Origin of the sequence: methanotrophic endosymbiont of Bathymodiolus puteoserpentis (Logatchev), assembly GCF_900128525.1 — a bacterium.
GTDB lineage: Bacteria > Pseudomonadota > Gammaproteobacteria > Methylococcales > Methylomonadaceae > Methyloprofundus.
The window spans coordinates 1-57,671 of the sequence record NZ_FQTQ01000197.1; the positions used below are offsets into that span (position 1 = coordinate 1).

At 39.3% G+C, this 57,671-nt stretch carries 46 protein-coding genes (1 of these 46 running past the window's edge); 23 read left to right on the top strand and 23 right to left on the bottom strand.

Features of this window, described 5'->3' with window-relative positions; all coding sequences use genetic code 11:
* Window positions 1-28 precede the first annotated feature (28 nt).
* The 5 genes from BQ7314_RS14315 to ylqF all read left to right on the top strand — a co-directional run bounded on the left by BQ7314_RS14315 (window position 29) and on the right by ylqF (window position 4,894).
* Window positions 29-328: an outer membrane lipoprotein-sorting protein gene (locus BQ7314_RS14315; RefSeq protein ID WP_174484372.1), complete on the top strand. Its 300-nt coding sequence runs from the start codon at window positions 29-31 to the stop codon at window positions 326-328.
* Between the two features lie 125 nt (window positions 329-453).
* Window positions 454-1,956 (top strand): hypothetical protein, encoded by a 1,503-nt coding sequence (locus BQ7314_RS14320; protein WP_174484373.1) that lies wholly within the window; start codon window positions 454-456, stop codon window positions 1,954-1,956.
* A gap of 416 nt (window positions 1,957-2,372) precedes the next feature.
* On the top strand, window positions 2,373-2,741 hold the full coding sequence (locus BQ7314_RS14325) for a hypothetical protein (protein WP_174484374.1): 369 nt from the start codon (window positions 2,373-2,375) through the stop codon (window positions 2,739-2,741).
* 420 nt (window positions 2,742-3,161) lie between these two features.
* A complete protein-coding gene (locus BQ7314_RS14330; protein ID WP_174484375.1) occupies window positions 3,162-3,872 on the top strand; it encodes a phosphoadenylyl-sulfate reductase in 711 nt (236 codons plus the stop codon).
* Window positions 3,873-3,958: 86 nt separating this feature from the next.
* Complete coding sequence (gene ylqF, locus BQ7314_RS14335; protein WP_174484376.1) at window positions 3,959-4,894, top strand: ribosome biogenesis GTPase YlqF; 936 nt, start codon at window positions 3,959-3,961, stop codon at window positions 4,892-4,894.
* Between the two features lie 59 nt (window positions 4,895-4,953).
* Here the strand turns inward: ylqF and BQ7314_RS14340 are convergent, their stop codons facing one another.
* The 12 genes from BQ7314_RS14340 to efp form a co-directional block, all read right to left on the bottom strand.
* Window positions 4,954-7,122 (bottom strand): bifunctional SulP family inorganic anion transporter/carbonic anhydrase, encoded by a 2,169-nt coding sequence (locus tag BQ7314_RS14340; protein ID WP_174484377.1) that lies wholly within the window; start codon window positions 7,120-7,122, stop codon window positions 4,954-4,956.
* 66 nt (window positions 7,123-7,188) lie between these two features.
* The gene (locus BQ7314_RS14345; protein WP_174484378.1) at window positions 7,189-9,855 is read right to left on the bottom strand and encodes an MlaD family protein; all 2,667 of its coding nucleotides are present in this window, start codon (window positions 9,853-9,855) and stop codon (window positions 7,189-7,191) included.
* Window positions 9,842-10,465 carry a paraquat-inducible protein A gene (locus BQ7314_RS14350; RefSeq protein WP_245395016.1) on the bottom strand — a complete coding sequence of 208 codons (624 nt, stop codon included), beginning with the start codon at window positions 10,463-10,465 and terminating at the stop codon, window positions 9,842-9,844. Before BQ7314_RS14350 ends, BQ7314_RS14345 begins: the two co-directional genes overlap by 14 nt.
* Window positions 10,458-11,090 (bottom strand): paraquat-inducible protein A, encoded by a 633-nt coding sequence (locus tag BQ7314_RS14355; RefSeq protein ID WP_174484380.1) that lies wholly within the window; start codon window positions 11,088-11,090, stop codon window positions 10,458-10,460. The genes BQ7314_RS14350 and BQ7314_RS14355 overlap by 8 nt, the downstream gene beginning before the upstream one ends.
* The gene (gene dnaE, locus BQ7314_RS14360; RefSeq protein WP_174484381.1) at window positions 11,065-14,562 is read right to left on the bottom strand and encodes a DNA polymerase III subunit alpha; all 3,498 of its coding nucleotides are present in this window, start codon (window positions 14,560-14,562) and stop codon (window positions 11,065-11,067) included. Before dnaE ends, BQ7314_RS14355 begins: the two co-directional genes overlap by 26 nt.
* Window positions 14,563-14,656: 94 nt before the next feature.
* On the bottom strand, window positions 14,657-15,235 hold the full coding sequence (gene rnhB, locus BQ7314_RS14365) for a ribonuclease HII (RefSeq protein WP_425356656.1): 579 nt from the start codon (window positions 15,233-15,235) through the stop codon (window positions 14,657-14,659).
* The gene (lpxA, locus tag BQ7314_RS14370; RefSeq protein ID WP_174484437.1) at window positions 15,235-16,005 is read right to left on the bottom strand and encodes an acyl-ACP--UDP-N-acetylglucosamine O-acyltransferase; all 771 of its coding nucleotides are present in this window, start codon (window positions 16,003-16,005) and stop codon (window positions 15,235-15,237) included. Before lpxA ends, rnhB begins: the two co-directional genes overlap by 1 nt.
* Window positions 15,998-16,453, bottom strand: coding sequence for a 3-hydroxyacyl-ACP dehydratase FabZ (gene fabZ, locus BQ7314_RS14375; protein WP_174484382.1), 456 nt, complete (start codon window positions 16,451-16,453; stop codon window positions 15,998-16,000). Before fabZ ends, lpxA begins: the two co-directional genes overlap by 8 nt.
* A gap of 146 nt (window positions 16,454-16,599) precedes the next feature.
* Complete coding sequence (locus BQ7314_RS14380; protein WP_174484383.1) at window positions 16,600-17,097, bottom strand: OmpH/Skp family outer membrane protein; 498 nt, start codon at window positions 17,095-17,097, stop codon at window positions 16,600-16,602.
* A gap of 104 nt (window positions 17,098-17,201) precedes the next feature.
* Window positions 17,202-19,589, bottom strand: a complete 2,388-nt coding sequence (bamA, locus tag BQ7314_RS14385) for an outer membrane protein assembly factor BamA (protein ID WP_174484384.1) — start codon at window positions 19,587-19,589, stop codon at window positions 17,202-17,204.
* A gap of 51 nt (window positions 19,590-19,640) precedes the next feature.
* The gene (gene epmA, locus BQ7314_RS14390) at window positions 19,641-20,615 is read right to left on the bottom strand and encodes an EF-P lysine aminoacylase EpmA (RefSeq protein ID WP_174484385.1); all 975 of its coding nucleotides are present in this window, start codon (window positions 20,613-20,615) and stop codon (window positions 19,641-19,643) included.
* Window positions 20,615-21,184, bottom strand: a complete 570-nt coding sequence (gene efp, locus BQ7314_RS14395; RefSeq protein ID WP_174484386.1) for an elongation factor P — start codon at window positions 21,182-21,184, stop codon at window positions 20,615-20,617. The genes epmA and efp overlap by 1 nt, the downstream gene beginning before the upstream one ends.
* 133 nt (window positions 21,185-21,317) lie before the next feature.
* Between efp and epmB the strand changes: the two genes are divergently transcribed.
* Entirely contained in the window at window positions 21,318-22,301 is a 984-nt protein-coding gene (gene epmB, locus BQ7314_RS14400; RefSeq protein WP_174484387.1) for an EF-P beta-lysylation protein EpmB, read from the top strand.
* 94 nt (window positions 22,302-22,395) lie between these two features.
* On the opposite strand, the gene BQ7314_RS14405 is transcribed toward epmB, so the two are convergent.
* The 10 genes from BQ7314_RS14405 to BQ7314_RS14450 form a co-directional block, all read right to left on the bottom strand.
* The gene (locus BQ7314_RS14405) at window positions 22,396-22,791 is read right to left on the bottom strand and encodes a CBS domain-containing protein (RefSeq protein ID WP_174484388.1); all 396 of its coding nucleotides are present in this window, start codon (window positions 22,789-22,791) and stop codon (window positions 22,396-22,398) included.
* Between the two features lie 63 nt (window positions 22,792-22,854).
* Window positions 22,855-23,043 (bottom strand): (Na+)-NQR maturation NqrM, encoded by a 189-nt coding sequence (nqrM, locus tag BQ7314_RS14410; protein ID WP_174484389.1) that lies wholly within the window; start codon window positions 23,041-23,043, stop codon window positions 22,855-22,857.
* Complete coding sequence (locus BQ7314_RS14415) at window positions 23,040-24,083, bottom strand: FAD:protein FMN transferase (protein WP_174484390.1); 1,044 nt, start codon at window positions 24,081-24,083, stop codon at window positions 23,040-23,042. Before BQ7314_RS14415 ends, nqrM begins: the two co-directional genes overlap by 4 nt.
* 321 nt (window positions 24,084-24,404) lie before the next feature.
* Window positions 24,405-25,625: an NADH:ubiquinone reductase (Na(+)-transporting) subunit F gene (gene nqrF, locus BQ7314_RS14420; RefSeq protein WP_174484391.1), complete on the bottom strand. Its 1,221-nt coding sequence runs from the start codon at window positions 25,623-25,625 to the stop codon at window positions 24,405-24,407.
* Window positions 25,626-25,637: 12 nt separating this feature from the next.
* A complete protein-coding gene (nqrE, locus tag BQ7314_RS14425; protein ID WP_174484392.1) occupies window positions 25,638-26,246 on the bottom strand; it encodes an NADH:ubiquinone reductase (Na(+)-transporting) subunit E in 609 nt (202 codons plus the stop codon).
* Window positions 26,246-26,911, bottom strand: coding sequence for an NADH:ubiquinone reductase (Na(+)-transporting) subunit D (locus tag BQ7314_RS14430; protein WP_174484393.1), 666 nt, complete (start codon window positions 26,909-26,911; stop codon window positions 26,246-26,248). Before BQ7314_RS14430 ends, nqrE begins: the two co-directional genes overlap by 1 nt.
* Window positions 26,912-26,920: 9 nt before the next feature.
* Window positions 26,921-27,796: a Na(+)-translocating NADH-quinone reductase subunit C gene (locus BQ7314_RS14435; protein WP_174484394.1), complete on the bottom strand. Its 876-nt coding sequence runs from the start codon at window positions 27,794-27,796 to the stop codon at window positions 26,921-26,923.
* Complete coding sequence (locus tag BQ7314_RS14440) at window positions 27,789-28,991, bottom strand: NADH:ubiquinone reductase (Na(+)-transporting) subunit B (protein ID WP_174484395.1); 1,203 nt, start codon at window positions 28,989-28,991, stop codon at window positions 27,789-27,791. The genes BQ7314_RS14435 and BQ7314_RS14440 overlap by 8 nt, the downstream gene beginning before the upstream one ends.
* On the bottom strand, window positions 28,991-30,343 hold the full coding sequence (locus BQ7314_RS14445) for a Na(+)-translocating NADH-quinone reductase subunit A (protein WP_174484396.1): 1,353 nt from the start codon (window positions 30,341-30,343) through the stop codon (window positions 28,991-28,993). Before BQ7314_RS14445 ends, BQ7314_RS14440 begins: the two co-directional genes overlap by 1 nt.
* 165 nt (window positions 30,344-30,508) lie before the next feature.
* Entirely contained in the window at window positions 30,509-31,393 is an 885-nt protein-coding gene (locus tag BQ7314_RS14450) for a LysR family transcriptional regulator (RefSeq protein WP_174484397.1), read from the bottom strand.
* 241 nt (window positions 31,394-31,634) lie between these two features.
* On the opposite strand from BQ7314_RS14450, the gene BQ7314_RS14455 reads away from it, so the two are divergent.
* From BQ7314_RS14455 to gad, 4 genes are all read left to right on the top strand, one after another.
* The gene (locus BQ7314_RS14455) at window positions 31,635-32,213 is read left to right on the top strand and encodes a beta-class carbonic anhydrase (protein WP_174484398.1); all 579 of its coding nucleotides are present in this window, start codon (window positions 31,635-31,637) and stop codon (window positions 32,211-32,213) included.
* 127 nt (window positions 32,214-32,340) lie between these two features.
* The gene (locus BQ7314_RS14460; protein WP_174484399.1) at window positions 32,341-32,628 is read left to right on the top strand and encodes a hypothetical protein; all 288 of its coding nucleotides are present in this window, start codon (window positions 32,341-32,343) and stop codon (window positions 32,626-32,628) included.
* A gap of 409 nt (window positions 32,629-33,037) precedes the next feature.
* Window positions 33,038-34,291, top strand: a complete 1,254-nt coding sequence (locus BQ7314_RS14465; RefSeq protein WP_174484400.1) for an MFS transporter — start codon at window positions 33,038-33,040, stop codon at window positions 34,289-34,291.
* A 15-nt stretch (window positions 34,292-34,306) separates the two neighbouring features.
* Window positions 34,307-35,710 (top strand): glutamate decarboxylase, encoded by a 1,404-nt coding sequence (gene gad, locus BQ7314_RS14470; protein ID WP_174484401.1) that lies wholly within the window; start codon window positions 34,307-34,309, stop codon window positions 35,708-35,710.
* Window positions 35,711-35,807: 97 nt separating this feature from the next.
* Here the strand turns inward: gad and grxD are convergent, their stop codons facing one another.
* Window positions 35,808-36,131: a Grx4 family monothiol glutaredoxin gene (gene grxD, locus BQ7314_RS14475; protein WP_174484402.1), complete on the bottom strand. Its 324-nt coding sequence runs from the start codon at window positions 36,129-36,131 to the stop codon at window positions 35,808-35,810.
* A gap of 176 nt (window positions 36,132-36,307) precedes the next feature.
* On the opposite strand from grxD, the gene BQ7314_RS14480 reads away from it, so the two are divergent.
* The 13 genes from BQ7314_RS14480 to BQ7314_RS14540 all read left to right on the top strand — a co-directional run.
* Window positions 36,308-37,483 (top strand): acetylornithine transaminase, encoded by a 1,176-nt coding sequence (locus BQ7314_RS14480; protein ID WP_174484403.1) that lies wholly within the window; start codon window positions 36,308-36,310, stop codon window positions 37,481-37,483.
* 10 nt (window positions 37,484-37,493) lie between these two features.
* Window positions 37,494-38,393, top strand: coding sequence for an ornithine carbamoyltransferase (gene argF / locus BQ7314_RS14485; protein ID WP_174484404.1), 900 nt, complete (start codon window positions 37,494-37,496; stop codon window positions 38,391-38,393).
* 46 nt (window positions 38,394-38,439) lie between these two features.
* Complete coding sequence (locus BQ7314_RS14490) at window positions 38,440-39,108, top strand: TIGR04211 family SH3 domain-containing protein (protein WP_245395018.1); 669 nt, start codon at window positions 38,440-38,442, stop codon at window positions 39,106-39,108.
* 68 nt (window positions 39,109-39,176) lie between these two features.
* Window positions 39,177-40,862, top strand: coding sequence for a dihydroxy-acid dehydratase (ilvD, locus tag BQ7314_RS14495; RefSeq protein WP_174484405.1), 1,686 nt, complete (start codon window positions 39,177-39,179; stop codon window positions 40,860-40,862).
* 65 nt (window positions 40,863-40,927) lie between these two features.
* Complete coding sequence (gene argA, locus BQ7314_RS14500) at window positions 40,928-42,244, top strand: amino-acid N-acetyltransferase (protein ID WP_174484406.1); 1,317 nt, start codon at window positions 40,928-40,930, stop codon at window positions 42,242-42,244.
* Between the two features lie 251 nt (window positions 42,245-42,495).
* Window positions 42,496-42,891 (top strand): hypothetical protein, encoded by a 396-nt coding sequence (locus BQ7314_RS14505; protein WP_174484407.1) that lies wholly within the window; start codon window positions 42,496-42,498, stop codon window positions 42,889-42,891.
* A gap of 122 nt (window positions 42,892-43,013) precedes the next feature.
* Window positions 43,014-43,712 carry a DUF2760 domain-containing protein gene (locus tag BQ7314_RS14510; RefSeq protein ID WP_174484408.1) on the top strand — a complete coding sequence of 233 codons (699 nt, stop codon included), beginning with the start codon at window positions 43,014-43,016 and terminating at the stop codon, window positions 43,710-43,712.
* Entirely contained in the window at window positions 43,709-45,706 is a 1,998-nt protein-coding gene (locus tag BQ7314_RS14515) for an Hsp70 family protein (RefSeq protein WP_174484409.1), read from the top strand. The genes BQ7314_RS14510 and BQ7314_RS14515 overlap by 4 nt, the downstream gene beginning before the upstream one ends.
* A gap of 247 nt (window positions 45,707-45,953) precedes the next feature.
* On the top strand, window positions 45,954-48,695 hold the full coding sequence (locus BQ7314_RS14520; RefSeq protein ID WP_174484410.1) for an Hsp70 family protein: 2,742 nt from the start codon (window positions 45,954-45,956) through the stop codon (window positions 48,693-48,695).
* Window positions 48,696-48,717: 22 nt separating this feature from the next.
* Window positions 48,718-49,131 (top strand): bacteriohemerythrin, encoded by a 414-nt coding sequence (locus BQ7314_RS14525; RefSeq protein WP_174484411.1) that lies wholly within the window; start codon window positions 48,718-48,720, stop codon window positions 49,129-49,131.
* Between the two features lie 541 nt (window positions 49,132-49,672).
* Entirely contained in the window at window positions 49,673-51,952 is a 2,280-nt protein-coding gene (locus BQ7314_RS14530) for a TonB-dependent receptor (protein WP_174484412.1), read from the top strand.
* 6 nt (window positions 51,953-51,958) lie between these two features.
* Window positions 51,959-56,272 (top strand): hybrid sensor histidine kinase/response regulator, encoded by a 4,314-nt coding sequence (locus BQ7314_RS14535; protein ID WP_174484413.1) that lies wholly within the window; start codon window positions 51,959-51,961, stop codon window positions 56,270-56,272.
* Window positions 56,269-57,671 carry the 5' portion of a putative bifunctional diguanylate cyclase/phosphodiesterase gene (locus tag BQ7314_RS14540; RefSeq protein WP_174484414.1) on the top strand. 319 nt of this gene lie beyond the right edge of the window, so only the first 1,403 of its 1,722 coding nucleotides appear in the window; its start codon is at window positions 56,269-56,271; the stop codon falls past the right edge of the window. The genes BQ7314_RS14535 and BQ7314_RS14540 overlap by 4 nt, the downstream gene beginning before the upstream one ends.

A 57,671-nucleotide genomic window follows, 5' to 3' on the forward strand; every position in this document is an offset into this window, starting at 1 on the left:
TTAATGACATAATACTGGGCTATAGAAATTGACTAGTATCGCTTATTTTTCAGATTATTTATATGCGGTTGCCCTGCACAAAACTACTTTTTTACCCATTTTAACTGAATACTATGATAAGCAAGGTGAAAAATATAAAACCTATACGGCTTTAGCTGTCGAAACCATTGATGGCTACCCAACGATTACCAAGTCAGAAGCTAAAAACCTGAAAACAGGTGGTAATACCGTCATGGAATATAGCAAAGTTAAATATAATGTGGGTTTACCGGATAATATTTTTAGTGAGCGTTTCTTAAGAAAAGCACCTAGAAAATATTTACGTTAGCTATCCCTGTGGGAGGGGCTTTTAGCCGCGACTTTTTACAAATCACGGCTAAAAGCCCCTCCCACAGATATTCCTCATTTAACAGTCATATCGAAAACCAGCATTTTCACATAAAACATAACATCATGCGCCCATCTTCTTTATCACTAGTCATTGCTGTTATTTCAAGTCAAGGAATAGTTCAAGCTGCTCCCCCTTTACCTGCCGGACTTACTCCTGCAACACGCACACCCGCACTACCGCCTGGACTAAACCCTGCTCCCAGTTTACCTACTGGACTTACCAGCCCAAAATCAAGTGTCCCCGCCCTTCCTTCTGGCTTAAGCACACCGCCGTTGCTACCGGCGGGAATAGAACAAGCAGAAAATACCGAGCAAAACCCAAAACCGTTTAACCTGTTTGATCAAGATGAGCCCTTTATTAATGTTAGTGGATTCTTGGATGCACGAGGGGGTATTCGTACTCAGAATGACCCTTATGAAGACCAAATGTCTTTAGGGGAAATTCGTTTACATCTTGACCTGCAAAAAGACATTGGACCTTTTTCATTAAAACTGGTAAATGATTTTCTTTATGATGCACAAGTGGATACTTATGATATTAATTTGAATACAGGTAAAGGCTGGATTGATTTAAGAGAAGCCAGTATTGCTTTTAGCCCTTTATCATTTATGGATATCAAAGTCGGGCGACAAATATTAACTTGGGGCACAGGTGACTTAATCTTTATTAATGACTTATTCCCTAAAGATTGGCAGGCTTTTTTTATTGGTCGAGACTTAGAATATTTAAAAGCCCCTTCTGACTCACTAAAGACTTCTTTTTTTACTGACTACGGTAATTTAGATTTTATTTATACCCCTTGGTTTGATGCCGACCGAGGTATTACTGGCGAGAAACTCTCTTACTACAACCCAATGACTGGCTCATTAGCGGGCCAAAATGCCATAATCAATCCGGAAAGACCATCTGCTGGTGAATTTGCCTTACGCTTGTATAAAAATATCGGTGTCAATGAATTAGCTTTATATGGTTATTACGGCTTTTGGAAAAGTCCTATGGGCTTTAAACCACCCATAACCGCAACCGATACAGGCCGAGCCTATTACCCAAAAATGCGCTCATTAGGCGCTAGTTTACGCCGCCCGTTCTGGCAAGGTATCGCCAATATCGAAGTGGGATATTATGATTCTTATGAAAAAAATAGCAGTAGCAACCCTTTCGTACCGAATAGTGAAGCAAGGTTCTTAATAGGCTATGAACAAGAAATTGTAAAAAACTTCTCTATCGGTGTCCAGTACTACATCGAGTGGATGCAAGATTATAATCACTACGTAGCAAGCCAAGCACAAATAGGTGTAAAAGCCACACGTGATGAAGTAAGACACCTATTAACTAACCGGCTAACCTTAATGACCCACCAGCAAAATGTAACCTGGTCATTATTTACCTTCTTCTCTCCTTCCGATGTCGATGCTTATTTTAGACCTGATGTCAGCTATAAAGTAAATGATTTTTGGACAGTGACAGCAGGCGGTAATTTCTTTGTTGGTAAAAAACAAAACACCTTCTTTGGTCAATTCGAGAATAATAACAATGTTTATGGCTCCGTGCGTTTCAGCTTTTAAATAAGCCCTAAAGTGGACCCCATTGTAAAAAGTACAAGCTGTTTTTTTAGATAGTCATCCTGCATGTTGTTAGCAGGAATCTATGTTTAACATGGACTCCCGATAAAAAAACTTCGGGAATGACGATGTTTTTATATATATTTTCCCATGAATAATGAGAAGTTACCCATGATACACATAAGCCTGTAACTCCTTATCTGATGTAGGTATTGGCTGATTGTATGAGAGTGTTAGGTATTTCTTCTTATTATTGGGAGAAAATGGTCTTGACAATAGGGTCCACTTTATATAAGCAGAAAGCATCATCTTGTTTATGAGATTTTTGAAGCAGAAAAATTAATTAAATATATCGAATGTGGGCGTATAATGAGTGAAAATATTTACTTTTATTTATGACAAAAAAAAGGGTTATCATTATGAATAAAACAAGAGTAGACGATATGTTAATTGAAATGATTTCCCCAAAAATAAAAGAGATAGAAGAAAAGTTTAGTGCGGGAAAAGGACTTAACCAAGAAGATATAAATACGCTTTTGCTCAAATCTCAATACAACCATATAAATCACCTTGATGATAAACTAAACGAAGTAACATCAAGTGTCCTAGCACTTGAAAATAAATTTGTAAGCTTAGAAAATAAGTTTGTAAGCTTAGAAAATAAATTTGATTTATTAAATGAAAAAATAGAACATACCATTCAAAAAGCATTAAATAAAAACATGATGCTTTTAGTCAGCGTAATGGGTTTCTTCCTCATTATTTCCAAGCTTATTGATAAGATGTAAACTCAACCACTATGTATCAAAAGTCCATAGGTTGTTTTCAGAAAGGCTAAAAGGTAACTACTCACAGATCTTTATGAAAATATCGTCATTATAGCGGTCAAGCCATTTGAAGTTTTTTCAAAAAACACCACTATCAGCATAACCTGCTATATATTAGAAGTTTTAGTCTTTTTTTATGCAAAAAATTCAAATGATTATTCCCTTCCCCCTTATATAACAAGATCTTCAGAGTCTCCTTTGTAACTTCTCGTTATTAAAGGTAACTTTTACTTTGATCGTAACTTAGGGCTAGCATTTTTAGAAATCAGAATAATACGCTTTAACGTATCCGCAAGCTTTGCACTCCTACAAGATTACTTGGCAATCTATTGCCCCATCTTAAGTACGTCGCTCCAATTTACTATAAACTGAACAAACCTCATGAATACCATCGAACAGATACAAAGTGAATTACAAAATAAAAATCCACGTAAAGTACTCCGACATGCTTTAGAAAATTATGATCAAGTAGCCATTTCATTTAGTGGCGCAGAAGATGTTATCTTAATTGATATAGCCTTAAAAATTCGTAAGGATATTCAGATATTTTCTTTAGATACAGGCCGTTTACATCCAGAGACTTATCAATTTATCGAAAAAGTCAGAAAGCATTATAAAGTTGATATTGAATTACTTAGTCCTGATTACACTCAACTAGAAACATTTGTTAAAGAAAAAGGTCTGTTTAGCTTTTATGAGGATGGGCACCAAGAATGCTGTGCTATCCGTAAAGTACAGCCCTTAAAACGTAAACTCGCGCAAGTTGATGCATGGATTACTGGCCAACGTAAAGATCAAAGTTTAGATACACGACAAAATATTCCAGAAATCCAAATTGATCCCGCTTTCTCAACAACAGAACACACTTTAGTAAAATTTAACCCTTTAGTTAATCAAAGCTCCGCACAAGTTTGGGATTATATCGAAGCATACCAAGTGCCTTTTAATGCTTTGCACCAACAAGGATTTATCAGCATAGGCTGTGAGCCTTGTACCCGCGCTGTATTACCTAACCAACACGAACGTGCAGGACGCTGGTGGTGGGAAGATACCACTAAGAAAGAGTGTGGTTTACATGTAAAAAAAGGATAGAGCGAACCTTACCCGCTAATACACTCCACACTTAAAAGAGTGGACCGAAGAAGTCCGCCCTATCTACCCACTTAAAAATAAAACATATGCAAATTCAATGGTACCCAGGTCACATGCACAAAGCAGGCAAAGAGATAAAGGAATCATTGCCTGATATAGATTTATTAATCGAAGTGCTGGATGCGCGCATTCCCTTTAGTAGCGCTAACCCACTATTAAATGAATTACGCGCTGACAAACCCTGCATCAAAATACTTAATAAAGCTGATTTAGCAGACCCCATCAGAACTCAGAAATGGCAGGCATACTTAGAGCGAGAACAAGGGGTAAAAACTTTAGCAACAACAGCTGTACACTCTGAAAATGTAGCGCAAATTATTGACCTCTGTCGTAAATTAATGCCTCATAAAGCAGAAAATACCAAAGTCATACACGCTTTAATTATGGGTATTCCTAATGTTGGCAAATCAACCACAATTAATGCACTAGCCGGTCGTACCATTGCTAAAACCGGTAATGAACCGGCCGTAACCAAAAGACAACAACGCATTGATTTACATAATGGCATTATTCTATGCGATACACCAGGCATGTTATGGCCAAATTTAGAGAATCCTAATACTGGCTATCGCTTAGCAACCACGGGGGCGATTAAAGATACTGCCTTAAAACACGATGATATTGCTTCATTTGCAGGTGAGTTTTTATTGCGCGATTATCCAGAAAGCTTAAAACAGCGCTACCAAATCGATGAACTTCCTGAAACTGATTATGAGTTACTGTTGTTAATTGGTAAAAAACGCGGTTGCCTACGAGGAGGAGGTCATATTGATATCGACAAAGTGGCTAAAATTTTACTGACCGAACTAAGGGAGGGCCTACTGGGCAGGCTGACACTCGAAACACCTGAAATTATGGAGCAAGAGCTGATTGAACTGGTTGCCTTACAAGAAAAAAGAGCAGCAAAAAAAGCGTTACGAAAAAACAAATGGAAGGCAAATAGAGATGCTAGCCCAATTTAGTGCCAGCATGGAATGGAAAAGTGCTAACTACCTTGATAAAAACATGAATAATAAAGAAGTTAAAACTCGACCTTCCCTGTTTCAATATTGTACATAGCACTGACAATATCAATGTCACCGGCAATTTGCATCGCCTGTAATAAAGGGCTTCTTTGTTTAACTTCTTGAACCATAATTTCTACATTACGTTCAGCCACTTTATCCTCTAAGCAACTACTCTTCAGGCTGTTTTTAGCAAAATCACCTGCTTTTACTGCTTTAACAGCAGGCTGAATTTTATCAAGTAAGCCTGTCAAATTGCCTAATTCTATACCTGCGCAAGCACCTTTAATAGCACCGCAATGCGTATGCCCCAAAACAACAACTAACTTAGACCCTGCTACTTTACAAGCATATTCCATGCTGCCTAAAATATCATCATTAACGACATTTCCTGCAACTCTAACACTAAAAACATCCCCTAAACCTTGATCAAAAATCAGCTCAGCCGAAGTACGCGAGTCAATACAACTTAAAATAATAGCGATAGGAAATTGCCCTTCAACCGTTTCATTAACTTGCGAAAGTAAATTTCGTTTGTTCTTAATACTGTTTACAAAACGGTTATTACCTTCTTGCAATATTTTCAATACATCTTTAGGTGTTAATAATTGCTGCGATTCTTGACTAACGGGTAAAACATGCTCAACGGGCTGTAAAAAACCAAAGCCACGTAGGTTCTGTACAACTAGGTTAATACCTTTACGCTTGGCATCAATTTTAAAATTTTGAATAACCTCATAAACATCGTAATCTATATATTTTACATAGGTTGCGTCAATAACAATATTAGCATTTCGTGGTAGCTCACTGAGTAAATGTAAAATATTGGATTTATTTAAAAATGAAACATTCTCAGACAAAGTGATAATTTTTTTATTGTGCCCATGTTGTTCGTGTAAGTGAAAGCCAAGCTTTTTATTTTCTAGCAAAATAAAAAATAAAGCACAGCCCATACCGATACTAAAACCTGTCAACATATCAGAAAACATGAGTCCAATGATCGTTGCTATAAAAGGGATAAAATGATAAGAGCCGACTTGATACAAGGTTTTAAAGCGTTTTGGGTTAGCCATTTTATAAGCAACAACAAAAAAAACAGCCGCTAAACTGGACAAAGGAATTTTATTAATTAGCTTAGGAACTAGTAACACCGCAATTAATAAGAAAATACTTTGCATAAAAGCAGAGGCTTTAGTGCGACTACCTGATTGTACATTGGCGGAACTACGCACAATTAATTGCGTCATTGGTAAACCACCGAGTAACCCAGAGCAAATATTACCAATTCCCTGTGCTCTTAATTCTCGATTATTTGAAGTTACTCGCTTATAAGGGTCAAGCTTATTCATCGCTTCAACGCACAATAAAGTTTCCAAACTCGCGACAATGGCAATCATAAAAGCAATATGATAAATAACGGGGTTATTAATTTGTGAGAAGTTCGGAAAAGTAAAAACTTGTCCCAAGTCAGACAGTGTTTCTACAACAGGTATTACAAGTAAATGCTTATCTGTTAAAGCCCATTGAGGATAAAAAGCGATAAACACTTGATTTAACACTACACCAACGATAACCGCTACAACTGCCCCATGCAGGCTCTCACTAAACCGGTATTGTTTAATCCATTGTGTTTCCCATAACAATAAAATGAGTAAACAAATTGAGCTAATGATAATGGCGCTAGGTGCCATAAAATCAAGCATATGCTGTAACTCAGTGAGTGTTGTATATTGGTCACTCTGAAAAAATGAGATATCCCCCTCGTAATCACGGTCATAGCCTATCGCATGCGGAATTTGCTTAAGAAAAACAATAATACCTATGCCTGATAGCATTCCAGTAATAACAGCAGAAGGAAAGTAATAACCAATAACCCCAGTTCCAATCTTACCCATTATAAATTGGATAATCCCGGCCAAAATAACGGCTAATAGGAATGACTCAAAACCTAACTCTGAAATAGCACCAAAGACAATCATAGCAAGCCCAGCAGAGGGACCAGTGACGCCTAATGCTGAATCACTTAAGCTAGTGACCACAAGGCCTCCTACAACTCCAGCAATCAATCCTGCATACAAGGGAGCACCCGAAGCCAAAGCAACACCAAGACATAAAGGTAGGGCTAAAAGAAAAACAACCAAGCTGGCAGGTATGTCAAATCGTAAATTTGCTTTATAACTTAACATTGGGCCTCTCTTTGTAGAAAAGATTTTTTTAACGCGTCTTTCTTTTTTAGTAATTTCATATCAGGTTTATTCAACTAAGGCGATTTCTGGCTGCCACTCTAACCATTCTTGTTGATAATCATTATGCAAATCAAATACATGCCCTGCTTTAGCATTATGACTAGCTGTCTCCGGTGTAGCAAAAGCAATCCCACCGGCAACAATGCTTTCAATCGATTCAGTGCGTACTTCTGCCCCAGCAATCCAGCCAAAGTCAATGCTAACACCACTCGCATTCCAAAACTTAGTATTCTGTTTGACCAACGGCGCATATTGAGACGCAATATAAATATCAATTAAAACCTGTGTCGCATTTTTGGATAAATGAAAACTTCTTACTTCACCGACATTAATTTGTCGATAAGAAACATGATTGCCTACTTTAATAGAACCTAAACGTGGTGCTTGTAACACAAGATGTAAACCTTGCTTTATTGCCACTTGATTCAGTTTGGCTACAAATTCTGTTTGCTTTGCCCCATTACCGGGTTCTATATCCAAATAGCTTCCTTTAATTAAAGTATCTAAATTTTTATTTTTAAATAAACCCACTTGCGCTGATACTAACCAAAATTTCGTCCCGGCTCGGGCAAAATTAATCGCTGAGCCGAATAATTTTGCATTGGCAATAATCGATTGATTATCTTCTGCTAATTTAACCGTGCTTATTTCTCCAACAGGAACTCCCAAATACTTAATGGCCGTGCCTGCACTAATTCCCTTTGCTAAAGAAAATTTTATGGTAATTTCCTCAGCTAATTGCAGAGCGATTTGTTTATCCGCATACAGGTGATAAGTTTTATTATCTTTTGCTTTTGTAGTGACCCTGCTTTCTTGTGCCAAGTTAGCAAAGCTAATACCACCATTTAATAAAGCGCTCACCGACGCCATATCGACATCAAGCCCCGATAAGCTGGCTTTCACTTTCAGTCCGCTATTACGCCAAAAACGACTAGAACCGGTTAGTAAATGTCGATATTTACTGCGTATAACCACGCTAATAATAATCCTGTCATTCTCTTTGCTCAAACGATAATAAACGACTTCACCTACTGGAATTTTCTTAAAATAAACTTGAGTTCCAGTCGCCAAAGAGCCTAAATCACTCGCGCTAAGTTGAACAATAGTTTCACCTTTTTTCGGCTTATAAGGCGTTAATTCTACTCCGATCGCAGCAGCATAGTTAGGGTGTAAATCATAGAGTGCATGGTTTTTAATTTTTTTAGTACTTAATTCCGGTGTTAAAAATTCAATCCCCCCATTTAACAACGTTCCCACAGTCCCCGTTTGAATGTCCATACCCGTCGTACCGACATGCACTTGTACCCCACTGGTATTCCAAAAACGCGAACTAGGCGCGACTAAATGCGCATAACGTTCTGTAATATAAATATCAATTAAGACGTGTTCACCTTTTTTATTCAGTTTAAAATCATGTACTTGACCTACTTGTATTTTTTTATAAAGGATAGGGCTGCCATATTCGATAGAACCTAAAGAATCCGCTTTTAAAACCAAATGAATCCCTTTATCACCTATAGACATTAATGGTGGTTTGCTCAGCGCAATAAACTCTCTAACGCTAGCCCCCTCACCTACTTGCATTTTTATATGGTTGCCTTGTAATAAAGATTTCAACCCCGAAAAATCAGTGAGTGAAAGTTTTGGTTTATCTAACCAGAATTTTGTCCCCTCTTTTAATAACGCTTCAGCACGCGGGTCAAACATTACTTCGGCAATAACACTTTTCCCCGTCTTTTTATAACTTAATTTCTTAACAATACCGATTTTAAAAGCATCATACTGAACTTCTGTCACACCCTCTTGTAAGCCAATCGCTGATTCAAAATTAATTTTGACTAAAATACCAACCTTAGCACTATCAAAATCACTGTGTAATTTAAATTGTGTACCGTTATCAGCTATATCGGCACTTTCAGTGTCTGGCGTATAAAAAGCTATCCCTCCAGAAATGAGTGCTGCAAGTGACTCTGTTTGCATGGAGAAGCCGCTTAAATCTGCTTTTATTGATAAGCCACTCGCATTCCAAAAGCGAGATGATTTTTTGACTAAATAAGCATAACGCTCCTCAATATAGACTTTAATAATGACACCGTTATGTGTGTCAGCTAATTCATAATCTAAAACTTCACCCACGGGAATTTGGCGAAAATAAATTTTTGAACCACGCGCAATGGAACCTAAACTATCGGCAAAAATATCAATATTCAAACCTAACTTATGCTCGTCTATAACCGGTGGTTTATCTAAAGCGATAAACTCTCTTTGCTTTTTACCTTCTCCTGGGTGCATACGAATATAATTCCCCGAAACAATCGTCTCCAAACCAGTAATTTCAGTTAGCGAAACCTTGGGTTTAACCAACCAAAACCCGGTATTTTCTCTAAGGCTTTCACTGGCTGCTCGCTGAATTTCAGCATGCACTTTTACTTGCTGTAAATTCTGACTAATATCTACTTTTTTAACGACACCTATGCGCACCCCTTTATAAATAATAGGGGTTTTCCCCTCTCGCAGACCTACCGCATGATCAAATACAATAAGAATATCAATGCCCTTTTCATTCATACTTTGGTATATCGTCCAGCCCCCTATTAAAGCGGCTACTAAAGGTAATAACCAAATACCCGATAGCCAATGTTTTTTTATAATAGTGGGCTTAGTTAGGTTCATTTATATCATCCCAAATTAATCTTGAATCAAAACGCATTGCAGCTAACATAGTTAATATAATCACAACAGCAAATAATAATCCTGCAGGTTCTATATCCACCGAGGCTATTTTATTAAATTTAACAATACCTAATAAAATACTAATCACAAACACATCCAGCATAGACCAGCGACCAACAAACTCAATAATGCGGTACATTTGGGTGCGCATATAAGTGCTCATTGGCCATTTAAATTGTGTTGCCAGTAATATCATAGCTAAAGCAATTATTTTTAATGCCGGCACTAAAATACTGGCAATAAAAACAATCACAGCAATCGGAGCCATACCAATATTTGCTAAATTAATAATGCCAGACATAATGGTATCAGTACGGATAGTCCCCCCCTTAGTCAAAGTCATAATAGGCAGGATATTAGCTGGGATATAGAGAAAAAATCCGCTGATTAAAAGCGCCCAGCTTTGACTTAAACTATTTGGAATTCTAGGGTAGACTTTGTTCTGACACCGCGGGCACTGAATCACTTGTTGTTGTTTTTGAGGCAATACCTTATGGCATTGCCGGCAACATAAAAAACCTTGTTTCAAGGCAGAATAAGACTTATTCACCATGCTTCTCGATTAAATTCCAAATTAATTTTTTATTTAATAACTGAGTTTGCAGTGTATTAATGAATAACAAGCTAATAAAAGCATATAAGCCAAAACCTAGATCTAGCTCTGCATCATCGCGTAATTTAATCGAGGCAACAATAATACTTAGCATAAAAATATCTAACATACCCCAAGCATTTAAATAACCATACCATTTAAAACAAAATGCCAAATAACGACTTTTAACTTGGTAATAAAAGCGTGTGGTAACAAATATAAGCAATATCATTTGCACCAAAGGAACGAGCATTAAGGAAAAAAATATAATTAAACCAATCCCCCAGTTCCCGGTACTAAATAATGTTTGCACACAAACTAAAATGGATAATGCTTCGGTATTACCCACCATCGTAAACTGTAATATGGGTAATAACATGGCTGGAAAATAAAGAATCAAGCCTGCAAAAACACAAAAAAAGTTATTCCTAATAGAAAGGCGCGTTGGATGCTCTAAGGTATGTCCACAACGCGGGCAATGACTCGTACAACCTTCTTTTACCTGTATGGCAGCCATCAATAAATCACAATCAGGGCATGCCTCTAAAGATTGAGTATTATCGGTATTTAATGTTGACCGCATCATCTCTACCAATTAATCGCCGTAGTCGGATCATCAACTCATCCGTTGGATGGACACGCCATGCATCACCTAACTGCACACTTGCTTTCGCACTTGAAGCTAGGTAATTAGCCACAACCATGCATTGTCCACCACTAAAGGGTTGTATTATTTCCTGTAATTTATGCAAAAAATCACGCCCCTTTACTGCTGAATGCACGCTATCCCAGTCCAACATTAAGCAGCGCGCGAAATTCTCTCGCGCCTGTTCCATACTTAATAATTTATCAGCGGTAATACTAAGCATACCTGAATAGCCATCCATCCGTGCCGAGCCTTCAACGATCAAAATATCATCACCTTTTAATAAGTCTTTATAAGTTTCAAAAGTTTCACTATAAATGGCGACATCGACTCGCGCACTTTTATCATCCAAAGTGGCAAAACCCATCGTGCGACCTTTCCGATCTTGCCGCGTACGCATGCCAACTAATAAGCCTGCCAAACGCGTATCTGACTTACCACGCGAGCCTTCAACACTCGCTAAAATATGTGCAATACTGCCATGCGTGATATTTTTTAACTCGGCACTGTATTCGTCAATCGGATGGCCGGTTAAAAACAAACCTAAGGCTAATTTTTCAAAAGCTAAGCGCTCTTTTTCCGACCATGGCGGAACATTAGCCGAATAGTCTTTTACTTCATCTTCGCTCGTTTCTGCATTAACGGCTAAACCAAATAAATCATTTTGTCCGACTTCGGTCATTTTTACATGACGTTCTGCTACCTTTATAGCGGTTGGCAATTCAGCCATATGGCTCGCACGATTGGCATTAAAAACATCGAATGCTCCGCCACGAATCAAGGCCTCAAACACACGTTTATTAACCTTACGCAAATCCACGCGCTTACATAAATCATATAAACCTTTAAAAGGGCCATTTTCTTTACGCTCGCGTAATAAATCCTCAATTGCCGCCTCACCTACGCCTTTAATTGCGCCAATTCCGTAAACAATTTCGCCTTGTTCATTCACAGTAAAATGCAAATTAGAGACATTAATATTCGGCGAACAAACCTCTAATTTCATATCCTGACATTCAGCAATCAAGATGACCACTTTATCGGTATTATCCATATCAGCAGACAATACTGCAGCCATAAAAGCAGCGGGGAAATGCGCTTTTAACCAAGCCGTTTGGTAAGCCACCAAAGCATAAGCGGCTGAATGGGATTTGTTAAACCCATAGCCCGCAAATTTTTCCATAAGATCGAAAACATAAGTCGCAATACTTTCATCAATACCAGCCGCTATTGCACCTTTAGTAAAAATAGCTCGCTGCTGAGCCATTTCTTCTACTTTTTTCTTACCCATGGCACGACGCAATAAATCCGCGCCACCTAAACTATACCCGCCCATTTCCCGCGCAATTTGCATAACTTGTTCTTGATACAAAATAACGCCATTTGTAGGTTGAAGAATAGGCTCTAAAACAGGGTGAGCATATTCAGCTTTTGCACCATGTTTTACATTAATATAATCATCCACCATGCCTGACTCTAACGGCCCTGGCCTGAACAAAGCCACTAAAGCAATAATGTCATCAAAGCAATCGGGTTTTAACTTTTTAATCAGTTCTTTCATACCTCGCGATTCAAGCTGAAATACTGCCGTTGTTTCGGCATTTTTTAAGAGCTCATACGAAGCCGCATCATCACGTGGGATTTGCGTAATATCAACTAAAGGCTTATTCAGCTCAGCTTGTTTCTTATTGATAGTCTGTAATGCCCAATCAATAATGGTTAAAGTCCGCAAGCCTAAAAAGTCAAACTTGACCAAGCCTACTGCTTCAACATCATCTTTATCAAACTGGGTAACTAAATTACCACCACTTTGCTCACAATATAAAGGCGAGAAATCGGTTAATTTACTGGGGGCGATAACCACACCACCTGCATGTTTACCAGCATTCCTAACGACGCCCTCTAAAGATAAAGCCATATCCAATAAGGCTTTTACATCATCATCTGTTTCATATAGCTCTTTAAACTCAGGTACTTGGTCTAAAGCCTTAGTCAAGGTTATGCCGATTTCAAACGGAACTAATTTAGATAAACGATCAACAAAACCATAAGGATGACTTAGCACACGACCTACATCACGAATAACCGCTTTCGCTGCCATCGAGCCATAAGTGATAATTTGCGATACTTTTTCTCGACCATAATGGCGCGCCACATAATCAATCACTTCATCGCGTCGATCCATACAGAAATCGACATCAAAATCTGGCATCGAAACCCGCTCCGGATTTAAAAAGCGCTCAAATAATAAATCAAACTCTATCGGGTCTAAATCAGTAATATTCAGTACATAAGCTACCAAAGATCCCGCACCCGAGCCACGACCAGGACCCACTGGAATAGCATTGTCCTTTGCCCATTGAATAAAGTCAGCAACAATCATAAAGTAACCAGGAAAGCCCATTTGCACAATGGTATCTAATTCCATTGTCAAACGTTCATCATAAGCTTTACGGTTTTCTTCTGCTGTCCCGGCACCTACCGCAGGGTATTTTTTCAATCGCGCCTCTAAGCCTTTTTTTGATTCCTCAATAAAAAACTCATCTAAAGACATACCTTCTGGCACAGGAAAGTCAGGTAAAAAGTTTTCCCCTAAGGTTAATTTAAGGTTACAGCGCTTAGCAATTTCAACCGTGTTTGCCGTAGCTTCTGGAATATCAACAAATAATGCCAGCATTTCATCAGTGCTACGTAAATATTGCTGATGGGTATAATCTTTAGGACGGCGAGTATCATCAATAACACGGCCTTGGTTAATACACACACGAACTTCATGCGCATCAAAATTGGAAGATTTTAGAAAACGAACATCATTAGTAGCAACAACAGGCAAATCTAACTCTGTAGCTAAGGCAACGGCCTTGGCTATATAAGCCTCTTCATTTTTTTTGCCGACACGCTGTAATTCCAAATAAAAACTCTGTGGAAATAGAGACTGCCAGTACTGCGCTGCTTGCCTTGCCTGCTCTGAATCATCAGCTAATAGTGCTAACCCTACATCACCTTCCAGCGCGCCAGACAAAGCAATTAAACCTTTATTATTTTGCTCAATCCATTCTCGCCTGAGCATAGGCACACCTTGATGCTGCCCTTCTTGGTAAGCGATAGAAATTAATTCAGTTAAAGTAACGTACCCGACATTATTTTTAACCAATAGGGTAAGCCGAGAGGGCTGAGCGGGGCTATCTGGGTTAAAAATATGGACATCAGCCCCCGCTATTGGCTTAATGCCTTTACCTAAAGCGGCACGATAAAATTTGACGAGAGAAAAAAGGTTAGATTGATCGGTAATCGCTACCGCTGGCATGCCTAAGTTTGCTAACTCATTAATCAAGGGCTTTACTTTAACGATACCATCCACTAAGGAATATTCAGAGTGCAGGCGTAAATGAATAAACTTAGGTTGCATAAGATAGGAGAGTTACGAAAGAAATAATACCAAAGGCATGGTTACACACAATAGACATTGGTAAAACGAGGCTGTAGTGGAACTTATTGTAATGCTATAGCATTTGCTTAATAGGTGAAAATGAACGCCGATGCTGTTCAGTAAGCCCTAAACTAAGCAGCTTTTCTTTATGTAGTTTTGTTGGGTAGCCTTTATGTTTAGAAAACTCATAACCTGGATAAAGCACATCTAAAGTACTCATTTCACTATCTCGATAAACTTTAGCTAAGATAGACGCGGCTGAAATTTCAGCAACCAATAAGTCACCTTGAATAATAGTTTCCCCTGGATAATCTATATCGGGATATTGATTACCATCTACCTGAACCCATGTGGGTTGAACAGCTAATGACTCTACTGCACGTTTCATCGCCAAGAGTGAGGCTTGCAAAATATTCATACGGTCAATTTCACTAGGCTCTGCTCGTGTAATCGTCCATGCTAAAGCTCGTTCTTTGACCTGCTTTGCCAGTGCCTTACGTTTTTTAGCTGATATTTTTTTAGAATCCGTTAAGCCTTGAATAGGCCGGTGCGGATCTAATATAACTGCGGCAGCAACGACAGGCCCAACGATACAGCCGCGCCCAACTTCATCAACTCCAGCGGTAATTGTTTGGCTAAGAGGCAATTGAATTACCGTAAAATGCCACGCGATACATTACGCAAGAAACTCACCATATTAGAAATTTCGTCACATTCTGCAGCTAAATCTTCCATTTCTTCAATAGCATCTTCTAAGCGCAGGTTATTTTTATATAAAATCTTATAGGCCTTACGTATTAAACGAACCGCTTCTGCATTACTTCCTGCTCGCTCCATACCCACAGAATTAATACCATGAGGGCGTGTAGGCCGACCACCTACCATAACATAGGGGGGAATATCCTGAGTAATTGCACTACCCATAGCGGCAAAACTAAAAGTACCAATCTGAGTAAACTGATGCACCAAAGTAAAACCACCTAAAATGGCATTATCACAAAGATGCACATGTCCTGCTAAAGATGCCCCATTAGCCATAATAACGTTATTACCCACGATGCAATCATGAGCAACATGCGTATAAGCCATAAAAAGATTATCACTACCAATCTTAGTAAGACCTCTATCCTGCAAGGTACCACGATGCATAGTCGTAAATTCACGAATCACATTTCTATCACCAATGACTAAACTGGTTTTTTCATCAGCATATTTTTTATCTTGGGGATCTTCCCCAATCGATGCAAACTGATAAATATGATTATCTTTACCTAACGTTACCGGACCTTTCATCACAACATGAGGACCAATAACAGTACCTTCACCGATGCTTACTTCTGCACCAATAATGGAATACGCACCTATTTGTACATTATCCGCAATTTCAGCATGATTATCGATAATGGCAGTCGGATCAATCAATTTCATCGACGACTGCAGCACAACGAATAATAGCACTTGCAACAAATTCACCATCTACGGTTGCAGTACAATTAAAGGACCAAATATTACGTTTACTTCTTTCAAAAATAGCTTCTAGCATCATTTGATCGCCAGGTACCACAGGTCTTTTAAATCTAGCCTTATCAATACCCGTTAAAAAATAAGTCATGCCATGGCCTAATTCATCTGGCTTTGTTTCAGAAGCTAACAAACCTGTCGCTTGAGCCAATGCTTCTAAAATTAAAACTCCAGGAAAAATCGCCATATGAGGAAAATGTCCCTGAAAAATGGGTTCATTATAAGTAATATTCTTCACGCCCAGTAAGCGTACACCAGGCTCACACTCCACAACTTTATCAATAAGTAGGAATGGGTATCTATGTGGTAAAAACGCTTGAATTTGTTTTATATCAAGTAATGTTTCCAATGTAACAACCTTTTTTCTTTAAACTAATGAATACTTCAATACCAAATGAACTGGCGCTATCTTTTGTTTTATAAACTAATGCTTCAATCAAGATCAGTCTATAACCTAATCTAATTACTTTTCTCTGAATAGGAATTAAAAAGTGGCTAAGGCATTGTAGAAAGTTTTTCTTGTACTTTACTGGTCACATCTACTTTAGGGCTTGCATAAATCACGCCTTCAGTTAATAACAAATCATACTTCCCTTCTGCCGCCAAAGCTTTAACTGCTTCAATAATCCTAGTTTGCATTTTGCCTAATTCTTCATTACGACGAATACTAAAATCTTCTTTAAATTCTTGCTGAGCACGTTGAACATCTCTACGCTTAGCAATAATATCGCGTTCTAACTTTCGTTTTTCCGTATCCGTCATCGTCAGGCCATCTCTCGCTAATTTTTCTTCTAGCTTTTTGATTGCTTTAGCTTGTGATACTAGTTGCTTATCTTTAGGGGAAAACTCTTTTTCCAAACGTTTTTTAGCGTCTGCAGCCTGAGGGGCATTCGCCATCAATAAGGGCACATTTACTACACCAATTTTTATTTCCGCTTGAACCGCTTGGCTTGCCATTATCAAAGCCGCCAAAAAAAACATTTTTTTCAACATTAAAAATTCTCCATATACCTATTCAAAAGAACAAAACCTAGTTATTTATTATACTGCATATCTAGCAGTGAGAGAGTATTTCACTTACCCCCTAGTGATTTTTTTTAAAACTGCGAGCCAAAGCTAAACTGGAATGCTTGCAGTTGGTCGCCTGGCTTATCATTCAACGGTATACCATAACTCACCTGCAAAGCACCAAAAGGTGATAGCCATTGTGCGGCAACACCCGTTGAATACCTGAAATCACCAAATGAAATACCTGAGTTGAATCGAGTATAACAAGACGTATCACTAGGTGTACAAGTAGGGTCATCTGCATGATACTGTATATAAGGCCCCTGCACCGTCCCCATATCAAAAAACACACTTAAGCGTATAGAATCTATATCAGACATAAAAGGAACCGGGAAAATAAGCTCTGTATTAGCTAATACTTTAAAATTCCCCCCATACGGCCGTGGTGTATTACCATCTGTGAGGCTACAAGTTCCATTACAGTGGTCTCTTGGCCCCAGCGTATTGTCTCTGAAACCACGCACTGAATTTACACCACCAGCAAAATAGTTCTCAAAAAAGGGTAATTGATCCGTACTACCAAAACCATCACCATAAGCTGCTGAAGCCATGATTTTAAAGACTAAATCTTTGGCAACACTAAAATAATGCTGATCTTTTGCACTCACTTTGAAATAGGTTAAATCTCCACCTGGGAGAGCCACTAAACCGGAAAGTCGCTGCTGACTTCCATTTGTCGGAAAAGTAGGGCGATCTAAGGTATCACGCACCCAACCGATGGAAAGAGGCAACGTTAAAAATTTATCTCCATTCGCATTAATCCAAACAGGCAATTCCGGCGGTGGATTAACACCCTCCTTAAGTGTTGTATGCTTAATATTAAAACCCAAATTCAAGCGCTGATTTTCATTAATGGGAAAACCAAAATTGACACCGCCACTAATGACATCTGTCAAATAATTGGAAATATTAGCTTGATTAGCATTCGTAGACTTATACAATAAATTATAACCAAGACTCACTCCATCCCGAGTAAAATAGGGATTAGTAAAGCCTAAGCTATACAGTGTCGAAACATTACTTTTATTGAAGTTTATACTGACACGCTTGCCTGAACCAAAGATATTGTCTTGAGTAATGCTGGCATTATAAATCACCCCTTGAGTTTGCGAATAGCCAATACCTGCCATTAAATTACCTGATGACTTTTCAGTCACAGAGTAATTCAAATCCATTTGATCGCGCGTTCCAGGCACTACCGGCGTTTCTATGCCGACATTTTCAAAATAACCCAAGCGATTTAAACGTGCTTTAGATCGTTCAATTTTAGTTGATGAGGCCCAGGCTCCTTCCATTTGACGCATTTCTCTACGTAAAACTTGATCTCGTGTCTTGGTATTACCTTGTAGACCAATGCGGCGCACATAAACACGATTGACAGGATCAACAAAAAATGTCATATCGACTAATTTTTCATCATTATGAATATCAGGTACCATATTAACATTCGCAAAGGCATAACCTTCTTCACCTAGCCGGTCAGAGATTGCTTTAGATGTTTGTGTCGCCGCTTTGCGCGAAAAAATTTCACCAGGGCCTACTTGTAGCAGAGCTATTAATTCTTCTGGATCTACAACTAAATTACCACTTAACTTAACTTTATCTAGAGTAAATAAATCTCCTTCTTTAATATTAATCGTAAGGTAAATATCCTTTTTATCTGGGGTCATTGAAACTTGTGTCGACTTAATCGTAAAATTAATATAGCCACGATCAAGATAATAAGAACGTAATCGCTCTAAATCAGCTCCTAGCTTTTGCTTTGAATATTGATCATCTTTAGTATAAAAAGATAACCATCCAGAAGTCTGTAATTCAAATAATTTTAATAGATCATCTTCAGCAAAAACTTTATTACCAACAATATTAACTGATTTTATTTTTGACACCGCTCCTTCAGAAATATTAATACTAATATTAACTCTATTTCTTTCTAACTCAAGAATCTCTGTATCAATTTTTACACTGTATTTTCCATGACTAAAGTATTGACGCATTAACTCCTGCTCCACTTTATCCAAGATTTGTCGGTTAAATACCTTACCTTTTGACAAACCAATGGTTTTTAGTGCCGTCAACAAATCCTCTGTACTTAAATCCTCATTACCTTCAATATTTATTTCAGAAATTGAAGGACGCTCTTGCACAATCACTAATAAAACATTACCTTCACGTTGCAAGGTAATATCTTTAAAAAAACCTGTTTTAAATAAAGCTCTGATTGCAGGTGCAATATCTTTATTTAATAGCGTTTCACCTACGTTAACCGGTAAGTAATTAAATACCGTGCCAACAGAAATACGCTGCAAGCCACTTACTTGTATATCTTTGACGACAAAGCCAGTTTCATCACTGTGTACCACGGAGGAAATTGATAGCAAAACAAACAACAGTGAGAATAAAAATTTAAATTTCATGTATACGTTAATAGCAAAAAAAATCAGTAATCAATACAAAAACTAGGCCTATCAAGCATTCTCAATCGGAAATGCCAAGACCTCATCTATTGCGCTTTTTTGACTTATTATCATCAATAAACGATCAATACCAATGGCAATACCGGAGCAATCAGGTAAGCCACTGTGCAGTGCTGCTAAAAATCGCTCATCCTTGTCAATTTTTACTGCCCCATTATTTTTTCTATGCATAATATCTTGATCAAAACGTCTAATTTGCTCATTAACATCTGTTAATTCAAAAAATCCATTGCCAAGCTCTACCCCATCAATAAATAGTTCGACACGCTCTACTACACGAGTATCATTTAATTTTAATCGCGCCAAAGAAGGTAAACAAGCAGGATAATCAAATACCATGCACAATCGAGCTACCCCTAAATGTTGTTGCACCACATGACTAAATAAAAAATCTAACCATGCGGCATGATCTAAAGCACAGAGCTGAGTAGCCTCAGGAAAACCCAATTTGTCAGCGCATGCTTGATACTCAGCCGCATCAAACTGCAAAGCATTTAACCCTGTATAATTTTTAAAAACATCAACATAAGTAATGCGCTCTGCTTTACCTGAGCAACACTCAACTGTTAATAAGGGGGTTAATAAGCTCTCGACATCATCCATTAATTGCTGCAAATCAAAGCCAGTTCTATACCACTCTAGCAGGGTAAACTCAGGATTATGATAGCGCCCTGATTCACCATTTCTAAAAGCTTTAGTGATTTGATAAATAGAGCCAGTATTAGCAGCCAACAAACGCTTCATGGCAAACTCTGGAGAACTTTGCAAATAATAGTCCCTACTGGGTATCGAATAGTGACTCGTAAAATACTCTAAATAAGGATCAGTTCCCACCGAATGGCAAAGCAATGGCGTTTCAACTTCCAGCACATTATTAACATAAAAATAAGTTCTAATTTCATGTAATAATTTAGCCCTTAATTGGATAAGCTCCAGCGAACAGCTAGGCTGCCAGTTTAGACTCACTATGCTTTAGCACGTGAAACATATTCACCAGTACGCGTGTCAATCTTAAGTAACTCACCAATTTGTACAAATAAAGGCACACGAACAACAGCGCCAGTTTCTAAAGTCGCAGGCTTTCCACCACCACCAGAAGTATCACCTTTTAATCCAGGATCAGTATCTGTCACTTCCAATTCAACAAAGTTAGGAGGGGTGATACTGATTGGCGCATTATTCCATAAAGTAACAATACACATTGCTTGGTCTTTTAACCATAATTTAGCATCCCCGACCGCATTTTCATCGGCTTGAAATTGCTCAAATGAATCTAGCTGCATAAAGTGAAAAAATTCACCATCATGATATAAATACTGCATATCTATATCCACAACATCAGCCGCCTCCACAGATTCACCAGATTTAAATGTACGTTCAATAACACGCCCATTTTTTAAATTTCTAATTTTAACGCGGTTAAAGGCTTGACCTTTCCCTGGCTTAACAAATTCATTTTCAATAATGGCGCAAGGATCAGAATCCAACATTATCTTCATCCCTGCTTTAAACTCACTTGTACTGTAACTCGCCATTTTACCCTCAGTTAATTATATAATTAAAAACTTTGCTATTATACCTTGCATCCAATCATTTCTGCAGAATATAGTCTGGCTTTATTGATAAATCTGTCCAGAATCAATTTAAAAAAATCCTTGCATTTACTCTATGTCCCCACACACTCCAACTTGGCAAACGGAATTAGCCGCGGCCTTCACAAAACCCAGTGAGCTGCTGCATTACCTGAATATCAATACTCACTCAGTATCCACTCTTGCTGAACAAGATTTCGCTATGCGCGTGCCTTTAAGTTATGCCGCTTGTATGGAAAAGGGCAACTTAAATGACCCCTTACTCAAACAAGTCTTACCTCATGCTAATGAACTCATTCAACAAGCTGACTATAGCAGTGATCCTGTAGGTGATTTATCTGCATTAACTGAAGGCTGTATAATTCATAAGTACCAAGGGCGCGTTTTATTTATTACCACTGGCGGCTGTGCCATTAACTGCCGGTTTTGCTTTCGACGTAATTTTCCCTATAGTGAAGTACAACTAAATAAACAAAAAGAGGCAAAAGCACTACAATATTTACAAGATCATAAAGACATACATGAAGTGATTCTAAGTGGCGGCGACCCTCTACTATTAAACGATCAACGATTAGAGTCCTTAATTCACCAATGCGCAGCAATAGCACATATTAAACGTATCCGTATTCATACACGACTTCCTATCGTCCTCCCTGCCCGCATGACTGATAATTTAATTGGTATCTTAAATAATGCTCCGCTGCCTATCATTCTAGTAACACATTGCAACCATGCTAACGAGTTAAGCGAACACGTTGCAACAGCATGTTTCGCATTAAAGAAACAAAATATTACCTTACTCAATCAATCGGTTTTATTAAAAGATATTAATGATAATGTAAATATATTACAGAACCTAAGCGAGCGCTTATTTAACTGCGGAATATTACCCTATTATTTACATTTGTTAGATAAAGCAACCGGAACGGCACACTTTGAAGTAAAACAAGCAACGGCACTAAAAATACACCAACAATTACAAAATAATTTGCCAGGTTATTTAGTGCCGAAACTAGTCAAAGAACAGGCAGGCAAAGCATCAAAAACATTGCTAATTTAATAAACAGACCTTTAAACACAGCGCATACAGCTCTTCTCTGTTACCCTGTGACTAAAGCTTTATACAGCCCCGTCAATAATCCAAGCACAGAAAATTAGGCGCTATTGACCATAGCACGCAATACATCTGTTCGACTAATAATGCCAACTAATTTTTTATCCTGATACACAGGAAAGCTACGTATCGAAGAGTTTTGAAACTGGACTGCTAAATCCACCACACTCATATCCGCTGCAACATGGACAACCTCCTCTGTCATAAACTCAGAGACACGCCCTGCACTGCTCTGATTATATGCAGTTTCTACAACCATTCTTAAGGCATCCTTTTCAGAAAACATGCCCACCAAGTTATTATGCTCATCTATAACCGGTGCACCTGTGATTTTATGACTTAGCATCACCTTAACCGCATCGACAACATTCATATCTTTAGTTAATTTCACTAAATTCTTGGTCATATAATCTGCTACTGTGATTTTTGCTAACATAACTTCCCCATTATTATTTTTATAATTCAATCGTTCTATAGCGTAGATCCTTATTAATTATAATTAACCTGCGCTTGCTTCAGCCTCCGCATCCTGCTTCTTTCTTTTATCACATTTTTCAACACAAATACAATCTGCGGCTCCCTTACCACCACAAGAACCTTTAATGGCATTACGGCCAAAAATAACACCTACCGCCATAACAACGATAACAAGAACCATAAATGCAAATGTAACTAAAAAATAAATCATTGTTTTACCTTTGTGTATTCTGTAAATAAAGGCGTTGCACGCTCAGCAAAACCTTGTTCTGTTTTAATAATAAAAAATACGGCTAACTGTTGTTGCTCAGCCATTTTATAAGCCTCCTCTGGACCTAGCACCATAAATGCAGTTGCCCATGCATCTGCAAGCATACAAGTCTCAGTTAATACAGTGACAGATGCTAATTTATGACTAATGGGATATCCCGTTCTTGGGTCAATAGTATGTGAAAACCGCTGTCCCTCTTGCTCAAAGAAATTCCGATAATCACCTGAAGTAGCCATTGCGGTATCAGTAATAGCAACCACTTTTTCTAGTTCCCTTTTGTTAATAGTAGGCTTTTCTATAGCAATGCGCCACTTTTTACCTTGTAAATTATTGCCTTTTAAGCGAATTTCACCGCCAATTTCCACTAAATAATCTTTAATTCCCTGCTCTTCCAGTATTCTAGCCACTTCATCAACAGCATAACCTTTAGCTAAAGCTGATAAATCCATGGATAAACTTGCTAACTCTTTAGTCGCCATTAAATCTTGTTTATGCAACTGTAACTTAGTATAACCCGTTTGTGCCAATAACTGATTAATTGCTTCTGGCTTAGGGGCTTGAGAAAGCATAATATCTGGCCCAAAACCCCATAAATTCACTAAAGGTCCAACCGTAATATCAAATGCCCCACCCGACAATTGACTAATATTTTGTGCAGTATCAAGTACTTTATAGAGCTCAGCCGAGATAATTTGCGGCTCTGTGCTTGATAAAGTATTTAATAACGATAATTCTGAATCCTTTAGATAGGTTGACATGCGCTGATTAATCGCCTGTAAACGCATTAGGATTAACTGTTGTAATTTTTCTACACTAGCCTGTTCAGGTATATGAGTTGCTTTAATAGAAAAGCGAGTTCCCATAATAGCCCCTGAATAAACAAAAGGATATTTCTGAGGCGTGATATTTTCACAGCCTGATAATAAAAAAACAAATATTAAGTAAAAACCTAATTCTCGTTTAAATAATTTTTGTAACATATTTTGACCCATACATCAGATAGCGCTTAAGGAATCAAGATTCAATCATATCCGCAAACACTGTCAACCCGCAGTAGACTGGCAATACTATATATGATCTAGGTTTCAGATTTTATAAAATGTGCATTCCTAGCCTAGCCTTCGAAAATAGTGATTAACCTTGATATTCTTTGTAAAGAATTGAACAGTAAAGACTAAACATCATGCTCAAATATGCATTGTTTATAAATCTAAATTCAAAAAATCTGGGCTAACTAATAGCATTAAAAAAGGGTGACTGAAACTCAGTCACCCTCCTTATATTCCTTACAAAAGGACTACTTAACCACCGAAATCATCTAGCATGATATTTTCTGGCTCTACACCATTTTCTATCAACATATTGACTACCGCAGAATTCATCATTGGAGGCCCACACAGATAGTATTCACAATCTTCTGGTGCTGGATGATTTTTAATAAACTCTTCCAACAAGACATTATGAATAAAACCTGTATAACCATCCCAATTATCTTCTGGTAACGGATCAGACAACGCTACATGCCACTCAAAGTTGTCATTTTCACGCGCTAACATATCGAAATCTTCTACATAGAACATTTCACGCTTAGAACGTGCACCGTACCAAAACGTCATCTTACGATTGGTTTTGACAGTGCGTAACTGATTAAAGATATGCGAACGCATCGGTGCCATACCAGCTCCACCACCAATAAAGACCATTTCTGCATCAGTCTTCTTCGCGTAGAATTCACCATAAGGGCCAGATATAACACATTTGTCCCCTGGTTTCAGGTTAAAAATATATGATGACATAATACCTGGCGGTACTGAATCAGGCGCTCCTGGTGGCGGTGTAGCAATACGTACATTTAACATGATTTCTTTTTCTTCAGGATAAGAAGCCATTGAATAAGCACGTAATGTATCCTCTTTCACATCAGAAGTATATCGCCATAAGTCATATTTATCCCACTCATCACGAAATTCTTCTTCAATATCAAAGTCTTGATATTTAGCGACATGTGGCGGACATTCAATTTGAATATACCCACCCGCTTCATAATCAATCCTCTCACCATTTGGCAATTCTAGGACTAACTCTTTAATGAACGTCGCAACATTGTGATTTGATTTAACCGTACACTCCCATTTCTTAACGCCAAAGACACTATCTTCAACTTCAATGTTCATGTCATGTTTAATGGCAACTTGACAAGCTAAACGCTCACCTTCTGCTGCTTCACGCTTAGTAATATGACCTAATTCAGTCGGTAGAATTTCACCACCACCTGAATGGATTTTTACTTTACACTGCGCACAAGTTCCACCACCACCACAAGCAGAAGGAACAAACAAGCCGTTATCTGCAAGTGCTGTTAACAATTTACCGCCTACTGGTACATGAATCTTTTTCTCATCATTGATAAGAATTTCAACATCTCCAGAGGCAACTAATTTACTCTTTGCACCGATAATAACAAATACCAGCGCAATCACGATCACCGTGAAAATAATAATGCCTAATGCAATTTCTAGCATTACGATACCTTCCTAAAGTTGGATTCCAGAGAAAGCCATGAAGCCAAGAGACATCAGACCCGCACTAATAAATGTGATTCCAAGGCCCTCAAGACCTTTAGGAATATCACTGTATTTTAGTTTTTCACGTACACCCGCCATCACAGTGATAGCTAATGCCCAACCAAAACCACTACCAGCACCATAAACAACAGACTGAGTAAAGTCGTAGTCACGTTCAATCATAAATAAACTACCCCCTAAAATTGCACAGTTTACAGTGATTAACGGTAAAAATACGCCTAGAGCATGGTACAAAGCAGGAAAGAATTTATCTAAAACCATTTCCAAAATTTGCACTAATGCCGCGATCATACCAATACAGCTTAATAACGCTAAAAAGCTAAGATCAACACCTGTAATGCCCATCCATGCTAACGCATCTTCTTTTAGTAAAGTATGGTAAATAATATTATTCACAGGTACGGTAATTAACTGCACAATCAATACCGCAATACCCAAACCCATTGCCGTCGAAATTTTCTTCGACACGGCAAGGAAGGTACACATACCTAAGAAGAAAGCTAATGCTAAGTTCTCTACAAAAACTGCTTTAATAAATAAACTTAAATATTCGTTCATTAGTGATGTCCTCCTTCGCCATGAGAAATATCCATAATTTTAAAATCAGCTGCTTCATTTTGCTCTGGCTTCCATTGACGAAAGACCCAGATAATACAACCAATAATGAAAAATGCGCTTGGCGGCAATAACATCATGCCATTAGGTTCATACCATCCACCATCTTTAATTAATGGAAAGATCTCTATACCTAATAATTTACCAGAACCAAACAACTCTCTGAAAAAAGCAACGATAACCAAGATGAGACTATAGCCCAAGCCATTACCAACACCATCTATAAAACTCGCCATCGGCGGGTTTTTCATAGCATAAGCTTCAGCACGCCCCATAACAATACAGTTAGTAATAATCAAACCTACAAAAACTGATAATTGCTTACTCACATCATAAAGGAAGGCTTTTAAGACTTGATCAACCACGATAACCAAAGAAGCAATAATCGTCATTTGCACAATGATACGAATACTACTCGGAATATGATTACGAATTGAACTAATCGCCGCACTTGAACAGCCTGTTACTGCTGTTAATGCCACCGCCATAATTAATGACGTTGACATTTGCGAAGTAACCGCCAATGCTGAACAGATACCCAATACTTGTAAAGTAATCGGGTTATTATTGACCAATGGATCGGTCAGTACTTTTTTTGTATCACTCATAAGTAACTCCTAACCCTTAGTTCTTACTTTAGCTAAATAAGCCGCAAAACCTTCTTGGCTCATCCAGTATTTAACAAGATTGGTAACACCAACACTCGTAAGTGTTGCCCCTGCCAAACCATCCACTTGAAACTCAGACCCTGGTTTAGATGTATCAACTAAGCCTTTAATAAGACCTAAAGCAACCGCACCGGATTCATCATAGACTTTTTTACCTTTCCATAATGCACGCCAGTTAGGGTTAACTACCTCAGCACCTAAGCCAGGCGTTTCGCCTTGGTCATAAAAGTTAATACTTTGCACCGTTTGGCCATCTGCGTCTAAAGCAAGAAAACCATACATTGTTGACCATAAACCATAACCATGTACGGGCAAGATAATAGACTTAACAACATCGCCTTCTTTTACTAAATAAACTTTAGCAATTTTAGCGCGAGTTCTAATGCTAGCGCGATCTTGGTCTTTTGTTAAAACCACGTTCTGCGCAGGATCTTTCGCCGCTTTACGTTGATCATAAGCATCTACATCACCATCAACATAATCACCTGTTGCCAGGTCGACTAGTTTAGCCTCAATTCTTTCAGCAAATGCTTCATTAATATCCGTCCCTTCTTGCAATAATCCCGCAACATCAAGAATATTCTTCTTCATATCTAAGGCTTTATTTTCAATCTGCAAAGGACGCAAAGCAACTGCCGCAACAGAAACTAAAATGGCACAGACAAAACATAATGACAGTGCAATCGCAATAGTTTTTTCTAGGCTATCGTTACTTAACGATAAAATATGATCTCTATACTTGGCAAATTTTTGGTAGTGCTCGCACTTATCTAGTTTTTCACACAACCCCGCCATATATTTACAAGTCTTTTTTTCGTTAGGCATGACGTTTCATCCTTCTCTTAATATTTGCCTGAACGACAAAATAATCAATTACAGGCGCAAACATATTAGCGAATAAAATAGATAACATCATACCTTCAGGGAAAGCAGGATTAACTACACGCACTAATACCACCATGACACCAATAACAACACCATAAATCCAACGACCTTTATTCGTCATTGCCGCGGAAACAGGATCTGTTGCCATGTACACCATACCAAAAGCAAAACCACCCAAAGTTAAATGCCAGTAAAAAGGCATAGAAAACATTGGATTCGTATCACTACCGATCATGTTAAACATAACAGAAGTCGCTATCATACCGACTAACACGCCCCCCATAATGCGATAAGATGCAATCTTGGTGTACAACAAAAATGCTGCACCAATTAAAATAGCTAAGGTCGATGTTTCGCCGATTGAGCCAGGCATAAACCCCATAAAAGTTTGAAACCAACTATAACCCGCTGCATGCACAGCATCAAGCCCACCTGTTGCTGCTAAACCTAAGGGTGTTGCCGCAGTAAAACCATCAACTCCAACCCATACAGAATCACCTGAAATTGCTGCCGGATAGGCAAAGAACAAAAAGGCACGACCTGTTAAAGCAGGATTCAAAAAGTTTTTACCTGTGCCACCAAATACTTCTTTACCGATCACAATACCAAAAGAAATACCAAGTGCAACCTGCCATAAAGGCATATCAGGCGGCAAAATTAGCGTATATAGCATAGAGGAAACAAGGAAACCTTCGTTTACTTCATGGCCACGTACGGTTGCAAATAAAACCTCCCAAACACCACCAACCGCTAACGTAACGATATAAATGGGTAGAAAAAATAAAGCCCCATGAACAAAATTAGACAGAGGATTCATTGGATTATATCCAAACATCATCATCGGAATACTACGCCACCCCGCTGCCTCTTCTAACCCCATTGCTTCCATTGCTAAATTAGCTTGGTAGCCGGAATTATACATAGCCATTAGAATACAGAAGAACGTTGCAATAACAACAAACGTCATAGTACGCTTTAAATCATTACCATCACGTACATGTGTTGTACCGTGCGTAACATCAGATGGCGTATAAATAAAAGTATCAACCATCTCATAAAGACCGTAATACTTCTCTAGTTTGCCGCCTTTAGTAAAGATCGGCTCAATACTATCTAAAAAATCTCTAGCAGACATTAGCCTTCCTTCTCAATTTTAGTTAAGTTAGCACGCAATACAGGGGCGAAATCATGCTTACCTGGATCAACAAAGGTATATAAAGACATATCTTCATCATCTAACTCTAAGCAACCTAATAATTGCGCCTGATCCGTATCACCAACGACCAATGCTTTTAACAAAGGTGTTGGTAAAATATCTAAAGGTGTTACTAATTCATAAACACCTATAGGAACAATCGCTCTATTAGATCCATTTTTATCGGTTGTTAACGGAAACAAACGATTAGCAACACGATCACAACTAGAAGTATAAATATTTATTGCAGAATATTTATCCTTACCCGCAACAATCCAGCCAAACAACTCACGCTCACGACCTTCACGTAAAACTGAAATTTGATTGCTAAATTTACCTAAATACGCTGACCAGCCAGTAGCCTCGTGACCATATAATACAGAACCTGAAATAACGCGATTCTCATCGTCAGTCGTTTGACCTTTTACTAAATCATCTGTACTAGCCCCTAAACGCGTACGAATTAAACGTGGCTCAGTTACTGCAGGACCTGACAAAGCAACAACACGCTCAACATTCAAACGTCCAGACACAAATAAAGCGCCTATTGCGATAACTGATTGATAATCCAAATGCCAAACGGATTTATCTGCATTAACAGGATCCAGCAAATGAATATGTGTACTTGGTAAACCCGCAGGGTGAGGGCCAGCAAACTCAGCCACCTCAACTGACTCTATATTACCCGCAGGTATATCAGCACCTGTTGCTTTACAGAGGTAAGTTTTACCTGCCGTTAATTTAGCAATAATAGCTAAGCCATTAGTAAAATCGTCACTACGTTCCTTAATAATGACCGCAGGATCAGCCGCTAAAGGACGTGTATCGATTGCCGTCACAAAAATAGAACGTGGCACGGCATCTAAAGTAGGTGTTTTGCCATAAGGTCTGGTTCTAAAAGATGTCCATAAGCCCGAAGCGACTAAATTTTGCTTAATTTGCTCCGCTGTTAAGTCTAATAATTCTTTTGCGCTATAGGCTTGGAATGACTCTTCATCACCGCCTTCTAAGGCAATCACAACGGATTGCAATACGCGTTTTTCGCCACGATGGATTGCCGTCACGGTGCCCGCGCCAGGTGCAGTAAAAATGACGCCAGGATTCTTTTTATCTTCAAAAAGAGCCTGACCTAATTTTACTTTATCACCTTCCGCGACCATCATTTTTGGCTTCATGCCCACATAATCCATCCCCAAGATGGCAACCGATGACACCGGATTACCCTCTTCAATGGTCTGTTTGGGTGTGCCGGTAATCGGCAGATCCAAACCTTCTTTTGTAATAAATTGCATAGTAAATAAGCCTGTTGTCCAGACAAGTTGAGGTTCACCCTCTCAATCTCAATAAAAAACGAAAATTAAGAGGCACTTCAATACATAAAACTTTTCTATTATTCCATAAAAAACCCCTATTCTCAATGCGCTTACCCGACAAAAGAGCATAGATAGAATATTTTTTTATTTAGCAAAGTAATTTACCAAGAAATCAATAAAAGTACTCATTTTCGCGGGATAATAATTACGCCGTAAATAAGTAGCATAAACAGATAATTTTGGGATTTTATACGAATCTAGTACCTCAACTAATTCTCCTGATTGCACATAACTGCGCACCGATAAAGCCGGTGCTCGTATAAGTCCCATTCCTAGTGCAGCTGCTTGACATAGAGCTCGCCCATTATTTGAAGCAAACGACCACTTGGGGCGTATATCAATACGCTTATTATCTTTCTGGAACACCCACACATAAGCATGCGGTGTATCCAAATAATGCAAACACTTATGCTGCTCTAAATCCTCCACTGTTTTTGGGCACCCATACTGCTTTAAGTAACTAGGAGATGCGTAAGTACATAAAGAGGTTTGTGCGATCTCCCTAGCAACCACTCCCTGATCTAACTTATCCGTAACAACAATAGAAATATCAAAATTTCCTGCCCTTAAATTAATGCGGGCATTATTGAGTGACATTAAAACATCAACATCAGGGCATTCTTTTTGATATGCATCAATGACTGGCACCATATATAGGCCACCAAAATCAATCGGTACATTAATCTTTAGTACACCTTTCACTATTTTCCCTGATTGTGTCACTGAACTTTCAATATCATTCAAATCTTCTAGTAATTGCTTACACTGACGATAATAGCTCAGTCCCAATTCAGTCACATGCAGCTGCCTAGTCTGGCGGTTAATTAAAGTGACACCTAAGGAATTTTCTAGGCTACGCATATATTTACTAATCATCATTGCAGAAACATCCACTTCCCGAGCGACAGCTACAAATGTACCTAACTCAACAATACGACAAAAAACCTGCATATTTTTTAATTTATCCATTCCCCCCCCGTTATAAACTATAAGTTTACATAGCATAAACTATAAAGCCCCTATCTTAACCCTTATTCAAGCGATAAAATTCACCCCGGAGATAACAAAATGACAAGCGCTTATTTGTTATTATAGTTAGCAGCACAGTTTAAATCTCGTCATGATTAATGACTTAGGTTAAGAAAACTAGACTCAATCTCATATCAAGTAAGCGCTTTCTTTAAACAAAAAACATGACAAAGGTTGCATCATGAGCAAAATATTAAATGAAGTACTTTTGGCTAATCGTGAGTATACAGCAGGTTTTAATAAAGCTAATTTAGCAATGCCTCCAGCTCGCCAATTTGCCATACTAACCTGTATGGATGCACGCTTAGATCCCGCTAAATACGCAGGCCTTTCCGAAGGCGATGCGCATGTTATTCGTAACGCAGGCGGGCGAGCAAGTGATGATGCTATCCGCTCATTAGTTATTTCATACAAATTATTAGGTACGCGCGAATGGTTTGTTATTCATCATACAGACTGTGGTATGGAAACCTTTACCGATAATATTATGCGCGAACTCCTATCAACTAGCTTAAAAACAGCATCTGTAGATGATACTGGCTGGCACGACTGCTGCGAAGGCAGTGGCTCAACAGAAGGCAATTATATTGATTGGTTAACTATTGAGGAACAGACAGCAAGTGTATTAGAAGATGTGACTCGCATTAGAAATCACCCTCTTGTTCCTAGCGACATCCCTATTTATGGTTATATTTATGATGTAAAATCAGGCTCACTGGTAGAAGTTCCGGAAGCCACAACTGTTGGACAATGTAAGTAGCCAAAAAATAAAGTCGTGAAGCAATTTCACGGCTTTTTTCCATATCACATATTTCTAGTCTTACCTCCGCCATAGACACTTATTGCTCTACAGGCTATGATAAATAAAACATATCGAGGAGAATCTTATGCCTGGCACTCTTGCAGCAATCATCATTACCGTCTTATTTTTCAAGTCAGCATCAGATACAGGAAAGAATCCTGTGCATATGGCTTTTACTGGTTTCCTAGTATTTTTTATTCCCGCACTACTTTGGACTTTTTTTATCACTCCAGGCTTTAAAGATAGCCTAGCGCATGATCCAAGTAATACCTTAATTAGACTAACCGCTAACTATGCTTATGTGATTATTGGTGCAACCTGCTCTACTTGGGCTTGGTTTAAAATTTTCAAATCAGATAGCGAAGAGGATTAATTTTCCGAACAGTGCGACCATAGCGGAGTAAAAGTATATTATAAATACTAAATTTAGCTAAGTCCCTGTACGCCCTTGCACCCACTTCACACTGTCACTTTTTTTGCTGTAACCGATATCATTGGTTATCAGTAACTCATATTGATCTAACTTTTTCAGCATATCCTCAAGCCTCAGCTCTTCTCTGGGTTCTGGCGTACCACCCTACCTCATAAAATACTTAGGACTCCTGTCGCCAAATATTCATTCACATACAAAGCGAATTAGATAAGCCCTAGTAGGGAGCCCAGCATCCGCTTATTCACGAACAAACTCACCCTATAATTACCCTTATTTCTTCGCAAAGCCTCACTGCTATTAAGTTAAGGAAATAAATAGTATGATGTGCTGAGTCATAAAAGAGGTCTCTATGCTACCTTGGTTAATGTGGGGTATTGCCACACTATATTTTTTATTTGATTTTATCAATCAGGTTATCCCAGCGGCATTAGGCCCTGAATTAAGAATAGCCTTTAAGGCGGATGCAGCTACTTTTGGTTTAATTTCCTCCTGTTATTTTTATTCTTATGCCTTATTGCAAATACCGATTGGTTTAACCGTAGATCGGTTTGGACCACGCCGACCGTTGGCCATGGCAGCTATTGTGGCAGGTACAGGCTGTCTATTATTTTCTTTGTCTGATTCACCAGTCACAGCTAGTATTACACGAATGCTGGTAGGGGCTGGCGCAGCATTCTCCTTTGTCTCCTTTGTCTCCTGCTTAAAACTGGCGGCTAACTGGTTTCCCGCTAATCGTTTTGCAACTTTAGTAGGCTTAACTAATATCATTGGCATGATCGGAGCAATCAGCGGTGAAGGACCTATTGCAGCTCTCGGTGAAAAGCTGGGTTGGCAAGAAACCTTATGGATTATTGCTGCCGTAGGATGGTCTCTGGCATTAATTATTTTTGTTTTAGTCCGCGACCAACCAGCGAATGCAATCAATAAGCCTGCCGGTGTTACTCAAGCTATATGGCCTGATCTACGCTATTTACTGGCACAACGTGATGCCTGGTTAGCAGGTATTTATGCTGCAACTATTAACACCAGCTTTATTGCTTTTGGTGCATTATGGGGTGCTAATTTTGTGCATACGGCTTTTGGTGTCAACTACGTACAAGCGACTAGTATTACCTCGCTAATTTTTGTCGGTGCGATACCGGGTAGTTTCTTCTTTGGCTGGTTAGCTGATAAAATTCAGCGCTTTAAACTCCCCATGCTAATAGGTTCTGGCGGTGGGCTATTAAGTATGATGGTGTTGCTATATGTTCCAGCTCTGCCGTTATGGGCTGTGTCTGGCTTATTATTTGCCTTGGGTTTCTTTTGCTGTGGTAATGTCATTACCTATGCCTATAATGCAACTATTGGTCGTCATAGTGCAGAAGGTGTCTCATTAGGGTTTACCAATACCTGGCTTATTGGCGGTAGCGCTTTGTTTCAGCCTTTGATCGGCTGGTTATTAGATCAGCATAGCGCGGCAAATAGTAATTCCCATATCAGTACATTTACCTTAGCCGGTTTTCAGTTTGCCTTAACATCTATCGTTATTTGTTTACTCATTGCTTTTATTGCCGCGTTGTTTATAAAAGAAAGTTATCAAAAAACACCACAATCCAGAACCTAGAAAACTTTATTAATTATGAATATTACCCAAAAAATTAAATCACTTTTCGGAAAACGTGAACTCAACAGTGATTCATATTTAACGCCTACTTATGGCCGGCGCTGGAATACCTTAGCGATAGATAAGAAAAAAATACCCTCAGATTCCATGTCGCCAGAGGTTGCGTTTCGTATCGTGGCTGATGAAATGAATCTAGAAGGTAATCCTGCGTTAAACATGGCGACCTTTGTCACCACCTGGATGGAACCCGAAGCTGAAGAATTGATGAAACTAGGGGCAAGCAAAAACCTAGTGGATGAAGATGAATACCCTCAGCTAAAAATAATTGAAGACCGGATCATTTATATGGAAGCCGAATTATTCAATATTCCAGACCATTGCCATCCAACTGGCGTGACGACCATTGGCTCTTCAGAAGCGATTATGCTGGGTTTGCTAGCGCATAAATGGACCTGGCGTAAAGCTCGAAAAGCAGCAGGCTTAGATACTCAACAGCCTAATATTATATTCGGTGCCGATGTACATACCTGTTGGGAAAAGTTTGTGCGCTATTTTGATGTCGATATGCGGGTTATCCCACTACAAGCAGATAAATTTACCATTAATGCCAGCGATGTAGAACCGCTACTGGATGAAAACACGATTGCCGTCGGAGCGGTACTTGGCACAACCTTTACCGGCCAAGTTGATGATATACAAAGCATCAATAAATTATTATTACGTTATAAGAAACAGACGGGTAGAGATATTCCTATTCATGTAGATGCTGCTAGTGGGGGCTTTGTCCTACCTTTTGTACAGCCAGATTTTATCTGGTATTTCCGCTTGGAGCAGGTGAAATCAATCAATGTTTCAAATCACAAATTTGGCCTAGTTTATGCCGGTATGGGTTCTATCATTTTTCGAGATAAGACCGATTTACCCAAAGAGCTACCTTTTGAAATTAATTATCTGGGTGGTGAAATGTATAACTACAGTTTAAATTTTTCTAAAAGTAGTTCTAATTTGTTAGCCCAGTATTATATGTTTCTACGTTTAGGTATGAGCGGTTATCAAAATATTATAGATGCGATCATGAGTAATGCTCGCTATCTGGAACAAAAGCTACTAGACTCCAGTTATTTTGAAGTATTAACAGACAGTAATTTTCTACCGACGGTAGTAGTCAAACTAAAAGGTGCACCCAAATTCAGCGCCTTCCATATTTCTGATGAACTACGTAAAAATGGCTGGATTGTTCCTGCTTATACCTTGCCCGCCGAAGCCAATGAAATTGTAGTTTTACGCATGGTCATCAAAGAAAACTTCAGTCGAGACCTGGCAGAAAAGTTATTTTCAGATACGCTACGAGCTGTTGAATATTTTGAAAACTTAGAGGGTATTACACAAACTAAAACAAAAGCACACGGTGTTTGTTAAAAACAATGGGCATAAAAAGGGAAGTAACACTTCCCTTTTTATTGTTTAGCAAACACAAGCACTCCCTTTTTGCTAAATTCCTTTGCTTAAACCTAATTTATTCAGCCACACTATCCGCAGCAGCTAACATTTTTTGTAGTTCACCTTTATTATATAAATCCATAATAATATCGCAACCACCGACTAACTCACCTTTAATATAAAGTTGTGGGTAAGTTGGCCACTGAGAATATTCTTTTAATGCCTCACGCACTTCTTGATCTTCAAAGATATTAAAGGACCCATACTTTGCGTTACATGCCTGCATGATCTGTGCAACTTGCCCAGAAAATCCACACTGTGGAAAATCAGGCGTGCCTTTCATGTATAAAATGACATCGTTACTCGCTAATTGCTCTTTAATTCTGTCTATAACATCCATTATATTTACTCAATAAAATAAAAACCTAGTAATTTTATCAGGATTTATCTAGCAAAAAAAGCGCTTAATCAAATATTTACCTTGCTCATTAAAATTTAGAAAACTATAATCAGCACTTTTTTCAAAAAGACAGGCACTTTCACGCTTTACTTTTTGCTTTAAACAAACACATCATTATGACTAGCCATATCATGCCCACATACGGGCGTCTGCCAGTCACCTTCACTAAAGGCGAAGGTGCATGGCTCTGGGACGAAAATAATAAACGCTATTTAGATGCGCTTTCAGGTATTGCTGTGTGTAATTTAGGCCACGCACACCCAGCTATCCACGAAGCCCTATGTAAACAAAGCAAAACCTTGCTACATACGTCTAACTTATACAATATAGAAGTTCAAGAGCAACTAGCAACTAAACTTTGTCAGCTTAGCGGCATGGATAATGTATTTTTCGGTAATTCTGGTGCAGAAGCTAACGAAGCTGCTATTAAAATTGCTCGCTTATATGGTCATAATAAAAACATTACTAACCCTGTTGTACTGGTTATGCAAAAAAGCTTCCATGGACGCACTATGGGCACTTTATCAGCTACCGGCAACCCCATAATACAAGATGGCTTTAGCCCTTTATTAGAAGGCTTTGTCCACGTTAGCTATAACGATACTCATGCTATCGAAATAGCCATTCAACAAAACCCTAATATTGTTGCTGTATTAGTCGAACCGATACAAGGTGAAGGCGGCGTTAATATCCCGGCTCCTGACTATCTAACTCAGATTCGCAAACTTTGTGATCAGCATGACTTATTAATGATGTTAGATGAAGTACAAACAGGCATCGGCAGAACTGGCGCTTGGTTTGCTTTTCAACACAACAATATTACTCCTGATGTTTGCACCCTTGCAAAAGCGCTAGGCAATGGCGTACCTATTGGTGCTTGTATGGCGAAAGGCAAAGCAGCGACACTATTAACAGCAGGCAAACATGGCTCGACTTTTGGCGGAAACCCTCTCGTTTGCAGCGTTGCATTAGCCGTTTTAAATACCATAGAAAATGAAAACCTATGTCAGCAAGCCGCAGATAAAGGTGACGCCATTCAACAAGCTTTTACTGAGCAATTAAAAAATAACAAGCATGTCCTTGAAGTACGCAATAAAGGCATGATGATAGGTATTCAGCTCGATGCACCTTGCACCGAATTAGTTGCGATTGCCTTAGCAGAAGGCCTGCTTATCAATGTGACAGGCGCAACCACGATCCGTTTATTACCACCACTTATTATCAATAAAGAACAAATTGAACTGCTCGTCAGCAAATTATCTGTTTTAGTTAATTGTCATACACAACAATAAAAATAATACTATGAACCCAAGACACTTTATCAGCTTACTTGATTTATCAAGCGATGAATTCCGTGCATTAATTAACCGCGCTATTGAATTAAAAAATAAGCGCGACCCGAACTTTCAACCTTTAAAAGGTCAAGTTTTAGCGATGATTTTTGAAAAATCTTCGACACGCACGCGTATTTCATTTGAAACAGGTATGACCCACTTTGGTGGTAGCGCTATCTTCTTATCACCGCGCGACACCCAATTAGGCCGTGGTGAACCCATTAAAGACAGTGCAAAAGTTATTTCTAGCATGGTTGACGGCATTATGTTGCGCACCAATAACCACGAGACAGTGACTGATTTTGCCAAGCATTCCAGTGTGCCCGTCATCAACGGTTTAACTGACATATTGCACCCATGCCAGTTATTAGCTGACATGCAAACCTATTTTGAGCATCGTGGCGATATTCAAGGAAAAACAGTGACTTGGATCGGTGATGGCAATAATATGTGCCACTCTTATATTAATGCAGCCGTCCGTTTAGACTTTAAACTCAATATTGCGAGTCCTGAAGCTTATCTTCCTAATAATGAAATGGTTAAATCAGGCGGTGAAAGGATACAACTTTTTAATCAGGCATTAGATGCAGCTAAAGATTCAGATTTAATTGTAACTGATGTTTGGGCAAGCATGGGCCAGGAAGAAGAGCAAAAGCAACGCGAAATCGCCTTTAAAAACTATCAGGTCAATCAAAGCATTATAGATACCGCTCATGATGACGCTTTATTTATGCACTGCTTACCCGCTCACCGTGGCGAAGAAGTTACTGCTGAAGTCATTGATGGAAAACAAAGCGTTATTTATAATGAAGCCGAAAATCGCTTACATGCACAAAAAGCATTACTCGAATTGCTAATGTGTACCTAAGTTGGTTAAACTGAATGTAATTAACCTTTTGTAACAGGACTTTTTTGTGAAATACATTGTTTGTTTTATTTTATTATTCAGTAGCCATATTGCGTTGGCAAAATCTGTTTATGTCACCGATAGTATGAAATTTACACTACGCAGCGGAGAATCTAGCTCGCATAAAATTATTAAAATGTTGCCCAGCGGGACACGCCTTACTTTATTAGGAGAGAACAAGGCAACAGGTTACAGCCAAGTGAAAACATCTTCTGGAGTAGTCGGCTACATACCTACCCGCTTTACGCTAAGCAAGCCAATTAGTAAGTGGTATTTAGAAAAAGCGAATAAAGAACTTGAAGTCTTACAAGCAGAAAACAAGCAGCTCAAAGCAACACTCAAAGAATTAAAACAAAATAATTCCGGTGCTTTAAGCAGCAATGCTGAGTTAACTAAAGAGCGCGATCAACTCAGTACAGAGCTCAGCGATTTGCGCCAAACCGCCTCTAATGCCATACAGCTAAAACGGCAAAATGTTGAGCTACAAGAACGCGTTGTTCATGTTGAGCGCGAATTACAACAAATTAAAAGAGAAAAACAAGCATTAGAAGACAGTACTAGCCAAGATTGGTTCCTATACGGTGGTATTTTATCTTTTCTTGGTATCTTCTTTGGTTTACTTATTCCAAAAATTAGCTGGCAACGTAAGCACTCTAGTAACTGGGATACTTTTTAATTAAGAAATATAAATACAACCTTAAAACTTTCCATTTATTCACTCTGCAATCAAGAGACTCAAATCATATGGCTAACGATAAAAACACCCGCACCTTTTCTTCTCAAGTTGTCGATGGTATGGAGCGCGCACCTAGCCGTGCCATGCTTCATGCTGTAGGTTTTAAAAATGAAGATTTCAAAAAACCACAAATTGGCATAGCCTCAACGTGGAGCATGGTAACACCGTGCAATATGCATATTAACAAGCTCGCTGATAATGCAGCACAAGGTGTTAATGATGCCAACGGTAAAGCGGTCATCTTCAATACCATTACTATTTCTGACGGTATTTCTATGGGTACTGAAGGCATGAAATACTCACTAGTTTCTCGTGAAGTTATTGCTGATTCGATTGAAACAGTGACAGGTTGCCAAGGTTTTGATGGCGTTGTTGCTATTGGTGGCTGCGATAAAAATATGCCGGGCTGCATGATTGCTATTTCACGCCTTAACCGCCCTGCTATCTTTGTATACGGCGGCACAATTTTACCCGGCTGTCATAAAGAGAAAAAACTAGATGTAGTTTCGGTTTTTGAAGCCGTAGGTGCTCGCGCCAATAATCAAATTGACGATGCTGAATTAGCCGCTATTGAAGAAAAAGCCATTCCTGGTGCAGGTTCTTGTGGTGGTATGTACACAGCCAACACAATGGCATCTGCTATTGAAGCAATGGGTATGAGTCTACCAGGTAGCTCTGCACAAGCCGCCGTGTCTGATGAAAAACGTAAAGATTGTGAACGCGCTGGCGCAGCGGTTTTAGAATTACTTAAAAATGACATTAAGCCTAGCGATATTATGACTAAAGCGGCATTTGAAAATGCCATTACCGTCATTATCGCTTTAGGTGGTTCAACTAATGCTGTTTTACATATGATCGCTATGGCCAATGCTGCCAACGTTGATATTAAGCTAGATGATTTCACACGTATTGGTGCAAAAGTCCCCATGGTGGCGGATTTAAAACCAAGTGGTCGTTACCAAATGGCTGAATTAATTGAAATTGGTGGCATTCAACCACTGATGAAAATTCTACTTGAGCGTGGCTTATTACATGGTGATTGCTTAACAGTAACGGGGAAAACTTTAGCTGAAAACTTAGCTAACGTTAAACCTTACCCTATAGGCCAAGATATGATATTGCCATTAGATCACCCCATTAAAAAAGACAGTCACTTAGTCATCTTATATGGTAATTTGGCGGCTCAAGGTTCCGTTGCTAAAATTACCGGTAAAGAAGGTTTACACTTTACCGGCACAGCAAAGGTTTTTGATGCCGAAGAGCAAGCATTACAAGGAATTTTAAATGGAGATATTGTTAAGGGTGATGTGATTGTTATTCGTTACGAAGGCCCTAAAGGTGGTCCCGGTATGCGTGAAATGCTTTCACCTACCTCTGCCATTATGGGTAAAGGCTTAGGGAAAGATGTTGCACTGATTACTGATGGTCGTTTTTCAGGCGGTACACATGGTTTTGTTGTCGGTCATATCACGCCAGAAGCACATGTCGGTGGTACTTTAGCGATTATTGAAAATGGCGATAAAATTACCATTGATGCAGAAACTAAAAAGCTAACACTCCATGTGGACGATACTGAAATTTCTGCTCGTTTAGCTAAATGGCAACAACCTGCACCAAAATATACGCGTGGTGTGCTAGCCAAATACGCTAAGTTAGTAAATTCTGCCTCTGAAGGTGCAGTAACAGACAACTAAGCGATTAGTTTAATAAGCGATCTCATGCTCAGGGTGAGCATGAGATCGACATACCCTATACCCTTATGCATAATTCTAGCTCCTTCGTTAACTGGTTTCGGGGTTCCTCCCCTTATATTCATGCGCACCGCAATCGAACTTTTGTTATCTACTTTGGTGGTGAGGCCATTTTAGATGCTAGCTTAAACAACCTAGTACATGACTTTGCCTTATTAAATAGCTTAGGCATACGCTTAGTTTTAATACATGGTATTCGACCCCAAATAGATCTACGACTCAAAAAGCAAAACCTACCTTCTTTATTTCACGAACAACTACGCATTACTGATGCTGCTGCCCTGCAATGCGTTAAAGAAGCAGCTGGTTTAGCTCGTGTAGAAATTGAATCTCTACTTTCTCTAGGGGTTGCAAACTCACCTATGTCTGGCGCAAAAATTCGTGTCATTTCAGGGAACTTTGTGACTGCCCAGCCTCAAGGGGTTATTAATGGTATTGACTTGCAATATACCGGAAAAGTAAGACATGTAGACAAGACGGCAATCCAACAACAACTAGATTTAGATCACGTCGTACTTATCTCCCCTGTTGGTTATTCGCCTAGTGGTGATTTATTTAATTTATCAGCGGAACAGCTTGCCACGGATGTTGCTATTACTTTGCAGGCAGAAAAGCTTATTTTAATGACCGAGCAAAGTTGCCATTCAATCGAGTCTGGGCAGCTTATAGCACAAATGACCACTGCCGAAACACAAGCCTTTATTGACCACGAGCCACGGCTAAAATTCAGCACAAAACATGCACTACAGTCGGCAATTAAGGGCTGTAAAGCCGGTGTAAATCGCGTACATATTTTAAATAGAAAAGAGGATGGTGCATTACTCACTGAATTATTTAGCCGTGATGGCATCGGCACTTTAATTAGTTCAACAGAATTTGAATCCATACGCCCAGCTACTTTAAACGATATTCCAGGTATTCTAGAGTTAATAACACCACTAGAGCAACAAGGCCTGTTGGTCGCTCGCTCCGAAGAACATTTAGAAATTAATATTAATGACTATATCGTTATCGAGCGAGATGGCTTAATTATTGGCTGTACCGCACTACACAAAATAACCAACAGCCATGTTGGCTTAATTGCCTGTATGGCGATACACCCCGACTATCGCAAAGCGGCACGCGGCAATCAACTCTTAGAACGGTTACTCATCAAAGCCAAACAAAGCTCCCTACGACAATTATTCGCACTCTCGACACAAACCATGCACTGGTTTAAAGAGCGTGGTTTTCAAGAAAGTCACTTCAACGAACTGCCGCACGCCTTACAAGAAAATTACGATCATTTGCGTAATTCTAAAGTCTTGAAAAAAAACGTCATTTAGAAGTAGTTGTAGCACAGCACTATAAAGGCAGGCTGAAGCCGCGCCCTACAGTTTTTAATATGTCCCATGTTAAAATAATAACCCAGAAAACATAGAAAAACACGAATACTCTCTGTGCTTAACTCTTGTTTTTACCCCCGAAACCCGTGACAATTACAAGGGTAAATAGCGCGTACACATCTGGGCAATTGTTCATTACTCTACATTCGCGTAAAATCAAGATTCAGATTCACTTTAAGCACAATATTCATATGAAAAAAGCACTCTTGTTAACACTCTGCGTACTTGCATTTCCTGCCCTCGCAGCCGAAAAAACACAGCCCTCAGGCGCAACATGGACGGGCTCTAACCTTTCCGAAGCTACTATAAAACAAGTACAGACAGATAAATATAACTACACTGACTGCATTTACAAAGAAGCACAAAAACAGGGCTATAAAAAAATTGATGCTCGTGTCGCTACTGATGCTGTTATGAAACAATGTGAAAAAGAACTTTCTAAAATTCGCACCACGTTTATTGGTAACGGCGTACCCCCAATCATTGCTGATCGCTACCTCAAGAAAACGCGCATAGATATGACACGAAAAATACTTAAATCATTAATCTTTGCAGAAGCAGCGCGCAAATCAGGCGCAACCCAGTAATACTGATACGACAAAAAAACCACAATTAAATAAAAAGTCATTATCAAATTGTGTGGGAACGACTTTAGTCGCGAAACTGGGGCTAAAGCTACTCCCACAAAATACAAAAATACACAAAACTTATGAACACACAATTTAAAATAGATTTAGATCTTATACCGACCACGTTTGATGCCATTCATGTTTATTTAGCAGCGACTGTTTTTGGCCTTGCTCTTACCGTTATTATTTTATTATTTGTGCTCTTAATGAGTGCCATACGTAAAGCTAAAAAACCTGAACAAAAAGCTGTGGACAATAAAGAACAAGCTATTTCGACAAAAATACCCAAACGTGAACCTGAAGTTAAAATCGTCGAAAAAATTGTTGAGGTAGAGAAAATAGTTGAAGTTGAAAAAATAGTCCAACAACCTGCTCCAGAACCTATCGTTTTAAAAGAAGCAACGCCCGATGCCGCGTTACAACTATTAAGTTTATTACAAACCGAAGCACGTTTTATCGATTTTATTAAAGAAGATGTCAATGCTTATAGTGACCAAGATATTGGCGCTGCTGCACGTGTTGTCCATACAGGTTGTCATAAAGTTATTAAAGAGCACTTTACTTTAACAACAATCCGTACCGAACAAGAAGGCAGTAAAATTACTCTAAATAAAGGTTTTAATGCCTCTGAAGTGCGTTTAACTGGAAATATTGTAGGTCAAGCACCTTTTACAGGTACTCTAGTCCATAAAGGCTGGAAGGTTACTGAAGTTAAATTACCAAAATTAACTCAAGGACATAATGCCAATATTATTGCTGCAGCAGAGGTCGAACTATGAAAGGTTTATTCAATACAGGAAATTCAGCGCAAGACACCCCATTAACTGATTCAGAAACAGAAACAATAACTGACTTTAATACGGCTCCAGAAGGTGAAACGGAGAGTACTGAAATACTCGAACCAACCGAACAAAACGCTGCGCCTGAACTTGAAAGTACTGGCACACATTATTCTATTGGGATCGACTTAGGAACCACGCACTGCGTTTTATCTTATGTGGATATTTCTGACCTAGAAGCAGATGACAGAGAGCAAAAAGTGTTGCAGATTCCGCAGCTCACTGCTCCAGGTACAATTGAAGATAAAGCCCAATTACCCTCATTTTTATACCAAGCCCATGAAGCAGAAATAAACGCAGGCGATACAGCTTTACCTTGGACACCAAAACCCGATTATTTAGTCGGTGAAATCGCGCGTAACTTAGGCTCAAAAACACCTATTCGTTTAGTCTCCAGTGCAAAAAGTTGGTTATGCCATGCGGGAGTTGATTGTAAATCACCTATCTTACCGACTGAAGCACCTGAAGAAGTCACTCGCGTTTCACCTTATCAAGCCAGTGTTGCCTATTTACAACATCTTTGTGATGCTTGGGATCAACAACACCCTAACACCCCGATTGCTGAACAAGAAATTACCATTACTGTACCGGCATCATTTGACCCAGCTGCCCGTGAATTAACCGCAGAGGCCGCTCGCTCTGTCGGCTTACAAAATGCAATTCTCCTAGAAGAACCACAAGCCGCTTTATACAGCTGGATTGAAAAAAGCCATGGCGATTGGCGTAATCATGCCACTGTGGGGGATATTATTTTAGTCATTGATGTCGGTGGTGGTACAACCGATTTATCTTTAATTGCTGTGACTGAAGAAGCTGGAAATTTAAACCTAACACGTATTGCGGTAGGTGATCACATATTATTAGGCGGTGATAATATGGATCTCGCGTTAGCCTACACACTAAAAGCTAAACTTGAAAAAGAAAGCAAACGTTTAGAACCTTGGCAAGTTCAAGCGCTCACTCATGCCTGCCGCGATGCCAAAGAAAAAATCCTCAGCGATAATGAAGCAGATAATATTCCTATCGTTGTGCCAAATCGTGGCTCCTCATTAATTGGCGGTACTTTACGTACAGAATTGACCCGCGATGAAGTTAATACTGTATTACTCCAAGGTTTTCTACCCGAAATTTCTAGCAACGAACACCCTGTTAGCCGTGCTCGCTCAGGTTTAAGAACCACAGGTTTACCTTATGCGCAAGACGCAGGTATTACACGCCACCTGGCCGCCTTTTTAACCCGCCAACTCAATGCGGTTGATGATTTAAATGATGTTTCTCTACCAGAAAATGCTAGCTTCATTCACCCCTCAGCCGTATTATTTAATGGTGGGGTATTAAAAGCGACACGTTTTTCTGAGCGTTTAATGGACGTACTTAATTCTTGGTTGCGTGCTGAGCAAGCACCCGAAGCACGCTTATTAACTGGCGTAGATTTAGATTTAGCCGTCGCACGTGGTGCGGCTTATTATGGTTTTGTGCGACAAGGTAAAGGCGTACGCATTAAAGGGGGGACAGCAGCTTCTTATTATGTTGGTGTTGAAAGTGCGATGCCAGCTGTTCCAGGTATGCCTCCTGAATTGCAAGCTTTGTGTATTGCACCCTTTGGCATGGAAGAAGGAACTGAAACCGACTTACTTGATGAAGAATTTGGTTTAGTCATTGGCGAACCTGTACGTTTCCGTTTCTTTGGCTCTAAAACACGTCGTGAAGACACGGTTGGCACACGTTTAGATTATTGGACAGACGAGGAACTCGAAGAGCTAGATGAAATTGAAATCACTTTATCAGAAGAAAATTGTAAAGCAGGTGAAATTGTTCCTGTCTATCTGCAAGCTTCAGTAACCGAAGTAGGTACATTAGAGTTACAAGCTGTTTCCAGCAAAGATGACAATCATTGGAAAATTGAATTTGATGTGCGCGCAGGTGATGAGTAACTCAGCATTAAGCACGAAATAACACCAATAGATAAAGTAATAATGCTACTCTTGTAGCCAATTTATTTCTCTGTAGGGCGTGGCTTTAGCCTGCATTGAACACCACTATTAAATATTAGTGAGCTAAAGCTACGCCCTACCCGATTGAGTGTTTACAGCGTAAAAAGCAATTTTTCCTTGTCGGGTTAGATTTTTCTCGCTCCGCAATAAAAATCTAACCCACCCCACGAACCCACCCTAAACTATCGTGACTAATAAATCCGCACAGTACCACATAGGCATCGACTTAGGCACTACTCATACTGTAGTGGCTTACGCCAAAATCCAACAAAAAAATGCATCCATCCAAATTTTTGAGATAGAACAACTGGTCGCTCCTGGAGAAGTTGCTTCCCGCCCTCTCCTGCCCTCAGTACGCTATCACCCTGCTTGGGGGGAACTTTCTGATACTGATATGGCTTTTTCTCCCGCCGGTGAACAAGCGGTGCTTGGTCAAGCAGCCCGTGTCTTAAGTGCTAAAACTCAAGGTCGTTTTGTGAGTAGTGCAAAAAGCTGGTTATCTCACCCGTCCATCGATCATACGGCTCCTATTTTGCCATGGGGTAGCTCTGATGATGTAGAAAAAATATCCCCGCTGGATGCCAGTGCCAGTTATTTAAAGCATGTACGCCAAGTATGGAATCATAAATTTCCTAACGCTTTGCTTGAAAACCAGCATATCGTCATTACTGTACCCGCTTCATTTGATGAAGGTGCGCGCTCACTCACACTAGAAGCGGCACACAGCGCTGGGTTTAAAAAAATTCACCTATTGGAAGAGCCACAAGCCGTTTGTTATGACTGGTTACGCCGCCACCAGGATCAACTTAAAACCACCTTAGATGATATAAAACTATTACTCGTATGTGATGTGGGTGGCGGTACGACCGATTTAACCTTAATCAAAATCGAAGCCACCGAAACTGAACCGAAATTGTCACGCATAGGCGTAGGTGATCATTTAATGCTTGGCGGTGATAATATCGACCTTGCCTTAGCGCATTTAGCCGAGTCACGACTTAATACCGATAACAAAAAACTCTCGGCAGCCAATTTATCGCATTTATTAGAACAATGTCGTATAGCGAAAGAACGCTTATTAGCCGAAGATGCTCCCGAACAACTTAATGTCACGTTATTAGGTGGCGGCTCTAAGTTAATTGGCGGTACACGCTCAGTTAGTTTAACGCGCGAAGAAGTGAAAAAGATTGCCTTAGATGGCTTCTTTCCTTTATCTAAACTTAGCGAATTACCTGATAAAAAACGCAGTGGCGTGGTTGAGTTTGGCCTGCCCTACGCAGCAGAACCCGCCATCAGTAAACATATTGCCGCATTTTTAAACACCCATCGCCACGCAGCACAAGAAGCGCTAGGAAATGACACGATTGTCCCCGATGCCCTGCTATTAAATGGTGGCGTATTTCGCAGTCAACCGATTAGGCAACGTACTCAAGCCTTAATCAGTTCGTGGCGTAATAAAGCCCCCGTCTTATTGAAAAATGAGCATCCTGAACTTTCAGTGGCTTACGGTGCAGTAAGTTATGGTATCGCTCGCGAACAGAAGAAAATTAAAATTGGCGGCGGTGCTTCACGTAGTTACTTTTTATTAGTGGGTACAGAAAAAGAACAACAAGGCATCTGCATTCTACCGCGAGGCAGCGAAGAAGGAAATGAGATTATCTTAAAAGAGCGCCAATTTTCTTTGCGCTTAGGTCAACCCGTCAGCTTTCACCTTACTTCATTAACCGGCGGTGATCAATATAAAGCAGGGGAACTCGTTAACATTAGCGATGACTTTCACCCACTACCACCTTTAGCCGTCGCTTTTGACCACGATAATAGCAATGCACAAACTGAAGTCACGGTACAATTATCCGTCACTTTATCTGCAGTCGGTACTTTACAAATTCAATGTGTTTCAGTTGCCGAACCAGATCAACGCTGGGACGTACAATTTCAAATCAGAAAGAAAACAACTCAGCTTACCTCTAATGAACTACCGGAAAAATTTCCGCAGGCCGTAGCACAAATTGAAGCCATTTTCGGTTCTAAATCTAAAGACATTAACCCTAAAGCAGTAAAAAGTTTACGCGCTGATTTAGAAAAATTATTAGGCTTGCGCAGCGCATGGTCCAGTCATTTATTACGTGAATTATTTACGGTATTACTAGAAGTACGCAAGAACCATCGCCGTTCGGCTAACCATGAGCGTGTATGGCTGAGTTTAATCGGTTATTGTTTACGCCCTGGTTTTGGATATCAATTGGATAATTGGCGTGTTGAACAGCTATGGAAAACCTATCAACATAATATTCAATTTGTTAATGAAACCCAAAACTGGACTGAATGGTGGATTTTATGGCGGCGTATTTCTGGTGGCTTAGATACCGAAGCTCAAGAACTAATTTTTAACGATTTAGCTAAATACCTAAACCCAGCATCTGCACGCCAAGGTAATACCGCAAAAATTGGCAAACAACGGGGTTATGATGATATGGTGCGCTTGGCAGCAGTATTAGAGCGCTTACCTATTGCCCAAAAAACACAGTTAGGTGAATGGCTATTAAAACGCCTAGAAAAGGCCAGCGAGCCAGCCCATACCTGGTGGGCAGTGGGTCGTATCGGTGCGCGTGTGCCCTTTCATGCTAGCGCACATTTCGTAGTTCCCCCTGAAACGGCAACACTTTGGCTGGAAAAGATCCTTAAAGCCGATTGGAAAAAAATCCCACAAGCCGGTTTTGCTGCGACCTTAATGAGTCGCATGAGCGGTGATCGAGCACGTGATATTGATGAGACACTGCGCAGTCGAGTTATCGCTCAATTAACAGTGACCAAAGCACCTAACTCATGGCTAGAAATGGTTGAATCAACCAAAGAACTAAACGCCTCTGAAGAACAGCAAATATTCGGTGAAGCATTGCCGCCTGGTTTGACTTTGATTAATCGCTAATATTAGAAGGAGAATGCTTGATATGAAAAACCCCACATTGTATATAGTTTGGAACAATAAAACTAATATAGGTGTTCCCATTATTGATGAGCAACATAGAGGAATCATTGCTACCCTAAATTCGTTACATTATTTTATTCAACAAGGACGTGGACTTGAAGCTTTACAGCCAACCTTACAGATAATGAGTAAATATATTGGGTTTCATTTAAAAACTGAAGAAATGATTTTAGGTGAATGCAATTATCCTCATGCCGATGAGAATTTGGCAAGACAGAAAAAAATATTTAATGATTTTAACAAGGTTGCGAGAAATGCCACTGCTTCTAAAGATCCAGAATTATTGCTGAGATTTATTAAAAATTGGTGGCTAAGCCATATTAACGAAGAGCATAAAGCATATAGTCAGTATCTAAAAGGCGACTTTACTCAATAACATGGCACTATTGATTCGCCGTATGACAAATCAACTTTGTGACAGGCTCTCCAAAATCTACCTAAGGTACTTGGTAGCACACCAACAAAAATATCTAATTAGCCGTTGGCAACGAAGCACATTGCCAAAGGAAATTTTTATCAAATTTGAGTGCTTTATTAGAATTCATATACCACCGACTAACAGCATTTGATTGTGTAACTAGGCTGTAGAAAAGCCTAAAAGTACCCGTTATGAGCCAACAACTGTATTTTTAAACAATTGATATTAAATAACTCATTTCTCTTAAAATTAAGTTCTTAGGGAAATAAAGGACTTCCAATAGTCTCGTTAGGCGCACTCTCACAAGTACAAAATACAACAACTACACTCTGCTTTGGGTTTTTCTATACAATATTGGTTTTTATACGCTTAAATCTAGAAAATGCAGGCTAAAGTGCTGCCCTACATTTATAATTTAAATAATTGCTAGCCTTTCTTAACTTAGAAATTTATGCCCTGTCATTCAACTCAAAAAAAACTATCTCCTTTATTTATAATCATGAGTTTTATAACCCCTTCAGTAGCAGCTGATGACAGTGTAATACTGGACACTCTTGTGGTTGAAGATACTATTTCCGTGGGGAATGGATTAATCAACAAACAAACTGGCGTACAGGCGCGTAGCGTTATATCGCGTGAAGCCATTGAGCAAAAAAACACGCAAAATAACGTCTACCAAGCGATGGATCTGCTACCGGGAGTAAACACTTATAGTTATGATGCTACCGGTTTATTTGGTGGCAATATACGTATGCGCGGTTTTAATAGCGACCAAATTGGCGTAAGTATTGATGGCGTCCCCATGAACGACGCGGGAAACTTCGCCGTTTATGCCTCAGAATTAGTTGATTTAGAAAATTTGGAAGAAATTTCTGTTATTCAGGGCGGTAGTGAAATTGATACGCCTATGGTTGGTGCAGTCGGAGGCTCAATTGGTATGACAACAAGTGCCCCAACCGATCAGCCACGCTTTCGAATCAATCAAAGTTACGGTAGTTATAATGCTTTCAAGACCTTTTTGCGTGCTGATACGGGTTATTTAGGTGATAAGGTTTTCAAAGCATTTATCTCTGTATCGAAAGCAAAAGCAAACAAATGGAAAGGCGATGGCGAAGCTAATCGCGAACATTTAGACTTTAAAGCCGTCTTAAATTTGAGTCCCAATAATAAAATTACCGGTAGCGTGCTATATAACCGACTGTTTAATAATCACTTACGTACTTTAAGCTTAGATCAAATAAATACACTGGGTGGTCGCACTGATTTTGGCACTGTTCCACCACAGCATTTAACAGGGATTAATGGTACAGCACAAGTGGAAGTACCACCCACCAATAGTTATTACAACCTGAGGCTCAACCCTTATCGTAATTACTTAGGCACTTTGCAGGGGCGTTTTCAATTACTATCAAATCTACAATTAGAAGTCGATCCCTATTATAGCTATGGCTATGGTACTGGCGGTAATCAACTGAGAACACTGACAGAAAGTAATGATCCCACAGCATTAGGTGGCGGCATTAGCGATATTAATCAAGATGGCGACAGCTTAGATACAATCATGATTTATAGCAGTGGCGTGACTGAAACAGAACGCCCCGGCGTGACTGCTCGTTTACGCTGGCAAATAGCCAATAATAATATTATGGCTGGTTATTGGTTTGAATATTCACACCACCGCCGCTTTCAACCTGCCGTTATTTTTGATGATAATGGAAATAGCGCAGACCCCTGGTTAGAAAAATCGTCAGAATTCTTGCTGCGCCAAGACGGCACGCCTTATCAGGGGCGTAACTTCTTAACTAAGAGTTATTCTCAATCATTTTTTGCCCAAGATGACCTCAGTTTTTTCGAAAATAAGCTGAAAATTTCACTCGGTTTACGTTATACCGAAATCAAACGTGATTTCTATAATTTAACCAGTGAAGGTGGCCCAATAGCATACAATATTAAAAAAACATACGGTCGCTTACTACCTAATGCAGGAATTAGTTATCAATTTACCGAGCAACACCAAGTCTTTTTTAGTCACTCGGAAAACTTCAAAGCACCACCAGACTCTGTTTATTATGGCTTAGCCCAAGCTGATGGCACCTTAAAACCGGTCAATGTGGATGAAGAAACTTCAATGAATTGGGAGTTAGGCTATCGCTTTAATAGCCATAATATTTCCTTCGCGGGTACTTTATTTCTAATTGATTACCGTAACCGTATTGCTGCAGCCTACGATATTGAGAATGATGCGTATACTAATTATAACGTTGGCAATTCGATCACCAAAGGTGTGGAACTAGAATCCGCTTGGCGTTTTTTAGAAAACTGGAGTCTTTATGGCTCGTTTAGCTTTACCGATAGCCGTATGAAACAAAATTTACAGACGGGGGTTAATACTTTTGAGCCGACAACCGGCAAAGCATTTCCGGACACGCCTTACTGGATGGCTGGGCTAGCATTACAATACCGTAACGGCTCTTGGTCCGCTAATATTTCAGCAAAATACACCGGTGACCGTTACACTACCTTAGTTAACGATGAGTTAATTAAAGGCTATACTTTAGTTAACTTAGATGCCGGCTATCAGTTTCCCACTATGGGCTGGTTCAAAAATCCAGCAGTGCGTTTAAATATTTATAATTTACTCAATCAAGATTATTTGAACTTAAATGCCGGTAGTGGAAGTGGCTTCACGACACGCGCACAAGGTGACGGCGGCAGATCACCTTCATACTATGTTGGTGCACCCATTAGTTTTAGTGTTATGTTATCGACAGATTTTTAGTTAACAATGCTCAGCATAAATAAAATAATATTCAAACAACTAACACTATTTTTTTTATTCTCATTTAGTGCCCTAGTTTATAGCGATGTTCCGTCATTAAATTTTGTTAAAATAGACTCTGCTGACTTTAGCGAACCGAGAACGCTGTACCAAGACCATCAAGGCTTTATTTGGATAGGTACAGATTCTGGCTTATATCGATATGATGGTTATGAGTACCTTCATTTTCAACATCAAGCCAATATACCTAACAGCTTATCTCATGATACTGTAACGAGTATCTTAGAAGACAAACAACAGCACTTATGGGTTGCCACATTCAATGGCTTAGCTCTATTTGAGCCAAAATCACTGAGTTTTAGAACTTACTTTCCTTTAGACCTTCAAGAGGGAGCTCAACAAAACCGACAAATTCGCAAAATTGCTAGCGATAGCCAGAATGGCCTATGGCTAGCAACGCGGCGAGGGCTACAGCACTTCGACTTAAACACTAAAAAATTCCGTATTTATCGACATAATCCAGCTGAACCTAATAGCTTAGCTAGAGATAATATCGACACACTCGTATCCGACTCTCAAGGTGGGCTATGGGCTGCTACTTGGCCTGGAGGCATTGATTACTTACCCGCTGGCAGTTCTACATTTGAACACTATCAAATTAATACGGCAGATAACCCTGAGCTAAATAAAAATGTACGCGCTTTATTGATCGATAGTAAAAACAATTTATGGTTAGGAACAGAAGCTGGCATATTTCGCCAACCCCTCGACCAACCATGGATGCAAAATCAAAAACAAGCACTATCCGTCCTAGACAACAGCCAAAGCTTCAGGGTACACCAATTTATCGAGGATAATGCCAATATTATTTGGGCGGCAACGAGTATTGGGCTACTACGTTGGGATAGTGCTCAGCAAAAATTTACTCTTTACCATTCTCACAAGCCGACAAAAAATAGTACATTAGGTAATCATATCTACACCCTACTAGTAGATCATTCTGAAGCATTTTGGGTAGCCACTAACAATGGCCTTAGTCGTGCAGATACCTCTTTCACTGGCTTTGATCAATTCTCTATTGACTCCTTAAGTGGCATTGAGACATCCGCTAACAATACATTATTGACTATGGTGATGAACAAGGAAGATCAGTTATGGTTAAGCTCTGTCTCTGAATTACTTCTCATTAACCCTAAATCACGAGAAACGATAAAATCATTACCTTGGCAATACCTTCGAGACAAAGGAATTGTGGATAGTAGGATTTATAGTATTTATCAACCCAACAGCCAATTAGTATGGTTTGGGACTCGCAGTGGCTTAGTCCGCTTTAACCTAGAACACGAGCAAGCAACGCTTATACCGCTAGGCGATACAGCCAGTAATTTTGTTAATAAAATCATACCTGATGCACAAGGTCGATTATGGCTAGGTACGGGAGGTGGCTTGATAGAGTATGATCCCTCTATTGGGATCTTACGTAAATTTACCCATGAGCCAAACAATATCAACAGCCTAAGTAACAGTTCGGTTAATGCCATGCTCTTGGATACAAAAGGTAATATATGGTTGAGTGGTGGTTTTTTAGGTGGTGGCTTAGATGTGCTTAACCCAAAAACGGGACTGATTAAGCATTACCAATATGAGCCGTCCAAGCAGAGTAGCTTACCCAGTAACTTTATTATGGATATACAACAAAGCTCAGATGGTGCGTTATGGCTAGCAACAGATTCTGGTCTTATCCAAGTGCAGGTAATGCCAGATGACAGCCTAAAATTTCACCACTATCAATTTCCTGAGTTGGACTCTAATAGTATAAGATCACTGCGCTTTGATAGAAACAATATACTGTGGATTGCTTCGGCATCAAAAATGCTACGGTTTGATACGTCAACACAAGAAGTCAATGCCTATCCGTTTGCTAGTAGTGGATATAGTGCAGATAAACTACGCTATGATTTCATCATTGGGAGTGATGGCGCACTCTATTTCAGCCGTGACAAAAACCTTATGATCATCCACCCGGAGTTAATGCAGAACAATAAAATACCACCAACAGTCGCCATAACTGATATTCGCCTATCAAATCGCTCGCTACATAACTATAAAGATCAAAAAAAAATAAAACTCGATGGGTCAATCACTCGACCCGAAAAATTAACTTTAGCTTGGCAAGACTTGATGCTGTCATTGCATTTTTCTGCATTACATTATGCCAACCCAGCCCTCAATCGCTATGCTTATAAATTGGAAGGTTTCAATAAAGACTGGATAGAATCTGATAGTAGCATTCGAATTGCTACATATACAAATTTAGATCCCGGCGAGTATTTATTTCGTGTTAAAGCAAGTAATAATACAGGCATTTGGAATGAAGAAGGGGTAAGTTTACCTATTACGATTACCCCTCCCTATTGGCAGACACTGTGGTTTCGTGCCCTCATTGCAAGTGCATTAGCCGCTTTATTATTTGCGCTTTACCTTTGGCGCACTCGCCAACTTAGACAAATTCAATATGACCTTGAGCTGCAAGTAAGCCAACGAACTAAAGACCTAGTAGAGGCGCATCAAGAAACACTCGCTGCAGCTCAAGTAAAAAGTGATTTCTTAGCGAATATGAGTCATGAAATTCGAACCCCTATGCATGCCATTATGGGGATGACTCACTTAGTACTGAAAACACAAGTCACTGATAAACAACGAAATTACCTAAATAAAATCAACACTTCAGCCAAATGGCTCTTAGATATACTGAATGATATTTTGGATTTCTCCAAAATCGAAGCTGGAAAAATAACGCTAGAACGTGCTCCCTTTAATCTTCAAGAAATTATAAAATCCTTGGCTGATATAGCAGAATCTTTAATTGCCACCAAATCATTAGCGCTCACCTTCAAAATAGATAAGGATGTTCCGGTTTTATTAATAGGTGATTCCTTACGTCTAAGGCAAGTACTACTGAATTTAGTCAGTAATGCGATTAAGTTTACCGAAACTGGTTCAGTTACACTGCATATAGAAAAGGTTCAGGCCAATACTAAGGAAGTTAAAATATGTTTTAATATTATTGATACAGGCATAGGCCTAAACGCCGAACAACAACATCAACTATTCACTGCCTTTAATCAAGTCGATAATTCTATCACTCGCCTATATGGTGGTACCGGCCTAGGATTATCCATTAGTAAAGATTTGGTAGAACTGATGGGGGGTACGATTTCTGTTGAAAGCTCTCCAAACTCAGGTAGTCATTTTTATTTCACACTAAGCTTTACACAACAAAAGAGCCAGCAGCAGCCTCCACCTAGTAACACGAGCATACAAACAAAGCCACAGATAACTTTGGCTACAGTATCAATACTACTCGTTGAAGACAATATGATTAATCAAGAACTAATGCTGGAGTTCTTGCAAGATCAAGGTATACAAGTAGATATTGCGAATAATGGTAGTGAAGCCATTACCATGTTGGATAAGAAAGATTATTCCTTGGTACTTATGGATTGCCAAATGCCGGTTATGGATGGTTTTAGTGCAACACGCATTATTCGTGAAAATCCCAAATTTAGCGAACTAGCTATTATTGCGATGACCGCAAACACGACGCAAGCTAATCGTAAACTTTGCCTAGCTTGTGGAATGAATGAATTTATTGCTAAACCAATTGACTGGAAGGAGTTTTCTCAGGTTATTGCTCACTGGATTAAACCATCACCAAATACAAAGCCGACTAAAGATTGGCATATACTAGCTGACCAATTACCTGGCTTTGAATTAACTCAAGTGATGCATTTATTAGGGGGTGACCAGCAAAAACTACGGGCTATGCTGAATAAATTTCGAACTCAATTTATATCAGAAGTCAGCGTCTTTATTAGCCTACTCAATACACACCAACTCGATAAAGCAAAAAATTGGCTACACTCACTAAAAGGATCTGCAGGGAATCTTGGTGCACACGAACTTTATCAGGCCACGCTGAGTTTAGAAACTCAGTTGTTAAAAGGACAACACTCAAATGAAGCACTAAATCATTGGCAGACAGTCTTTGATCAAACCATGATGACTTTAACGAGGTTACAAAATAAATCTGCCCCAATAGACAGCGAAGCCACTAAAGCTGACCTCGCTCAAATTTTATCTAAATTAGTCGTACTATTAGATAATGACCACTTTATTGATGATGAATTACTGAGTCAGCTACAAAAACTGTTACCTGAAACTCAACAAACAGAATATAATAATTTTTTACAATATATTCATAAAACTGACTACTCTAACGCATTAGTATCACTAAACAAACTGAGCATTAATGAATGACGACGCTAAAAACCATAGAACACTCTCAAGCTACAATTTTAGTTGTCGATGACTCGCGCCTGACACAAGAGTTGCTCGTGACTTTATTAAGTAGCTCAGGTTACCACGTCAAAGTTGCCAGTAATGGTGCGCGTGCGTTAAAAATCGCACAAAAACAACCCCAGCCCGATCTCATTCTGCTTGATATCAACATGCCTGATATGGACGGTTATGAGATATGTCGTCAATTACAAAAATCTCCCCTTACTAACAATATCCCTATCATTTTTATCACTGGTGAAACAACTCATGACTCTGAATCTTATGCTTTACAACTGGGTGCTGTAGACTATATTACTAAACCAATCAGTTCTGTTATTACCTTACTGCGTGTAGCCAACCAAATATCACTCAAACGAAGCGCAAGCGCTTTAAAGTATGCAGCTCATTATGATGCGCTAACCGGAATTCCAAACCGTGCGTTATTGCTAGATAGATTAAAGTTAGCTATTGCATCGAGTCATCGCAGTCACCGAAAAGTAGCTCTACTCTTTATTGATTTAGATAAATTCAAAGCCGTCAATGATATTCTTGGTCATAATATAGGGGATCTACTTCTGCAACAAGTGGCTCTACGAATCGAGTCATGTATCCGTGAAGGCGACAGTGTGGCTCGATTTGGTGGTGATGAATTTATCGTAATGTTAGAAGATTTAAGTGAAGACTGGCAAGAAGCAGGCGCTCAAACTTCAGCCATTGCTCATAAAATACTTGGTGCATTGAATCAGGAATATCAACTCAATTCACATAAATACTTTAATACGCCGAGTATTGGTGCCACCGTATTCACGGGACATGAATACTCTATAAATGAACTATTAAAACAAGCCGATATTGCTATGTACCAGTCCAAGCTAACCGGACGCAATAAACTAAGCATCTACGACCCAAAAATGCAAGCTGATATTGCGGCTCGAACACTACTGGAAAGTGAGTTACGCCAGGCATTAGTAAACAAGGAATTCACTCTCTACTATCAGGCGCAAATATTCAATGACCAAGTGACCGGTGCAGAAGCACTCATTCGCTGGCAACACCCTACACACGGCTTAGTACTTCCCCAATATTTTATTCATCTGGCAGAAACAATAGGTTTAATTATTCCTATCGGCAACTGGGTTTTAGAAACTGCTTGTGCCCAATTAAATAGTTGGTCTCAGCATTCCGCTACACAAGATTTAAAATTAGCCGTCAATATCAGTGTCCACCAATTCCAGCAAGTTGATTTTGCAGAACAAGTACTCGATACCATAGAAAGCTACGGTATTAACCCTGAAAACCTTAAATTAGAACTAACAGAATCTTTATTCCTTAACGACATTGATAGCTCAATTATTAAAATGAATAAGCTCCGAAAAGT

What these genes read in the sequence shown, in the direction of transcription:
- BQ7314_RS14320 (WP_174484373.1), top strand. Translation starts at nt 454, where the DNA reads ATGCGCCCATCTTCTTTATCACTAGTCATTGCTGTTATTTCAAGTCAA.
- BQ7314_RS14325 (WP_174484374.1), top strand. Translation starts at nt 2,373, where the DNA reads ATGAATAAAACAAGAGTAGACGATATGTTAATTGAAATGATTTCCCCA.
- BQ7314_RS14330 (WP_174484375.1), top strand. Translation starts at nt 3,162, where the DNA reads ATGAATACCATCGAACAGATACAAAGTGAATTACAAAATAAAAATCCA.
- ylqF (WP_174484376.1), top strand. Translation starts at nt 3,959, where the DNA reads ATGCAAATTCAATGGTACCCAGGTCACATGCACAAAGCAGGCAAAGAG.
- BQ7314_RS14340 (WP_174484377.1), bottom strand. Translation starts at nt 7,122, where the DNA reads ATGTTAAGTTATAAAGCAAATTTACGATTTGACATACCTGCCAGCTTG.
- BQ7314_RS14345 (WP_174484378.1), bottom strand. Translation starts at nt 9,855, where the DNA reads ATGAACCTAACTAAGCCCACTATTATAAAAAAACATTGGCTATCGGGT.
- BQ7314_RS14355 (WP_174484380.1), bottom strand. Translation starts at nt 11,090, where the DNA reads ATGCGGTCAACATTAAATACCGATAATACTCAATCTTTAGAGGCATGC.
- dnaE (WP_174484381.1), bottom strand. Translation starts at nt 14,562, where the DNA reads ATGCAACCTAAGTTTATTCATTTACGCCTGCACTCTGAATATTCCTTA.
- BQ7314_RS14380 (WP_174484383.1), bottom strand. Translation starts at nt 17,097, where the DNA reads ATGTTGAAAAAAATGTTTTTTTTGGCGGCTTTGATAATGGCAAGCCAA.
- bamA (WP_174484384.1), bottom strand. Translation starts at nt 19,589, where the DNA reads ATGAAATTTAAATTTTTATTCTCACTGTTGTTTGTTTTGCTATCAATT.
- efp (WP_174484386.1), bottom strand. Translation starts at nt 21,184, where the DNA reads ATGGCGAGTTACAGTACAAGTGAGTTTAAAGCAGGGATGAAGATAATG.
- epmB (WP_174484387.1), top strand. Translation starts at nt 21,318, where the DNA reads ATGTCCCCACACACTCCAACTTGGCAAACGGAATTAGCCGCGGCCTTC.
- BQ7314_RS14405 (WP_174484388.1), bottom strand. Translation starts at nt 22,791, where the DNA reads ATGTTAGCAAAAATCACAGTAGCAGATTATATGACCAAGAATTTAGTG.
- nqrM (WP_174484389.1), bottom strand. Translation starts at nt 23,043, where the DNA reads ATGATTTATTTTTTAGTTACATTTGCATTTATGGTTCTTGTTATCGTT.
- BQ7314_RS14415 (WP_174484390.1), bottom strand. Translation starts at nt 24,083, where the DNA reads ATGTTACAAAAATTATTTAAACGAGAATTAGGTTTTTACTTAATATTT.
- nqrF (WP_174484391.1), bottom strand. Translation starts at nt 25,625, where the DNA reads ATGCTAGAAATTGCATTAGGCATTATTATTTTCACGGTGATCGTGATT.
- nqrE (WP_174484392.1), bottom strand. Translation starts at nt 26,246, where the DNA reads ATGAACGAATATTTAAGTTTATTTATTAAAGCAGTTTTTGTAGAGAAC.
- BQ7314_RS14430 (WP_174484393.1), bottom strand. Translation starts at nt 26,911, where the DNA reads ATGAGTGATACAAAAAAAGTACTGACCGATCCATTGGTCAATAATAAC.
- BQ7314_RS14435 (WP_174484394.1), bottom strand. Translation starts at nt 27,796, where the DNA reads ATGCCTAACGAAAAAAAGACTTGTAAATATATGGCGGGGTTGTGTGAA.
- BQ7314_RS14440 (WP_174484395.1), bottom strand. Translation starts at nt 28,991, where the DNA reads ATGTCTGCTAGAGATTTTTTAGATAGTATTGAGCCGATCTTTACTAAA.
- BQ7314_RS14445 (WP_174484396.1), bottom strand. Translation starts at nt 30,343, where the DNA reads ATGCAATTTATTACAAAAGAAGGTTTGGATCTGCCGATTACCGGCACA.
- BQ7314_RS14450 (WP_174484397.1), bottom strand. Translation starts at nt 31,393, where the DNA reads ATGGATAAATTAAAAAATATGCAGGTTTTTTGTCGTATTGTTGAGTTA.
- BQ7314_RS14455 (WP_174484398.1), top strand. Translation starts at nt 31,635, where the DNA reads ATGAGCAAAATATTAAATGAAGTACTTTTGGCTAATCGTGAGTATACA.
- BQ7314_RS14460 (WP_174484399.1), top strand. Translation starts at nt 32,341, where the DNA reads ATGCCTGGCACTCTTGCAGCAATCATCATTACCGTCTTATTTTTCAAG.
- BQ7314_RS14465 (WP_174484400.1), top strand. Translation starts at nt 33,038, where the DNA reads ATGCTACCTTGGTTAATGTGGGGTATTGCCACACTATATTTTTTATTT.
- gad (WP_174484401.1), top strand. Translation starts at nt 34,307, where the DNA reads ATGAATATTACCCAAAAAATTAAATCACTTTTCGGAAAACGTGAACTC.
- grxD (WP_174484402.1), bottom strand. Translation starts at nt 36,131, where the DNA reads ATGGATGTTATAGACAGAATTAAAGAGCAATTAGCGAGTAACGATGTC.
- BQ7314_RS14480 (WP_174484403.1), top strand. Translation starts at nt 36,308, where the DNA reads ATGACTAGCCATATCATGCCCACATACGGGCGTCTGCCAGTCACCTTC.
- argF (WP_174484404.1), top strand. Translation starts at nt 37,494, where the DNA reads ATGAACCCAAGACACTTTATCAGCTTACTTGATTTATCAAGCGATGAA.
- ilvD (WP_174484405.1), top strand. Translation starts at nt 39,177, where the DNA reads ATGGCTAACGATAAAAACACCCGCACCTTTTCTTCTCAAGTTGTCGAT.
- argA (WP_174484406.1), top strand. Translation starts at nt 40,928, where the DNA reads ATGCATAATTCTAGCTCCTTCGTTAACTGGTTTCGGGGTTCCTCCCCT.
- BQ7314_RS14505 (WP_174484407.1), top strand. Translation starts at nt 42,496, where the DNA reads ATGAAAAAAGCACTCTTGTTAACACTCTGCGTACTTGCATTTCCTGCC.
- BQ7314_RS14510 (WP_174484408.1), top strand. Translation starts at nt 43,014, where the DNA reads ATGAACACACAATTTAAAATAGATTTAGATCTTATACCGACCACGTTT.
- BQ7314_RS14515 (WP_174484409.1), top strand. Translation starts at nt 43,709, where the DNA reads ATGAAAGGTTTATTCAATACAGGAAATTCAGCGCAAGACACCCCATTA.
- BQ7314_RS14525 (WP_174484411.1), top strand. Translation starts at nt 48,718, where the DNA reads ATGAAAAACCCCACATTGTATATAGTTTGGAACAATAAAACTAATATA.
- BQ7314_RS14530 (WP_174484412.1), top strand. Translation starts at nt 49,673, where the DNA reads ATGAGTTTTATAACCCCTTCAGTAGCAGCTGATGACAGTGTAATACTG.
- BQ7314_RS14535 (WP_174484413.1), top strand. Translation starts at nt 51,959, where the DNA reads ATGCTCAGCATAAATAAAATAATATTCAAACAACTAACACTATTTTTT.